This is a genomic window from Nocardioides caeni, from assembly GCF_004912195.1.
GTDB lineage: Bacteria > Actinomycetota > Actinomycetes > Propionibacteriales > Nocardioidaceae > Nocardioides > Nocardioides caeni.
Map to the genome: position 1 here is coordinate 692 of NZ_STGW01000004.1, position 56210 is coordinate 56901.

59 protein-coding genes and 1 riboswitch (1 of these 60 cut by a window edge) are annotated in these 56210 nt (G+C 71.7%); of the genes, 26 read left to right on the forward strand and 33 right to left on the reverse strand.

Annotation, left to right across the window (positions count from 1 at the left end):
- Nucleotides 1-307 precede the first annotated feature (307 nt).
- Genes uraD through E9934_RS07625 form a run of 8 tightly spaced genes read left to right on the forward strand, consistent with a single transcriptional unit; the run spans nucleotide 308 to nucleotide 7154 of the window.
- Complete coding sequence (uraD, locus tag E9934_RS07590) at nucleotides 308-856, forward strand: 2-oxo-4-hydroxy-4-carboxy-5-ureidoimidazoline decarboxylase (RefSeq protein ID WP_136562294.1); 549 nt, start codon at nucleotides 308-310, stop codon at nucleotides 854-856.
- Complete coding sequence (gene uraH, locus E9934_RS07595) at nucleotides 853-1173, forward strand: hydroxyisourate hydrolase (protein WP_136562295.1); 321 nt, start codon at nucleotides 853-855, stop codon at nucleotides 1171-1173. The genes uraD and uraH overlap by 4 nt, the downstream gene beginning before the upstream one ends.
- Nucleotides 1174-1183: 10 nt before the next feature.
- The gene (pucL, locus tag E9934_RS07600) at nucleotides 1184-2071 is read left to right on the forward strand and encodes a factor-independent urate hydroxylase (protein WP_136562296.1); all 888 of its coding nucleotides are present in this window, start codon (nucleotides 1184-1186) and stop codon (nucleotides 2069-2071) included.
- Complete coding sequence (gene allB, locus E9934_RS07605; RefSeq protein ID WP_136562297.1) at nucleotides 2068-3378, forward strand: allantoinase AllB; 1311 nt, start codon at nucleotides 2068-2070, stop codon at nucleotides 3376-3378. The genes pucL and allB overlap by 4 nt, the downstream gene beginning before the upstream one ends.
- Nucleotides 3379-3380: 2 nt before the next feature.
- Complete coding sequence (locus E9934_RS07610; RefSeq protein ID WP_238694827.1) at nucleotides 3381-4631, forward strand: pyridoxal-phosphate-dependent aminotransferase family protein; 1251 nt, start codon at nucleotides 3381-3383, stop codon at nucleotides 4629-4631.
- Nucleotides 4628-5851: an allantoate amidohydrolase gene (locus E9934_RS07615; RefSeq protein ID WP_136562298.1), complete on the forward strand. Its 1224-nt coding sequence runs from the start codon at nucleotides 4628-4630 to the stop codon at nucleotides 5849-5851. The genes E9934_RS07610 and E9934_RS07615 overlap by 4 nt, the downstream gene beginning before the upstream one ends.
- Nucleotides 5848-6675, forward strand: coding sequence for a MurR/RpiR family transcriptional regulator (locus E9934_RS07620; protein WP_136562299.1), 828 nt, complete (start codon nucleotides 5848-5850; stop codon nucleotides 6673-6675). The genes E9934_RS07615 and E9934_RS07620 overlap by 4 nt, the downstream gene beginning before the upstream one ends.
- Nucleotides 6672-7154 carry a nucleoside deaminase gene (locus tag E9934_RS07625; protein ID WP_136562300.1) on the forward strand — a complete coding sequence of 161 codons (483 nt, stop codon included), beginning with the start codon at nucleotides 6672-6674 and terminating at the stop codon, nucleotides 7152-7154. Before E9934_RS07620 ends, E9934_RS07625 begins: the two co-directional genes overlap by 4 nt.
- Nucleotides 7155-7213: 59 nt before the next feature.
- On the opposite strand, the gene E9934_RS07630 is transcribed toward E9934_RS07625, so the two are convergent.
- From E9934_RS07630 to E9934_RS07645, 4 genes are all read right to left on the reverse strand, one after another.
- A complete protein-coding gene (locus E9934_RS07630) occupies nucleotides 7214-7885 on the reverse strand; it encodes an SIMPL domain-containing protein (protein WP_136562301.1) in 672 nt (223 codons plus the stop codon).
- A gap of 9 nt (nucleotides 7886-7894) precedes the next feature.
- Nucleotides 7895-8512, reverse strand: a complete 618-nt coding sequence (locus E9934_RS07635) for a class I SAM-dependent methyltransferase (protein WP_136562302.1) — start codon at nucleotides 8510-8512, stop codon at nucleotides 7895-7897.
- A complete protein-coding gene (gene truA, locus E9934_RS07640) occupies nucleotides 8509-9357 on the reverse strand; it encodes a tRNA pseudouridine(38-40) synthase TruA (RefSeq protein ID WP_136562303.1) in 849 nt (282 codons plus the stop codon). The genes E9934_RS07635 and truA overlap by 4 nt, the downstream gene beginning before the upstream one ends.
- Before the next feature lie 179 nt (nucleotides 9358-9536).
- Nucleotides 9537-10478, reverse strand: coding sequence for a PfkB family carbohydrate kinase (locus E9934_RS07645; protein ID WP_238694828.1), 942 nt, complete (start codon nucleotides 10476-10478; stop codon nucleotides 9537-9539).
- 49 nt (nucleotides 10479-10527) lie between these two features.
- Between E9934_RS07645 and xseA the strand changes: the two genes are divergently transcribed.
- Together xseA and E9934_RS07655 are read left to right on the forward strand one after the other, a co-directional pair.
- Entirely contained in the window at nucleotides 10528-11766 is a 1239-nt protein-coding gene (gene xseA / locus E9934_RS07650) for an exodeoxyribonuclease VII large subunit (protein WP_136562305.1), read from the forward strand.
- On the forward strand, nucleotides 11759-12016 hold the full coding sequence (locus tag E9934_RS07655) for an exodeoxyribonuclease VII small subunit (RefSeq protein ID WP_136562306.1): 258 nt from the start codon (nucleotides 11759-11761) through the stop codon (nucleotides 12014-12016). The genes xseA and E9934_RS07655 overlap by 8 nt, the downstream gene beginning before the upstream one ends.
- Before the next feature lie 9 nt (nucleotides 12017-12025).
- On the opposite strand, the gene E9934_RS07660 is transcribed toward E9934_RS07655, so the two are convergent.
- Complete coding sequence (locus E9934_RS07660; RefSeq protein ID WP_136562307.1) at nucleotides 12026-12607, reverse strand: DUF4245 domain-containing protein; 582 nt, start codon at nucleotides 12605-12607, stop codon at nucleotides 12026-12028.
- Nucleotides 12608-12763: 156 nt separating this feature from the next.
- Between E9934_RS07660 and E9934_RS07665 the strand changes: the two genes are divergently transcribed.
- The 5 genes from E9934_RS07665 to glpX all read left to right on the forward strand — a co-directional run bounded on the left by E9934_RS07665 (nucleotide 12764) and on the right by glpX (nucleotide 17010).
- Entirely contained in the window at nucleotides 12764-13177 is a 414-nt protein-coding gene (locus tag E9934_RS07665; RefSeq protein ID WP_136562308.1) for a TOBE domain-containing protein, read from the forward strand.
- Nucleotides 13174-13962 (forward strand): molybdate ABC transporter substrate-binding protein, encoded by a 789-nt coding sequence (gene modA / locus E9934_RS07670; RefSeq protein WP_136562309.1) that lies wholly within the window; start codon nucleotides 13174-13176, stop codon nucleotides 13960-13962. Before E9934_RS07665 ends, modA begins: the two co-directional genes overlap by 4 nt.
- Before the next feature lie 14 nt (nucleotides 13963-13976).
- Nucleotides 13977-14768 carry an ABC transporter permease gene (locus tag E9934_RS07675; protein ID WP_136562310.1) on the forward strand — a complete coding sequence of 264 codons (792 nt, stop codon included), beginning with the start codon at nucleotides 13977-13979 and terminating at the stop codon, nucleotides 14766-14768.
- Nucleotides 14765-15856: a sulfate/molybdate ABC transporter ATP-binding protein gene (locus tag E9934_RS07680; protein ID WP_136562311.1), complete on the forward strand. Its 1092-nt coding sequence runs from the start codon at nucleotides 14765-14767 to the stop codon at nucleotides 15854-15856. The genes E9934_RS07675 and E9934_RS07680 overlap by 4 nt, the downstream gene beginning before the upstream one ends.
- Nucleotides 15857-15996: 140 nt before the next feature.
- Nucleotides 15997-17010: a class II fructose-bisphosphatase gene (gene glpX / locus E9934_RS07685; protein ID WP_136562312.1), complete on the forward strand. Its 1014-nt coding sequence runs from the start codon at nucleotides 15997-15999 to the stop codon at nucleotides 17008-17010.
- Here glpX and E9934_RS07690 read toward each other — a convergent pair.
- Nucleotides 17007-17846, reverse strand: coding sequence for an esterase/lipase family protein (locus tag E9934_RS07690; protein ID WP_136562313.1), 840 nt, complete (start codon nucleotides 17844-17846; stop codon nucleotides 17007-17009). The genes glpX and E9934_RS07690 overlap by 4 nt on opposite strands.
- A gap of 122 nt (nucleotides 17847-17968) precedes the next feature.
- Between E9934_RS07690 and E9934_RS07695 the strand changes: the two genes are divergently transcribed.
- A complete protein-coding gene (locus E9934_RS07695; RefSeq protein ID WP_238694829.1) occupies nucleotides 17969-18841 on the forward strand; it encodes an alpha/beta fold hydrolase in 873 nt (290 codons plus the stop codon).
- A gap of 26 nt (nucleotides 18842-18867) precedes the next feature.
- Here the strand turns inward: E9934_RS07695 and E9934_RS07700 are convergent, their stop codons facing one another.
- Genes E9934_RS07700 through E9934_RS07715 form a run of 4 tightly spaced genes read right to left on the reverse strand, consistent with a single transcriptional unit; the run spans nucleotide 18868 to nucleotide 23222 of the window.
- Complete coding sequence (locus E9934_RS07700; RefSeq protein WP_136562315.1) at nucleotides 18868-20070, reverse strand: ABC transporter ATP-binding protein; 1203 nt, start codon at nucleotides 20068-20070, stop codon at nucleotides 18868-18870.
- An 8-nt stretch (nucleotides 20071-20078) separates the two neighbouring features.
- Nucleotides 20079-20924: a carbohydrate ABC transporter permease gene (locus tag E9934_RS07705; protein ID WP_136562316.1), complete on the reverse strand. Its 846-nt coding sequence runs from the start codon at nucleotides 20922-20924 to the stop codon at nucleotides 20079-20081.
- A gap of 1 nt (nucleotide 20925) precedes the next feature.
- Nucleotides 20926-21864: a carbohydrate ABC transporter permease gene (locus tag E9934_RS07710; protein WP_136562317.1), complete on the reverse strand. Its 939-nt coding sequence runs from the start codon at nucleotides 21862-21864 to the stop codon at nucleotides 20926-20928.
- Entirely contained in the window at nucleotides 21861-23222 is a 1362-nt protein-coding gene (locus tag E9934_RS07715) for a sugar ABC transporter substrate-binding protein (RefSeq protein WP_158294960.1), read from the reverse strand. The genes E9934_RS07710 and E9934_RS07715 overlap by 4 nt, the downstream gene beginning before the upstream one ends.
- Nucleotides 23223-23397: 175 nt before the next feature.
- Here E9934_RS07715 and E9934_RS07720 point away from each other — a divergent pair, with 175 nt between their 5' ends.
- Complete coding sequence (locus E9934_RS07720; RefSeq protein WP_136562319.1) at nucleotides 23398-24600, forward strand: DUF4032 domain-containing protein; 1203 nt, start codon at nucleotides 23398-23400, stop codon at nucleotides 24598-24600.
- A gap of 19 nt (nucleotides 24601-24619) precedes the next feature.
- Here the strand turns inward: E9934_RS07720 and E9934_RS07725 are convergent, their stop codons facing one another.
- Entirely contained in the window at nucleotides 24620-25636 is a 1017-nt protein-coding gene (locus E9934_RS07725; protein WP_136562320.1) for an asparaginase, read from the reverse strand.
- A 43-nt stretch (nucleotides 25637-25679) separates the two neighbouring features.
- On the opposite strand from E9934_RS07725, the gene E9934_RS07730 reads away from it, so the two are divergent.
- Nucleotides 25680-26366, forward strand: coding sequence for a YdeI/OmpD-associated family protein (locus E9934_RS07730; RefSeq protein WP_202977235.1), 687 nt, complete (start codon nucleotides 25680-25682; stop codon nucleotides 26364-26366).
- Here the strand turns inward: E9934_RS07730 and thiC are convergent.
- The 7 genes from thiC to E9934_RS07765 form a co-directional block, all read right to left on the reverse strand.
- Complete coding sequence (gene thiC, locus E9934_RS07735; RefSeq protein WP_136562321.1) at nucleotides 26342-28036, reverse strand: phosphomethylpyrimidine synthase ThiC; 1695 nt, start codon at nucleotides 28034-28036, stop codon at nucleotides 26342-26344. The two genes, E9934_RS07730 and thiC, sit on opposite strands and share 25 nt — an antisense overlap.
- Nucleotides 28033-28740: a bifunctional hydroxymethylpyrimidine kinase/phosphomethylpyrimidine kinase gene (locus E9934_RS07740; RefSeq protein ID WP_136562322.1), complete on the reverse strand. Its 708-nt coding sequence runs from the start codon at nucleotides 28738-28740 to the stop codon at nucleotides 28033-28035. Before E9934_RS07740 ends, thiC begins: the two co-directional genes overlap by 4 nt.
- Nucleotides 28737-29309: a thiamine phosphate synthase gene (locus E9934_RS07745; protein ID WP_136562323.1), complete on the reverse strand. Its 573-nt coding sequence runs from the start codon at nucleotides 29307-29309 to the stop codon at nucleotides 28737-28739. Before E9934_RS07745 ends, E9934_RS07740 begins: the two co-directional genes overlap by 4 nt.
- On the reverse strand, nucleotides 29306-30091 hold the full coding sequence (locus E9934_RS07750; protein WP_379191448.1) for a thiazole synthase: 786 nt from the start codon (nucleotides 30089-30091) through the stop codon (nucleotides 29306-29308). Before E9934_RS07750 ends, E9934_RS07745 begins: the two co-directional genes overlap by 4 nt.
- Nucleotides 30088-30291, reverse strand: coding sequence for a sulfur carrier protein ThiS (gene thiS, locus E9934_RS07755; RefSeq protein WP_136562324.1), 204 nt, complete (start codon nucleotides 30289-30291; stop codon nucleotides 30088-30090). The genes E9934_RS07750 and thiS overlap by 4 nt, the downstream gene beginning before the upstream one ends.
- Nucleotides 30288-31295: a glycine oxidase ThiO gene (gene thiO / locus E9934_RS07760; RefSeq protein ID WP_136562325.1), complete on the reverse strand. Its 1008-nt coding sequence runs from the start codon at nucleotides 31293-31295 to the stop codon at nucleotides 30288-30290. Before thiO ends, thiS begins: the two co-directional genes overlap by 4 nt.
- Nucleotide 31296: 1 nt before the next feature.
- Nucleotides 31297-31902: a thiamine phosphate synthase gene (locus E9934_RS07765; RefSeq protein ID WP_136562326.1), complete on the reverse strand. Its 606-nt coding sequence runs from the start codon at nucleotides 31900-31902 to the stop codon at nucleotides 31297-31299.
- Nucleotides 31891-32001: riboswitch (TPP riboswitch) on the reverse strand. Its footprint overlaps the gene before it by 12 nt.
- A gap of 193 nt (nucleotides 32002-32194) precedes the next feature.
- On the opposite strand from E9934_RS07765, the gene E9934_RS07770 reads away from it, so the two are divergent.
- The 4 genes from E9934_RS07770 (at nucleotide 32195) to E9934_RS07785 (ending at nucleotide 37159) form a co-directional block, all read left to right on the forward strand.
- Nucleotides 32195-33484 (forward strand): choice-of-anchor P family protein, encoded by a 1290-nt coding sequence (locus tag E9934_RS07770; RefSeq protein WP_136562327.1) that lies wholly within the window; start codon nucleotides 32195-32197, stop codon nucleotides 33482-33484.
- A gap of 94 nt (nucleotides 33485-33578) precedes the next feature.
- The gene (locus E9934_RS07775) at nucleotides 33579-35267 is read left to right on the forward strand and encodes a fumarate hydratase (protein WP_136562328.1); all 1689 of its coding nucleotides are present in this window, start codon (nucleotides 33579-33581) and stop codon (nucleotides 35265-35267) included.
- Nucleotides 35268-35381: 114 nt separating this feature from the next.
- Nucleotides 35382-35621: a TFIIB-type zinc ribbon-containing protein gene (locus tag E9934_RS07780; protein ID WP_238694830.1), complete on the forward strand. Its 240-nt coding sequence runs from the start codon at nucleotides 35382-35384 to the stop codon at nucleotides 35619-35621.
- Nucleotides 35622-35764: 143 nt separating this feature from the next.
- Entirely contained in the window at nucleotides 35765-37159 is a 1395-nt protein-coding gene (locus tag E9934_RS07785) for a class II fumarate hydratase (protein WP_202977236.1), read from the forward strand.
- A gap of 13 nt (nucleotides 37160-37172) precedes the next feature.
- On the opposite strand, the gene E9934_RS07790 is transcribed toward E9934_RS07785, so the two are convergent.
- On the reverse strand, nucleotides 37173-37484 hold the full coding sequence (locus E9934_RS07790) for a hypothetical protein (protein ID WP_136562330.1): 312 nt from the start codon (nucleotides 37482-37484) through the stop codon (nucleotides 37173-37175).
- Nucleotides 37485-37574: 90 nt separating this feature from the next.
- On the opposite strand from E9934_RS07790, the gene E9934_RS07795 reads away from it, so the two are divergent.
- Nucleotides 37575-39005: an acyl-CoA synthetase gene (locus tag E9934_RS07795; protein ID WP_136562331.1), complete on the forward strand. Its 1431-nt coding sequence runs from the start codon at nucleotides 37575-37577 to the stop codon at nucleotides 39003-39005.
- Between the two features lie 6 nt (nucleotides 39006-39011).
- Here E9934_RS07795 and E9934_RS07800 read toward each other — a convergent pair whose 3' ends face one another.
- The 10 genes from E9934_RS07800 to E9934_RS07845 all read right to left on the reverse strand — a co-directional run bounded on the left by E9934_RS07800 (nucleotide 39012) and on the right by E9934_RS07845 (nucleotide 50643).
- Nucleotides 39012-39701, reverse strand: a complete 690-nt coding sequence (locus tag E9934_RS07800; RefSeq protein WP_238694831.1) for an aggregation-promoting factor C-terminal-like domain-containing protein — start codon at nucleotides 39699-39701, stop codon at nucleotides 39012-39014.
- Nucleotides 39702-39839: 138 nt separating this feature from the next.
- Nucleotides 39840-40895, reverse strand: coding sequence for an NAD(P)-binding domain-containing protein (locus E9934_RS07805; RefSeq protein WP_136562332.1), 1056 nt, complete (start codon nucleotides 40893-40895; stop codon nucleotides 39840-39842).
- Nucleotides 40896-40943: 48 nt separating this feature from the next.
- A complete protein-coding gene (locus tag E9934_RS07810) occupies nucleotides 40944-42269 on the reverse strand; it encodes a PhoH family protein (protein ID WP_136562333.1) in 1326 nt (441 codons plus the stop codon).
- 199 nt (nucleotides 42270-42468) lie between these two features.
- Nucleotides 42469-43209 carry a tRNA (guanosine(46)-N7)-methyltransferase TrmB gene (gene trmB / locus E9934_RS07815; protein ID WP_238694832.1) on the reverse strand — a complete coding sequence of 247 codons (741 nt, stop codon included), beginning with the start codon at nucleotides 43207-43209 and terminating at the stop codon, nucleotides 42469-42471.
- Between the two features lie 101 nt (nucleotides 43210-43310).
- A complete protein-coding gene (gene tuf / locus E9934_RS07820; protein WP_136562335.1) occupies nucleotides 43311-44504 on the reverse strand; it encodes an elongation factor Tu in 1194 nt (397 codons plus the stop codon).
- A 110-nt stretch (nucleotides 44505-44614) separates the two neighbouring features.
- The gene (gene fusA, locus E9934_RS07825) at nucleotides 44615-46687 is read right to left on the reverse strand and encodes an elongation factor G (protein ID WP_238694858.1); all 2073 of its coding nucleotides are present in this window, start codon (nucleotides 46685-46687) and stop codon (nucleotides 44615-44617) included.
- A 134-nt stretch (nucleotides 46688-46821) separates the two neighbouring features.
- Complete coding sequence (gene rpsG / locus E9934_RS07830) at nucleotides 46822-47292, reverse strand: 30S ribosomal protein S7 (RefSeq protein WP_136562337.1); 471 nt, start codon at nucleotides 47290-47292, stop codon at nucleotides 46822-46824.
- A 1-nt stretch (nucleotide 47293) separates the two neighbouring features.
- Nucleotides 47294-47668 (reverse strand): 30S ribosomal protein S12, encoded by a 375-nt coding sequence (gene rpsL, locus E9934_RS07835; protein ID WP_038677267.1) that lies wholly within the window; start codon nucleotides 47666-47668, stop codon nucleotides 47294-47296.
- Between the two features lie 222 nt (nucleotides 47669-47890).
- Nucleotides 47891-49345: an NCS2 family permease gene (locus E9934_RS07840; protein WP_136562338.1), complete on the reverse strand. Its 1455-nt coding sequence runs from the start codon at nucleotides 49343-49345 to the stop codon at nucleotides 47891-47893.
- Entirely contained in the window at nucleotides 49342-50643 is a 1302-nt protein-coding gene (locus E9934_RS07845; RefSeq protein ID WP_136562339.1) for an MFS transporter, read from the reverse strand. The genes E9934_RS07840 and E9934_RS07845 overlap by 4 nt, the downstream gene beginning before the upstream one ends.
- A gap of 80 nt (nucleotides 50644-50723) precedes the next feature.
- Here E9934_RS07845 and E9934_RS07850 point away from each other — a divergent pair, with 80 nt between their 5' ends.
- The gene (locus E9934_RS07850; protein ID WP_238694833.1) at nucleotides 50724-51017 is read left to right on the forward strand and encodes a DUF2530 domain-containing protein; all 294 of its coding nucleotides are present in this window, start codon (nucleotides 50724-50726) and stop codon (nucleotides 51015-51017) included.
- Nucleotides 51010-51642 carry a class I SAM-dependent methyltransferase gene (locus E9934_RS07855; RefSeq protein ID WP_136562340.1) on the forward strand — a complete coding sequence of 211 codons (633 nt, stop codon included), beginning with the start codon at nucleotides 51010-51012 and terminating at the stop codon, nucleotides 51640-51642. Before E9934_RS07850 ends, E9934_RS07855 begins: the two co-directional genes overlap by 8 nt.
- 22 nt (nucleotides 51643-51664) lie before the next feature.
- On the opposite strand, the gene E9934_RS07860 is transcribed toward E9934_RS07855, so the two are convergent.
- Nucleotides 51665-52441, reverse strand: coding sequence for a DUF3027 domain-containing protein (locus E9934_RS07860; protein WP_238694834.1), 777 nt, complete (start codon nucleotides 52439-52441; stop codon nucleotides 51665-51667).
- 89 nt (nucleotides 52442-52530) lie between these two features.
- On the opposite strand from E9934_RS07860, the gene E9934_RS07865 reads away from it, so the two are divergent.
- Nucleotides 52531-53991: an MFS transporter gene (locus tag E9934_RS07865; protein ID WP_136562341.1), complete on the forward strand. Its 1461-nt coding sequence runs from the start codon at nucleotides 52531-52533 to the stop codon at nucleotides 53989-53991.
- Between the two features lie 6 nt (nucleotides 53992-53997).
- On the opposite strand, the gene E9934_RS07870 is transcribed toward E9934_RS07865, so the two are convergent.
- From E9934_RS07870 to E9934_RS07880, 3 genes are all read right to left on the reverse strand, one after another.
- On the reverse strand, nucleotides 53998-54393 hold the full coding sequence (locus E9934_RS07870) for a cold-shock protein (protein WP_136562342.1): 396 nt from the start codon (nucleotides 54391-54393) through the stop codon (nucleotides 53998-54000).
- Between the two features lie 126 nt (nucleotides 54394-54519).
- Entirely contained in the window at nucleotides 54520-55677 is a 1158-nt protein-coding gene (locus E9934_RS20435; RefSeq protein ID WP_136562343.1) for an RDD family protein, read from the reverse strand.
- 53 nt (nucleotides 55678-55730) lie between these two features.
- Nucleotides 55731-56210, reverse strand: partial view of a hypothetical protein gene (locus tag E9934_RS07880; RefSeq protein ID WP_136562344.1) — the end only. 1146 nt of this gene lie beyond the right edge of the window; the window shows 480 of its 1626 coding nt (coding positions 1147-1626); the start codon falls outside the window, past its right edge; its stop codon occupies nucleotides 55731-55733.

Consider the following 56210-nt stretch of genomic DNA (forward strand, 5'->3'; position numbering starts at 1 on the left):
ACCCAGGGCGGCCACACCGACATCAAGGACGGCAAGAGCTTCTGCTCCCATCACCACCACCGCATCCACGACCCCGCCTACGGACACGAACTCCTCCCCAACGGGGACGTCAGGTTCCACCGGAGGCGGTGAGGGCTGGCGAGGGGTCTCGTGACGCCCGCTCGTCCCTCACGGGCTCCTCGACCACCTGGCGGGGCCGGAATCGAGTGCGCCCAGGAACGTCATCACCGTGAAACGCTTGTTTCGCATCGCCTTCACACAGAAGATCTAGTTTCAGTGCGCGACGAGGCGACAGGCAGGAGGTCCCGTGGGGATCGAACGGTTCAACGGGCTGAGTGAGGACGACGCCGCTACCGCGCTGCGCGCCTGCGTGCGGATCGACTCCTGGGTCGCTGCCCTCCTCGCCTCCCGGCCGTACGACGACGCCCACCATCTCCTCGCCACCGCTCGCGCCCACGCCGCGCGATGGACACCGGACGAGGTCGACGCGGCGCTGGCCGACCACCCCCGGATCGGCGAACGACCCACCAGCAACGGCACGACCGCCGACCACTCACGCCGCGAGCAGGCCGGTGTCGACGCCGCCGACCAGGCACTCGCCGACCGGCTGGCCGACGGCAACCGCCGCTACGAGGAACGCTTCGACCGGATCTACCTGGTCCGCGCCAAGGGCCGCAGCGGCGAGGAGATGCTCGACCTGCTCGAGCAGCGGCTCGGCAACGACGACGCGACCGAGCGCGAGGTCACCCGCCAGCAGCTCGCCGAGATCGCCCTGCTGCGCCTCGCCGACTTCCTCGACCTGGAGATCGACCCGGAGATCGACCCGGAGCCCACCACGACCGGAGGCCTGCCATGACCACCTGCTCCACCCACGTGCTGGACGCGGCTCTGGGACGACCGGCGGCCGGCCTGCCCGTCGTACTCACCGACCCCCAGGGGACCGTCGTCGAGGAGGCCGCGACCGACCTCGACGGCCGGGTGCGCTTCACCGCCGACCTGGGGCCGGGCCCCCACCGGCTGACCTTTGCGACGGGCACCTGGTTCGACGCGCAGGAACGCGAGTGCTTCTTCCCCGACGTCACGATCCACTTCGCCGCCGGCGCGGAGGCCGACCACGACCACGTCGCCGTGCTGCTCAGCCCGTTCTCCTACACGACCTACCGCGGAAGCTAGGACCCCGACGATGAGCGACTACCACCTCTCCGACCTCCAGCACGGCAAGGCCGAGTGCCGGCTGGTCAAGGTCGACCGCAGTGCGGCCGACGGGTCGGAGCACGTCCTCCACGACCTCAACGTCACGACCCAGCTGCGCGGCGACTTCGCGACCGCCTACACCGCCGGCGACAACAGCCACGTCCACGCCACCGACACCCAGAAGAACACCGTCTTCGCCCTCGCCCGCCAGCACGGGGTCGGCAGTCCGGAGGAGTTCCTGCTCGTGCTCGCCGAGCACTGGCGCGCCCAGCCGTGGGTCACCGGCACCTGGTTCGCCGCCGAGCAGTTCGCGTGGGACCGGATCCCCGCCAACGGCCACTCCTTCGTCCGCTCCGGCCAGGTCACCCGGACGGCCTGGGCACAGACGTGGGGCGAGGACACCTACGTGCTCGGCGGGCTGAAGGACCTGACCGTGCTCAAGAGCACCGGCAGCGAGTTCCACGGGTTCCCTCGCGACCGCTACACCAGCCTCGCCGAGACCGACGACCGGATCCTCGCCACCAGCGTGTCGGCAACCTGGCGCTATGCGGCGCCGCTGCAGGACACGTCGTACGACGGCGTCTTCGACACCGTCCACGAGGCGATGACCGGCGCCTTCGCCGACACCCACAGCCTGGCGCTGCAGCAGACCATCCACGCCATGGGTGCGGCCGCGCTCGACGCCTGCGCCGACCTGGCCGAGATCCGGATCAGCTGCCCCAACAGGCACCACTTCCTCGTCGACCTCGAACCCTTCGGCCTCGACAACCCCGGCGAGGTCTTCCTCGCCGCCGACCGCCCCTACGGCCTGATCTCCGCAACGCTCTCCCGGACCGGCGTCGACGAGCCGCGGGCCTGGACCGGGATGCCCGGATGACGCAGACCATCGCCGCCCGCCGCACCCTGGTCGACGGCACCTTCACCGACGCCACCCTCACCGTCGCGGACGGGCGGATCGCCGCCATCGGCCCGTACGACGAGAGCGCCGGCCTGACGCTGCCCGACTCGTCGTACCTCCTGCCCGGCATGGTCGACACCCACGTCCACGTCAACGAGCCGGGGCGCACCGACTGGGAGGGCTTCGCCTCCGCCACCCGGGCCGCCGCGCTCGGCGGCGTCACGACGATCGTCGACATGCCGCTCAATTCGATCCCACCGACCACGACCCCCGAGGCGCTGGCCCTCAAGCAGGCGGCGGCGCGCGACCAGGCGGTCGTCGACGTCGGCTTCTGGGGCGGCGCCGTCCCCGACAGCCTCGGCTCGCTGGAGCGGCTGTGGGAGGCCGGCGTGTTCGGCTTCAAGTGCTTCCTCGCCCCGAGCGGCGTCGACGAGTTCCCGGCCCTGGACCCGGCGCAGCTGCGGACGGCGTTGCAGGAGATCGCCTCCTTCGACGGCCTGCTCATCGTCCATGCCGAGGACGCGGCCGTGCTCGACGCGGCGCCGCACCCGCCGAGCCGGGCGTACGCCGACTTCCTGCTCAGCCGACCCGACGAGGCCGAGACGACGGCGATCCGGCGGCTGCTCGACGGGGCGCGGGAGACCGGCTGCCGCGTCCACGTGCTCCACCTGTCGAGCGCGCGGGCCCTGGACCTGCTGGCCGACGCTCGCGCCGAGGGGCTGCCGGTGACGGTCGAGACCTGCCCGCACTATCTCTGTCTCGCCGCCGACGCCATCCCCGACGGGGACGCGGCGTTCAAGTGCTGCCCACCCATCCGCGACGACGCCAACCGCGACGCCCTGTGGGCCGCGCTCGTCGACGGCGTGATCGACCTGGTGGTCAGTGACCACTCCCCCGCGACGACGGCCATGAAGTGCGCGGGCGACGGCGACCTCCAGCAGGCGTGGGGCGGGATCTCCGGGCTGCAGGTCGGTTTCACGGCGGTCGCCGACGAGGCCCGTCGGCGCGGCGTCGGGCTCGACCTCGTCGCGCGCTGGATGGCCCGAGCGAGCGCCGACCTCGTCGGGCTGACGACCAAGGGGCGCATCGCCGTCGGCTGCGACGCCGACCTGACCGTCCTCGACACGGCGACGCCCGTGACCGTCGACGTCGCCCGACTCGCCCACCGCAACCCGATCTCGGCCTACGACGGCCGCACCTTCGCCGGATCCGTGACCCACACCTTCGTGCGCGGCGTCGCCGCCGACCGCGAGCCCACCGGACGACTGCTGGAGAGGACCCGCTGACGATGCCGCTGGACGAGATCGCGCCTCCCCCGAGGCTGCTCATGGGCCCCGGGCCGATCAGCGTCGACCCGCGGGTGCTGCGCGCCATGGCGGCGCCGCTGGTCGGCCAGTTCGACCCCTTCATGACGACGACGATGAACGAGGTGATGGCGCTCTATCGCCACGTCTTCGCCACCGACAACGAGCAGACGTTCCTCGTCGACGGCACCGCCCGCGCCGGCATCGAGGCGGCCCTGGTGTCCCTCATCGAGCCCGGCGACCGCGTGCTGGTGCCGGTCTTCGGCCGCTTCGGCCACCTGCTCGCCGAGATCGCCGGCCGGTGCGGCGCCGAGGTGCACACGATCGAGGTGCCGTGGGGCGAGGTGGTCGCGCCGGAGCAGGTCGAGGAGGCCGTCCTGCGGCTGCGCCCGAAGGTCGTCGCCTGCGTCCAGGGCGACACCTCCACCACCATGTGCCAGCCGCTCGACGACATCGGGCGGATCTGCGCCGAGCACGGGGCGCTGCTCTACGTCGACGCCACCGCCTCCATCGGCGGCAACGAGTTCCGCACCGACGACTGGCAGATCGACATCGCCACGGCCGGGCTGCAGAAGTGCCTGGGCGGTCCGTCCGGATCGGCGCCGATCACGCTCTCGCCCCGGGCGGTCGACGTGATCAACGGCCGCCGCCACGTCGAGGCCGGGCTCCGTGAGATTCCGGGGGGCGAGGACTCCGACACCGCGTCCGGCCGTGTCATCGCCAGCAACTACTTCGACCTCGCCATGGTCATGGACTACTGGGGCCCGCGCCGGCTCAACCACCACACCGAGGCCACCTCGATGTTGTACGCCGCCCGCGAGTGTGCGCGCTTGCTGGTGGCCGAGGGCATCGACGACGCCGTGGCCCGCCACGCGCGGCACGGGGCCGCGATGCTCACCGGCGTGCAGGGGCTGGGCCTCGGGGTCTTCGGCGACCTCGCGCACAAGATGCACAACGTCGTGGCCGTGGGGATCCCGGCTCAACTGGGCGCCGTCGGCGGCGACGCCGTCCGTGGCCGGATGCTGGAGGACTTCGGGATCGAGATCGGCACCTCCTTCGGTCCGCTGCACGGCAAGGTCTGGCGGATCGGGACGATGGGCTTCAATGCCCGCAGGGACGCGGTCCTCACCACGCTCGCGGCCCTCGAGCAGGTGCTGCGCGCGGCCGGGGTCGCGGTCCCGCCCGGCGGTGGCGTCACCGCCGCGCTGCAGAGCTATGCAGGAGCCGGCGCGTGACGACCGCCGAGCAGGTCCTCGGCCGCTGCAGCGAGCTCGACACCATCTCCGCCTCGGACACCTGGCTGGAGCGCACCCACCTCACCGCAGAGCACCGCGCCGCCAACGACGTCGTCGGGAGCTGGATGGAGGCCGCTGGCCTGTCGGTGCGCCAGGACGCCGCCGGCAACCTGCTCGGCCGGCGCGAGGGCACCGAGCCGGGGATGCCCGCACTGCTGCTGGGCTCCCACCTCGACACCGTCCCCGACGCGGGCAGCTTCGACGGGATGCTCGGTGTCGTCATGGCGATCGCCGTGGCCGAGCGGCTGCGGCACGCCGTGCTGCCCTTCGCCCTCGAGGTGATCGGCTTCAGCGACGAGGAGGGTGCCCGCTTCGGCAAGGCGCTGCTCGGCAGCCAGGCCGTCGCCGGCACCTGGGACGAGGACTGGTGGGACCTGGCCGACCGCGACGGCACCACGCTGCACCAGGCGTTCCTCGACTTCGGCCTCGACCCGCGTGCGATCGGCGATGCCGCGCGACGACCCGAGGAGCTCGTCGGCTACCTCGAGGCCCACATCGAGCAGGGCCCCTTCCTCGAGGCCGCCGACGCCTCGCTCGGCTTCGTCACGACCATCGCGGCCGCCCGCCGGTTCCGGCTGTCGGTGACCGGCGAGGCCCGGCACGCCGGCGGCACGCCGTACTCCCGCAGGCGCGACGCGCTCGTCGGCGCCAGCGAGATCGTGGTGGCGGTCGAGCGGATCGCCAAGGGAGCCGGGACGCTGGCGACCGTCGGCCGGATCCAGGCCCAGCCCGGCGCCGTCAACGTGATCCCGGGGCGCGCGGACCTCAGCCTCGACCTGCGCGCCGCCACCGACGACGAGCGCGACCGCACGTGGGAGACGATCGAGCTCGAGGCCGAGCGGATCTGCGCCGACCGCGGCCTGCGCCTCGACGTCGCGCTGACCCACGTGGCACCCGCCGCGCCGTGCGCTCCCTGGCTCCAGGACGCCGTGATCGAGGGGATCCGGAGCACGGGCGACACCGATCCGATGGGGCTGTGGAGTCCGGCCGGTCACGACGCGATGGCGATCGCGGCGATCACCGACATCGGCATGCTGTTCGTGCGCTGCCACGACGGGATCAGCCACCACCCCGACGAGGGGGTCCGGGAGGTCGACGTCGCCCGCGGCCTCGACGCCTTCGAGCAGGCGGTCCTCGCGATCGCCCGGGACCTCCCATGACCACCCAATCGACCCGGCAGCCGATCGACGAGCGGATCGCCGAGCGCCATGACCTGCTCAGTCCCCAGGAGCGGCGAGCGGCCGCGACCCTGCTGGAGCACCTCGACGACCTCGCGACCTACCGGGCGGCCGAGCTGGCCGACCTCGCCGGCGTCTCCCGCGCGACGATGAGCCGACTCTTCCGCAGCCTCGGCTTCGAGGGCTTCGACGACGTCCGCGACCACCTGCGGGTGCTACGGACCTCCGGTGAGCCGCGACGGGTCGACGGCGCCCCCAACACCGCGGCCGTGGCCGCCGGCGAGCACGCCGCCATCGTCCGCGCGATCGAGCACCCGCGGCTCCCGGAGGCAGCAGGCCTGATCGCGCTCGCCGACCGGGTGCTCGTCGCCGGGTGGCGCAACAGCTATCCGGTCGCGCTGCACCTGCGCGAGCAGCTGGCCCAGGCCCGCGACGACGTCCGCATCGCGCCGGTGCCCGGGCAGACCACCGGCGAGGAACTCGTCGGGCTGGGCGCCGACGACGTGGTGGTCGTCGTGGGCTTCCGACGACGACCGTCGCACTTCGGCCGCTTCCTGGGAGCCGCCCGGGCCACGGGCGCGACGGTCGTGCCCGTCGCCGACCCCTCCGCGCTCGGCCACGCATCGTCGGCGAGCGTCTGGCTGGAGTGCCCGTTGCAGCACGAGCTCGCCTTCGACAGCTATGCCGCGCCCATGGCGCTGGTCAGCGTCCTCGCCGACGCCGTCCTCGCCGCCTGCCGCCGGACCGGACCCGCCCGGGTCCGCGCCATCACCGAGACCTACGAGACGCTGGGAGAAGTCGAGTGACGTCACCGGAGAGCCCCGACCACACCTGGCTGGCCCGCGCCGTCGACCTGGCCACGGCCAACGTCGCGGAGGGAGGTGGGCCCTTCGGTGCGCTGATCGTCCGCGACGGCACGGTCGTGGCGACCGGGCAGAACAGGGTGACCCGCGACCTCGACCCCACCGCCCACGCCGAGGTCGTCGCGATCCGCAGCGCCTGCCGGGTGCTGTCCGACTTCAGCCTCGCCGGCTGCATCCTCTACACCTCGTGCGAGCCGTGTCCGCTGTGCCTGTCGGCTGCGCTGTGGGCCCGCGTCGACCGGGTCGTCTTCGCCGCCGACAGGGACGACGCGGCGCGCGGCGGCTTCGACGACCGCGCGTTCTATGACCTCTTCGCCACGCCCCGGTCGGAGTGGTCGATGACCGTCGACAACGTCCGGCCCGCCGACGCGGCCGCGCCCTTCGACGCATGGCTGGACCACGAGTCGCGCACGGCCTACTGACCGACGAGGTGCGAGGGTTTCTCACCCGAGGTGTGGGGGTTCTCACCCGAGGCGCGTCCTCAGTCGGCCTGGAACCGCGCGTCGACCTCCGCCGAGACCTCGATGTCCTCCGGCGAGAGCTCCAGCTCCCCGCCACCCTGCTTGCCGGCGGCGGCCATCCGCGCGAAGGGCGCGGCGGAGTCGCCCATCGGCGAGAGGCCCTGGCCGAGCATCCCGGAGTCCGCGATCGCGACCGGGCGCACGACGCCGAGGCCGAGCGCGTCGGCGTACTCCTGCGCCCGCTGGGCGGCATTGCGGACGGCGCGGGTCCGCACCGCGCGCTCCAGCTGGAGCCGGTTCTGCTCCGTCAGCGCCCACACCACGCCGTCCAGGGAGAAGCCCTGCGTCGAGGCCACCTGCTGACCGACCCAGCGCGACAGGGCGGCGAAGTCGCGGAACTTCGCCTCGACACCCACGCTCGCGTGGTGCACCAGCGGCAGCTGCTTGCCGTCCTGGTTCCACGGTCGCTGCGCCCAGGTCCGCACGTTGCCCGTCGCCCACCAGGTCACCGGCCCCCGCTCGGGATCGTGCAGGGCGCCGATCGAGGAGCGCACGGACTCGACGTCGCGCACGACGCGGTCATAGACCGGCTGCAGCGCCGGGCCCTCCAGGGCCAGGGTGACCCGCACCGTGGCTCGCTCGGGGGCGTGGAAGACGCGGTGCGAGCCGCGGACGACGAACTCGGTGGCCATGGCCCGACCCTACGAGGTCGCCGGGCGGCGGGCCTCCAGCACACGGAAGCCCTTGGCGCTCGCCAGCCGGCCGGTCGGATAGCCCTGATCGTCCAGCCACCGCTGCAGCGAGTCGGCGCCGAGGTTCTTGCCGACCACCATGACCGCCCGGCCGCCCGGGACCAGCCGCGGCAGCCAGGTCAGCAGCAGCTCGTGGAGCGCCGCCTTGCCGATCCGGATGGGCGGGTTGGACCAGATCTCGTCGTACGACGCCCCGGGCTCGACCTCCTCCGGCGTCACCGCGGAGAACCGGTCGGCCACACCGAGCGAGGCGGCGTTCTCGTTGGCCAGCAGCACGGCCCGCTGGTTGACGTCGACAGCCGTGACCGTGGCGCTCGGCGCAGCGACGGCACAGGCCAGGCCGATGACGCCGTAGCCGCAGCCGAGGTCGAGGATCCGGCCGCCGGCGGGTGGGTCGGTCTCGCGGAAGAGCACGGAGGTCCCGATGTCGACGCGCCCGCGCGCGAAGACGCCCGAGCCGCTGACGAGGCGCAGGTCGTGGCCCCAGACGGTCGCCTCGACGGCGGCGCGCTGGAAGGGCGCCGTCGGGTCGGCGGTGAAGTAGTGCTCCTCGCGCTCGTCGCTCATGCGCCCTCCCCCGGCTCGATCGGTGCCCGGCGGGCCGTGGTCAGCTCGACCCGCTCCGCCAGCCCGGCGTCCTCGGGATAGGCGACCTCCTCGAGGGTCAGGCCGTGGGCGGCCACCACCGGGACCTGCGGGTCGCGCGCGCGAGCCACCAGCACCTCGGCGGCCCACTCGACGGGCTTGCGACCCTCGCCGACGGCGATCATGCAGCCGACCAGGGCGCGGACCATCGAGTGGCAGAAGGCATCGGCGCGGACCCGGCCGACGAGCAGGCCGTCCGGCTCCCGCGTCCAGCCGAAGTCGAGCAGGGTGCGCACGGTCGTCGCACCCTCCCGGCGCTTGCAGAAGGCGGCGAAGTCGTGGAGACCGACCAGGCTGGCCGCCGCGCGGTCCATCGCCGCGACGTCGAGGGGCCGGGGCCAGGCGAGGACGTGGTGGCGGGTGAGCGGGTCGACCAGCGCGGGGTCGTCGGCGATCCGGTAGGCATAGCGGCGCCACAGCGCGGCGAAACGGGCGTCGAAGCCGTCGGGCGCCACCACGATGCGGTGGATCCGCAGGTCGCGGTCCACGACCCCGTTGAGCCGCCGGGTCAGCTGCTCGAGCTGGCCCAGCTGACGCGCCGCGGCGGGCGACCCGTCCGGCGGTACGTCGACGTGGGCGACCTGGCCGCGCGCGTGCACCCCGGCGTCGGTGCGCCCGGCGCAGACGACCTGCAACGACCCCTCCGGCAACCGCAGCACGGTGGTCAGGGCGGCGGCGAGCTCGGCCTGCACGGTGCGCAACCCCGGCTGGGCGGCCCATCCGCGGTAGTCGGTGCCGTCGTAGGCGAGGTCGATCCGGAGCCGCACGCCCTCAGGGTAGGGGGTGAGCCTGGGTCCACCGATCCGCGGCTGCCGAGCGGCCCCATCCGGGCGCCCTGGCGGCGTTACGGACGCTCAACGGTGCAACCAGACCGCGATCGCGCCCGTGCCTTGCCATCGCACCCGTCTGGTGCCGCTCGCCACGCCGGGGACCGGTGGATACAGGCTCAGCCGAGCTCGTCCCGCGTCGGCGGATCGGCGCCCGGCCGGGCGACGGTGACCGCCGCGGCGCGGGCCGCCCAGGTCAGCGCAGCGGTCCACCCCGGCGGGTCGAGGTCGCCGAGGGCGTCGCGGGTGGCGTCCGGGCCTGCGGCGAGGAGCGGCCACAGGTGGTCGATCAGCGCGGCGGCGAAGGTGTCGCCCGCGCCGATCGGGTGGACCACGTCGGCGGGCAGGGCGTGGACGCCACCGGTCGACCAGTCGGCGCCGTGGCAGGCGTGCCACGACGCGCCCTCGCCGCCATGGGTGACGACGACGGCGGCCGGCCCGAGCCCGAGCAGGTGGGTCGCGGACTCCCCGGGGAGGCGATCGGGCCAGAGCGCGACCAGGTCCTCGTCGGAGGCCTTGACCACGTCGCTGAGCGCCGCCATCGCCTCGACGCGGGCGCGGACGTCCGCCCCCATTCCAGTGATCCCCGGTCGCAGGTTGATGTCATAGGACACCGCCGTGTGCGGCCGCAGCGCCTCGACCAGGTCGAAGGTCGACGCGCCGCCCGGGTCGACGAGCGGCCCGAGCGACGTCACGTGCACGACCCGCGGCACGTCCACCGCGTCGACGTCGGCCGGCAGCGACCACCCGATGTCGAACGAGTACGACGCCGCGCCGGTCGCGTCGACGACCGCCTCCGCGCGACCCGTCGAGTCGAGCACGTCGGGGTCGCCGATCAGGACGACGCCTGCGGCGGCGAGATGGGCGCGGATCAGGCCGCCCGCCCGGTCGGGGCCGAGGGCGGTGGCCAGCTGCACCGGCCGGCCGAGGCGGGCGAGGGCGACGGCGGCGTTGACCGCCGAGCCGCCCGGCCGCTGCTCGGCGGGACCCCCGTCGCCATCGTCGTCGGGCGCGACGAGCACGTCGAGCACTGCCTCGCCGATCACCAGAGCGCCACTCACGCCCCCACTGTGGCCCGCGCGGTCGGCCCCATCAAATAGGCTCGCGGCCATGGCACTCGAGACGTCGTTGGAGAAGCCGGCTCCGGTCCGCGCGATCGCCAACGCGATCTCGGGCTGGATCGACCGGCTCGGCGCCGTGTGGGTGGAGGGCCAGGTCACGCAGATCAGCCGGCGCCCCGGCCTGCAGACGGTGTTCCTGACGCTGCGCGACTCGGTCGCCGACATCTCGATCCCGGTGACCTGCTCGCGCGTCGTGTTCGACGGACTCGCGACGCCGGTGACCGAGGGTGCGAGCGTGGTGATCCACGGCCGCCCGACCTACTACGCCAACCGCGGCAGCCTGTCCCTGCAGGCACGCGAGATCCGGATGGTCGGTCTCGGCGAGCTGCTGGCACGCCTGGAGCAACGCCGGCAGCTGCTGGCGGCCGAAGGGCTCTTCGAGGCGCACCGCAAACGCCGGCTGCCCACGCTGCCCGCCCGGGTGGGCCTGGTGACCGCGCCGCGGTCGGCCGCCGAGCGCGACGTGATCGACAACGCCACCCGCCGTTGGCCGGCGGTGGTGTTCGAGGTGGCGCACGCGGCGATGCAGGGTCAGCGGTCGGCCGCGGAGGTGATCGAGGCGGTGCGCCGGCTCGACGCGCACCCCGAGGTCGACGTCATCGTGATCGCCCGCGGCGGCGGCTCGGTCGAGGACCTGCTGCCCTTCTCCGACGAGGGCCTGATCCGGGTGGTGGCCGCGGCCCGCACCCCCGTGGTCTCGGCGATCGGCCACGAGCCGGACACGCCCCTGCTCGACTACGTCGCCGACCTGCGCGCCTCGACCCCCACCGATGCCGCGAAGCAGGTCGTGCCCGACATGGCGCAGGAGCGGGCGCGGGTGCTCGAGGCCCGCAGCCGCCTGCGCGCCGCCCTGGACCGCCGACTCGACCGGGCCCAGGGCGACCTCGACACGCTGCGTGCCCGACCCGCCCTCGCCGATCCCCACACCCTGCTCGACGACCGGGCCGCGGAGCTCGACGACTGGCGACACCGGATGCGCCGCCAGCTGGGCCACCGGCTCGACCGGGCCCACGACGACGTACGTCACCATCGGGCCCGAGTGCAGGCGCTCTCGCCGCTCGCCACCCTCCAGCGCGGCTACGCCGTCCTCCAGGACGGCGACGGCCACGTCGTGACCAGCATCGAGGGCATCGCCGCCGGCGCCCCGCTCAGCGTGCGGGTGGCCGACGGCCGCATCCGCGTGACCACCACCGCCACCGCCACCGCCACCGAGGAGAGCCATGACTGACGCGACTGACGAGTCCGCCGGGGCCGCCGAGTCCGCCGAGAAGCCGTCCTACGAGGACGCCCGCGCCGAGCTCGTCGAGGTGGTCCGCCAGCTCGAGGCCGGTGGCGCCACGCTGGAGGAGTCCCTCACCCTGTGGGAGCGCGGCGAGGCATTGGCCAGCGTGTGCCAGGAGTGGATCGACGGCGCGCGCGAGCGCCTGGACGCCGTCGTGGCCGAGGCCGAGGCTGACGACGAGGACGACGAGAGCTGACCGCGAGCGTCAGTCGATCGGGGCGGTGGTTAGTGAGGCGACGACGGCCTGCAGCTCCGCCTCCGGCGCCGAGCCGCAGACGAGGACGGTGACGTCACCGACCTCGGCGACGTAGCCGACATTGCGGTCACCGTCGGAGTAGCCCTCCCACTCGCGCGCGACCGGCCGCGGTACATCGGTGGGAACAACGAATCCGTCGATCTCGACAGGCTCCTCGCCGTTGAAGCACCCGCCGACCAGGGTCAGCGGGCTGGCGTCCTGCTGCTCGACGCTGACGAACTTGTCGTCGTCGGTCAGGAGGCCGACGCGAAAGACGGGCTCGCCGGCCGGGTCGACCTCGACGCTCGTCGCGATCCAGCCGTCGGGCAGCCTGGCGGGATAGATCGGCTCGAGGTCCGCAAGCTGCGCGGCCGCGACGGTGTCGAGGTAGTCGACCGCCTCCGGCCTGGTCTCGAAGTCGGGCCGGAAGATCCCCATGAACCACAGCAGCGCACCGACGCCGAGGACGGTGACGACCATGGAGGCGACGAGGCCCCCGGTGGTCCGCTGGTAGCGACCGGGACGACCGGGCGCCTGCTGCTCGTTGCTCATGTCCTCCCCAGTGTCCCAGCCACATCGACGGGCGGTGACAGCGGCCCACCGGCACCCCGCATCCCGATCCGCACGTGAGACACCGTATCTGTTGAAAATGACGAGTTCACTGCCAGATCGGTGCAATTCTGCCGCAGATGCGACATCGTTGAACCCGTGACCACCTATCGCGTGGCCGAGGCCGCAGAGCTCCTCGGCGTCAGCACGGACACCGTCCGGCGCTGGATCGAGGCCGGCCGTCTCGCCGGTACGACGGCCGAGGGACGCACGACCATCGCCGGCACCGACCTCGCCGACCTGGCGACGTCGCTGCTCGACGATGCCGACCGGGGCCGCACCCGGGCCGGCGAGGTCAGCGCCCGCAACCGGATGACCGGGATCGTCACCCGGGTCGTCGCCGACACCGTGATGGCGCAGGTCGAGATGGTCTGCGGGCCCTATCGGATCGTGTCTCTGATGAGCGCCGAGGCGGCTCTCGAGCTCGGTCTCGAGCCGGGCGTCCGGGCGATCGCGTCGGTCAAGTCCACAGCCGTCGTCGTCGAACGGCCCGTCTCCCGGAGGTACGGGTGAACCGTCGCCGCGCCCTCGCCGTCCGCACTCAGGTCGCCGTCCTGGTCGCCGCGCTCGCCCTGCCGCTCACCGCCTGCGGCGACGACGGCAGCGAGGGCGAGGGCGGCCGCCAGAAGCTCACCGTCTTCGCCGCCGCCTCGCTGACCAGCACCTTCGAGCAGCTGGAGGCGCAGTTCGAGAACGACCATCCCGACGCCGACGTGCAGCTGTCCTTCGGTGGCTCCTCCGACCTGGTCGCCCAGATCGCCGACGGGGCGGCCGCGGACGTGTTCGCCTCCGCCGACACGAAGAACATGGACCAGTTCCTCGACGCCGATCTCGCCGACGGCGAGCCGACGGAGTTCGCCACCAACACGCTGGTCATCGCGGTCCCGCCGGGCAACCCGGCCGGGATCACCGGGCTCGCCGACCTCGGCAAGGAGGACCTCGACATCGTCGTCTGCGCCCCGGAGGTGCCCTGCGGCAACGCCGCCGTGCAGGTCGCCGACGCCGCGGGCGTGAGGCTGGCGCCCGACAGCGAGGAGCAGTCGGTCACCGACGTCCTCGGCAAGATCGAGTCCGGCGAGGCCGACGCCGGGCTGGTCTACGTCACCGACGTGGAGGCCGCGGACGGTGCCGTCGAGGGCGTCGAGTTCCCCGAGGCGGTCGACGTGGTCAACCACTATCCGATCGTGGTCGTCGCCGGGAGCGACGAGACGGACCTCGCCCGCGCGTGGATCGACCTCGTCCTCGGCGACGGACAGGCCGTCCTCGGCAGGGCGGGCTTCGGCCCGCCGGCCTCCTGATCGATGATCGACGCATGAGGACGTCTCGGACCCGCCACGTCGGCCTGCCTCGGTGGGTGTTCGTGCCCGCCGTGCTGGCCGGCGTGTTCGTGGTGCTTCCGGTCGCCTCGCTCGCCACCCGGATCACCTGGTCGGACTTCCCCGACCTGATCGCCTCCGACGCCGCGCTCGAGGCCCTCGAGCTGAGCCTGCGTACCTCGTCGGCCAGCACGACGCTGTGCCTGCTGCTCGGCATCCCGCTGGCGCTCGTCCTGGCGCGCAGCCAGTCCCGTTGGCTCGGCCTGCTGCGGTCGCTCGTGCTCCTGCCCCTCGTCCTGCCGCCCGTGGTCGGCGGCATCGCCCTGCTCGCGGCCTTCGGGCGCCGCGGTCTGCTGGGCGAGCAGCTCGACGCGTGGGGCGTGCAGATCGCGTTCTCGACGATCGCTGTGGTCATGGCGCAGACCTTCGTCTCGCTACCGTTCCTCGTCGTCAGCCTCGAGGGCGCGCTGCGCACCGCGGGTGAGCGCTACGACGTGGTCGCGGCCTCGCTCGGCGCCGCACCGACCACGGTGCTGCGCCGGGTGACCCTCCCCCTCGTGCTGCCCGGTCTCGCCTCCGGCACCGTCCTCGCGTTCGCCCGCTCGCTGGGCGAGTTCGGCGCCACCGTGACCTTCGCCGGCAGCCTCGAGGGCACCACCCGCACCCTGCCGCTGCTGATCTACAACCTGCGGGCCGTCGACGCGGACGCCGCCGTGGCCATGTCGTTGCTCCTGGTCGCCGTGGCGATCCTCGTCATCGGCCTGGTCCGTCCGCGAGGTGCGTCATGAGCACGCCCGGCACCCCCGCAAGCACCGCCACGAGCGGCGCGCTGGCGGTCCGCGTCGGCGTCGACCAGCGCGACGTGGACGTCGCGTTCGAGGTCGCACCCGGGGAGACCGTCGCGATCCTCGGGCCCAACGGCGCCGGCAAGTCGACGACGTTGGAGGTGATCAGCGGTCTCCTGCGCCCCGACAGCGGCCATGTCGTGCTCGACGGCCGGGTCCTCACCGGGCCCCGCGCCTGGGTCGCGCCCCACACCCGCCGCATCGCCCTGCTCGCCCAGGACCCGCTGCTCTTCCCCCATCTCAGCGTCCTCGACAACGTCGCGTTCGGCCCGCGCAGCACCGGCTCCGGGCGTCGCGACGCCCGGGCGATCGCCGGACGCTGGCTCGGCGCCGTCGACGCCGTCGACCTGGCGGAGCGCCGCCCCGCCGAGCTCTCCGGCGGGCAGGCCCAGCGCGTCGCGGTCGCCCGCGCCCTCGCGGCCGAGCCGCGCGTCCTGCTGCTCGACGAACCCATGGCCGCCCTCGACATCGCGGTCGCCCCCGCCCTGCGTCAGCTCCTGCGTGACGTCCTCGTCGACCAGACCACCGTCCTCGTCACCCACCACGTGCTCGACGCGCTGCTCCTGGCCGACCGGGTCGTCGTCATCGAGGACGGCCGCGTCGTCGAGGACGGGCCGACGGGCGTCGTACTCTCCCGGCCGCGGAGCGCCTTCGCCGCGCGCTTCGCCGGCCTCAACCTGATCGCCGGCACCGCCACCGGCACCACGACCGCGACCGGTGTACGCCGCCCCGACGGCACCGTCGTCCACGGCGTCCCCGCCGACCCCGCCCCCCGCCCGGACGCCCCCGCTGTCGCGGTCTTCCGTCCGTCCGCGGTCGCGGTCCACCGAGTCGCCCCCGGCGGCAGTCCTCGCAACGCCCTGCCCGTGACGATCACCGAGCTCGAGCCGCTCGGCGACCTGGTCCGGGTCCGCAGCCACGACCTCGCCGCCGACGTGACGCCCGCCGCCGTCGCCGATCTCCGCCTCGCCCCCGGCCTCCCCGTCACGTTCGTCGTCAAGGCTTCCGAGGTCGACGTCTTCGCCAGCTGACCCGTCCCCCCACGAAGTGCGCCGGCCTCTCACCCGAGGTGCGAGGGTTTCTCACCCGAGGTTCGAGAGTTTCTCGCCTCGCCCGTCCGGCAGGCGCACGAGTGCCGGCGGAGGGCCGCGCGGACGATAGGGTTCGCCCCATGAACGACGACCTCGCCGTGGAGCCGCCCGCCCCCGACCGCAACCTTGCGCTCGAGCTGGTCAGGGTGACCGAAGCCGCCGCGATGGCCGCCGGACGCTGGGTCGGCCGGGGCGACAAGAACGGCGCCGACGGCGTGGCCGTGCAGGCGATGCGCGTCATGATCTCGACCATCGGCATGGACGGCACGGTCGTCATCGGCGAGGGCGAGAAGGACAACGCGCCGATGCTGTTCAACGGCGAGCGCGTCGGCGACGGCAACGGGCCGGAGTGCGACGTCGCGGTCGACCCGATCGACGGTACGACGCTCACCGCCAAGGGCATGCCCAACGCGGTGGCCGTGCTCGCGGTGGCCCCGCGGGGCACGATGTACGACCCGTCGGCCGTGTTCTACATGGAGAAGCTCGTCACCGGCCCGGAGGCGGCCGAGGTCGTCGACATCCGCTATCCCGTCGCCGAGAACATCCACCAGGTCGCCAAGGCGAAGGGCTCGAACCCCTCCGACGTCACCGTCGTCCTGCTCGACCGCCCCCGCCACGACCAGCTGGCCGAGGAGATCCGTGCCACCGGCGCCCGGATCAAGTTCATCACCGACGGCGACGTCGCCGGCGCGATCATGGCCGCCCGCGCCGACACCGGCATCGACCTGCTGATGGGCATCGGCGGCACCCCCGAGGGCATCATCGCCGCCTGCGCCATGAAGGCGATGGGTGGCACCATCCAGGGTCGCCTCTGGCCGACCGACGACGCGGAGCGCCAGCGCGCCATCGACGCGGGTCACAACCTCGACCCCGACCACGTCCTCACCACCGACATGCTGGTGACCGGTGACGACTGCTTCTTCGTCGCCACCGGCATCACCGACGGCGAGCTGGTGCGCGGCGTGCGCTACCGCGCCGGCGGTGCGGTCACGCAGTCGCTCGTCATGCGCTCGCGCAGCGGCACGATCCGCACCATCACCTCCGAGCACCAGCTCTCGAAGCTGCGCGGCTTCTCCAGCATCGATTTCGACTAGGCGGTCTCGACGACCGACAGGCCGCCCGCGGCGGCTGCGGTCCGATGGCGCACCAGCGCCTCGGTGACGGCGTCGATGACGCGCGGGTCGACGGCCATGCCGACGTGGGAGGCGCGGACCTCGACGGCCTCACCCTGCGGGTCGATGCAGGCCGGCCAGGCGACGATGCCGTCGCGCCGTGAATAGATGTTGGTCATCGCGACATCGGAGCGCAGCGGCTCCTGCGACTCGGTGAAGCTGAGGTGGGCACACTCGCCACCGATGCACTCCGCCGTCATCACCTTGGGCACGCCGGCAGCGGCGAGGCGGGTGAGGACCGAGGCGCCGCGGGTGAGCAGCGCGTGGTGGGCCGCGGGCGCGCGCATCGGGCTGCCCATCGTGACGATCCCGGCGACGAGATCGGGTCGGCGGGCGGCGAGCCCGCGGGCGATCATGCCGCCGAGACTGTGGCCGACGATCTGCACGCGGGCGCCGCGGCGCTCGGCGAGCTGCTCGAGGCGGCCCTCCATCGTCAGGGCGGTGTCGAGGGTGCAGCCGACGTTGGCGGCGATGCTCGAGCGATAGGTGCGGAACCCGCGGGCACGCAGCTCCGACGCCATCAACCGCAAGGTCCAGTCGCCCGCGAGGAAGCCGGGGATGAGCAGCACCGGCTCACCGATCCGCTCCGCGTGCCGGGCGGCGTACGGCGTACGGCGGCGCGCACCCCGCAGCGTGCGCTGGCCGACGGCGTAGCGGCCGGCCTCGGTGACGATCGAGCCCTCACGCAGCAGGGCGGCCAGTGCGGGGCGCCGGAACCCGTCGGGGAGCAGGAACGGCGCCATGGTGTTCTCGCTCACGCTTTCACGTTACCCAGTTGAAACCCGAACTACCCGGGTTTGGGCACACTGTGGGTATGTCTCGCCGGCCTGTCCGTCCGTCCCCCTCCGAAATGACCACCTCGGATGAGTTGTTCGCGCCAGTGACGGAGGGGGTCGAGCTCTGCTATCAGACCTTCGGCGATCCCGACGCCGAGCCGCTGCTGCTGGTGATGGGGCTCGGCGGTCCGATGACCTGGTGGCCGGAGGATCTCTGCCGACAGCTGGCGGCCGCGGGCTTCCACGTCGTGCGGTTCGACAACCGGGACACCGGTCGCTCGACCCGGATCCCGGGTCGGGTGCGCTTCGACCACCTGCTGCGCGGGTTCGCCGGACGCCGGGTGAGGGCGCCGTACTCCCTGGAGGACCTCGCCCGCGACGTGTTCGGCCTGATGGACCACCTCGGACTCGCGTCTGCCCACGTGGCCGGGATCTCCATGGGCGGCATGATCGCCCAGACGATGGCCCTCACCGCGCCGCAACGAGTGCGGAGCCTGGCCAGCATCATGTCGAGCACGGGTGCCCGGGCCGTGGGCTGGCAGAACCCGGCGTTGATCCCGACGCTGCTCGCGCCGCGCGGCCCCGGTGTCGAGGCCTACATCCGCCGCAGCCTGATGGTGTGGGGCATCATCGGCTCGCCAGGTTTCCCGCAGGCGGAGGACGAGCTGCGCAGTCGCGCTGCCGAGACGTGGGAGCGAGGCATCGACGAGCAGGGCGTCGTTCGCCAGATGCTGGCGGTGGTGACACAGCGCGACCGCACTCGCGCGCTGCGCGACCTCGATGTCCCGACCGTCGTCCTGCACGGCCTCGCCGACAAGATGGTCCACGTCTCAGGTGGTCGGGCGACGGCGGCAGCGGTCCGCGGCGCGCGGTCCGTCTTCGTGCCCGGCTGGGGCCACGACCTGCCCAGTGCCCTGTTCCCGACGTTCGTCAGCGAGATCCGGCGCAACGCCGACCGGGCGGTAGGCGTCGGCTGATCCCGGCGCCGACCCTCAGCCCGCGCTCAGCCGGCGCCGACCTCCGCACCCGGGATCCGGCCCGCGCGCTCGCGGTCGACGGTGAGGTTCTCCCCGCTGGCCGGGTCGAAGAGGTGGATGCGCCCCCCATCCACCCAGATCTCGGCGTCCTCGCCCTCGGCGATCCTGCTTGATCCGTCGAGCGAGACCACGAGCTGGGTGCGCAGCGAGTCGCCGTCGAGGTCCTTCTCGAGCTGCTGGAGTTGCTCGCGGACCTCGTCGGGCGCCTCGAAGGGGATGTAGGCGTAGGTCTCGTTGCCCAACCACTCGACCGTCTCGACCTTCGCCGAGAAGGTCGAGCCGGAGCGCTCCTCCTCCGCGGCCAGCGAGGCGTCCTCGAAGTGCTCGGGCCGGATGCCTGCGATGAGAAGGCCCCGGCCCGCCGCGCGCTCTGCGCGGTCCGCCGGGATCTCGACCGAGCCGAAGGGCAGCTTCACGGACGTGCCCTCCACCGTCGCGGGGAGGAAATTCATCGGCGGGGAGCCGATGAAGCCGGCGACGAAGAGGTTGCCCGGGTTCTCGTAGAGCTCACGCGGCGTCGCCAGCTGCTGCAGAACGCCCCGCTTGAGGACGGCGACCCGGTCGCCGAGCGTCATCGCCTCGGTCTGGTCGTGGGTGACGTAGACGGTGGTGATGCCCAACCGCTTCTGCAGCCGCGCGATCTCGGTGCGCATCTGGCCGCGCAGCTTGGCGTCGAGGTTGGACAGCGGCTCGTCGAAGAGGAACGCGTCGGCCTGCCGCACGATCGCGCGGCCCATCGCGACGCGCTGGCGCTGACCGCCGGACAGGTTGCCGGGCTTGCGCTCGAGGTGCTCGTCGAGCTCGAGCGTGGACGATGCATCGCGGACCAGCTTGTCGACCTCGCCGTCGGGCATCTTCGCCAGCCGCAGGGGGAAGGCGATGTTCTCGTAGACCGTCAGGTGCGGATAGAGCGCGTAGTTCTGGAACACCATGGCGAGGTTGCGCTCGCGTGGCGCGAGATCGTTGACGCGACGCTCCCCGATGACCATGTCGCCGGAGGTGATGTCCTCGAGTCCCACGATCATCCGCAGCAGCGTGGACTTCCCGCAGCCGGAGGGTCCGACGAGGATCATGAACTCCCCGTCGGCCACGTCGATCGACACGTCGTTGACGGCCGGGAAGCCGTCGCCGTACTGCTTGACGATGTTCTTCATCGTGATGGCGGACATGGGGCACCTCAACCTTTCACGGCGCCGGAGGTGAGCCCGGCGACGATCTTTCGCTGGAAGATCAGGACGATGACGATGATGGGGATGGTGGCGATCACGGCGCCCGCGGCCAGCAGCGAGGCCGGCCGGTTGAACGGGTCCGCGCCGACGAAGAACGACAGCGACGCAGGGATGGGCCGGGCGTTCTCGGTCGAGGTGAGCGAGATGCCGAAGACGAAGTCGTTCCAGGCGAAGAAGAACGTCAGGATCGCCGCGGTGAAGACGCCGGGAGCGGCGAGCGGCACGATCACCTTGCGGAAGGCCTGCCACGAGGTCGCGCCATCGACCTGCGCAGCCTGCTCCATCTCCCACGGGATCTCCCGGAAGAACGCCGACAGCGTCCAGATCGCCAGCGGCAGCGTGAACGACATGTAGGGGATGATCAGGCCGGGCCAGGTGTCATAGAGCCCGATCGCCCGCCACATGTCGAAGAGCGGGCCGACGAGCGAGACGACGGGGAACATCGCGATCGCCAGCGAGAGCGAGAGCACCAGCTTCTTGCCGCGGAACTCCAGCCGAGCGATGGCATAGGCCGCCAGCGTCGCCACGACGATCGAGAGCAGCGTCGCGATCAGGCTGATGCCGATCGAGTTGAAGATCGCCCGCCGGAACTGCTCGTTGTCCCAGACGGCCTGGTAGTTGGCCCACCCGGCCGAGGTGCCCTCCGAGGGGAGGAAGCCGGGGTTGCCGTTGGTGATCGATGCCTCGGACTTGAACGACAGCGAGATGATCCAGGCCACCGGGAGCAGGCACCAGACCATGATCAGCAGGCAGCCGACGACCATGCCGACGCGGTTGAGGGTGCGGTTGTTCATCTCACGCCTCCTGCCGTGCCTGCGCCAGGTCGACGCGGAAGATCTTCACGATGAGCCAGGCCACCAGGAGCACCGACAGGAACAGCAGGACCGAGAGCGCGGATCCCATCCCGAGCTGGAACTGCTCGATGGTCTGGCGGTAGGTCAGGAAGCTGATCGACTCGGTGTTCACGGCGCCGGCGGTCATCACGAAGATGTTGTCGAAGATCCGGTAGGCGTCCAGCGCGCGGAAGAGGACGGCGACCATGATCGCGGCCCGCATGTTCGGCAGGATCACCCGTGTCAGCCGCTGCATCCAGGTCGCACCGTCGACCTTGGCGGCCTCGATCATGTCCTCGCTGACCTGCGCGAGACCGGCGAGCAGCAGCAACGACATGAACGGCGTGGTCTTCCAGATCTCGGAGACCATGATCGCGATCACCGCCGGCGTCTGCTCGCCGAACCAGTTGAAGTCGTCACCGATGAACGGCAGCCAGCTGTTGACGAAGCCGTTCTGGAAGGAGAACGCGAACTGCCAGGCGAAGCCCGAAACGACCGTGATGATGCCGTAGGGGATGAGGATCGAGGTCCGGATCACCCCGCGGGCGAAGATCACCCGGTGCATCACCATCGCGAAGATGAATCCGATGACGAGCTCGATCGCGACGGTCACGACCATGTAGAGCACCGTGATGCCGGTGGTCTTCCAGAAGAGCGGATCGGTGAGCGCGGTCAGGTAGTTGCCGACCCCGATGAACTCACGGTCGTCGGGCGCGGTCAGCGCGTAGTCGAAGGTGGAGAGGTAGATGGCCCGGAGCATCGGGAAGGCCGTCACGATCAGCATCAGCACGATCGCGGGGGCGACCAGCTTCTGGCCGAGTCGGGTCTCGGCGCGGGCGCGGTCGCTCGCGACCGCCTTCTCCTTGCGCTTGCCCGGTGCGGGCGCGGTCACGGTGCTCACAACAGTGCTTTTCCTGCCAGGACGTCGGCGAGATAGTTCGCCGACTCCTCCGGAGTCGAGTCCGGGTCGACCGAGTTGGGCGAGTGCCAGCGCGACTGGATGGCGCCCGAGATCATCGCGTAGAAGGCACTCTCGGGCCGCGGCCCGCCCTCGTCGACGCTGGTGCGGAACAGTTGGATGAGGTCCTTCGGGTAGTCACCGCTGGCCGCCACCTTGTCGTAGGCCGCGTTGGTCGACGGCATCAGCCCCGCCTCGAGAGCCAGGTCGACCTGAGCCTGCTCCGAGGTGATGCACTCCGCTGCCGCCATCGCCCACTCCGGGTGCTCGGAGTAGGCCCCGACGCCGATGTCGATGCCGCCGACCGGCGGCTTCGAGGTCTCGCCCTGGACCGTCTGCGGGTAGCGCACCCAGCCGAGGTCCTCGAACTGCTCCTTCGTGATCCCGTCGGGCTGGTCGATCAGTCCCTCGTAGTTCTTGTAGACGAACGTCCAGTTCGTCATGAACTCACCCGCCCCCTCGGCCGGGAACATCTGACCGAGGCTCGTCCCCTCGTTGGAGACGGACAGGTCCGGCTGCGCCGCGGCGGACTCGGCGAGCTTCTGGATGATCGCCGCTGCCTTGCGGCCGGCGTCGGAGTCGAGCTCGACCTTCGCGTCCCGGCCCGCTTCGGTGTCGGACAGGATCTCGCCGCCGGCGCCCTGGACCAGCGCGTTGATCCACACCACGTAGGCCTCGTACTTGTTGGCCTGGACACCGACCGTGCCGTCGTTGTCGGCGGCCGCGTCGATGATCTGGTCCCACGTGACGGGCTGCTTCATGTCGAGGCCCGCCGCCATCGCCAGCGACTTGCGGTACCAGAGCACCTGGGTGTTGGCCCACAGCGGGATCGCATAGACCTTGTCCTCCCAGGTGACGGTCTCCGCCGCACCTGAGAGGTAGTTGCCCTGGCCCTCGACGCTGGCCGTCACCTCGTCGGCGATGTCGCCCTCGACCTCCTGCAGCCACCCGGCATTGGCGAACTCGGCGACGAAGACGGGGTCGAGATTCATGATGTCGGTCGAGGAGTCCTCGGCCGCGAGTCGTCGGGCGAGCTGGGTCCGCTGGTCGGTCGCCCCCGATGGCAGCAGCTGGACCTCGATGTCGTAGTCGCCGGTGCTGCACTCCTCGGCGTACTTCATGAAGACGTCGACGCCGTCCGGGTTGACGTACCAGTTGAGCACCGGCTTGTCCGAGCCTCCGCAGGCTGCGAGTCCGGTGGCGCCGACGACGCCGGCGCTGATCGCGGCGACGGTGCGGAGACGGCGGCGACCGGGCGGCCGCGACGGCCGCTCCTCGCCCGAACGACGCAGGGGTTTCATCGACCAGACCACCTTCCGAGTTGTGGTGCCCGTCACAGTCCTACCCCTCCGGTCGCTGGTTGTCCACGCCCGGCAGGCACTTGGGGGTGGAGGCGCATTACCCCAGCGCCACGTCCTCAGACGTACTTCTTGTGACGACGGACACGCCCTGCGCGCCGGGGCGTAGGTTGCCTCCATGGCGCTGCACGTGGTCGCCGCTCGGACCGATCCCGCCCTGATCCGCCTGCCCTGGTCGCGCCCGCTGGCCGACTGGGAGGACTGGCACGTCGTTCCGCTGCCACTCGGCCTGTCACGCCACGTGGTCCGCGTGGTGCAGGTCAGCGGGCAGTTCCTCGCCGTCAAGGAGACCGAGGAGGCGATGGCCCTGCGGGAGTACGACCTGCTGCGCGACCTGCAGCGGATCGGCCAGCCCACCGTCGTACCGCGGGGCGTCGTGACGGGCCGCGTCGACGCCGACGGTGCCCCACTCCCGGCGGCGCTGCTGACCGAGCACCTGCACTACTCGCTCCCCTATCGCACGGTCTTCCAGCACGGGTTGCGCACCGAGCAGGTGCCGGCGCTCATCGACGCACTGGTCGTGCTGCTGGTGCGCCTCCATCTCGCCGGCTTCTTCTGGGGCGACGTCTCCCTCTCCAATGCGCTCTTCCGGCGCAGTGCCGGCGGCTTCGCCGCATTCCTCGTCGACGCCGAGACCGGCGAGCTGCGCGCGTCGGTCTCCGACGCGATGCGGGAGCAGGACGTGCTCGTCGGCACCGAGAACATCTTCGCCGAGCTGATGGACCTCGCCGCGTCCGGCGACACCGATGCCCAGGTCGACGGCCACGCGATCGTCACCCAGCTCTCCGAGCGCTATCACCAGCTGTGGGCGGAGCTGACGGCCGCGGAGGAGTTCGGCGCGGACGAGTGGTCACGCATCGAGCAGCGGATCGCCCGTCTCAACGAGCTGGGCTTCGACGTCGACGAGCTCGACGTGCGGGCCGACTCCGATCGCGTGCGGATCCAGCCGAAGGTGGTCGAAGCGGGTCATCACCGACGCGAGCTCCGCGAGCTCACCGGTCTGCTCGTCGAGGACGCCCAGGCCCGCAAGCTGCTCAACGACCTGGCGGCGTTCACCGCGCACGGCGGCTACGACCGCGACGACCGCAAAGACGTGGCGCAGCGGTGGTTGACCAACGTCTACACCCCGATCATCGGGCTGCTGACCGGTGACCTGCGCGCCCGGATCGCGCCCGCGGAGTTCTTCCACGAGGTCATGGAGCACCGGTGGCGGCGCTCCGAGGAGCTCGGCCACGAGGCCGACATCTTCGAGTCCGCCCGCGACTACGTCGCGACGGTCCTCCCCCACCGTCCGCCCGACATGCCGCCGTCGATGACCTGACCAGCTCCACCGCGGATCTCTACGGCCGCCCTCGTACGGCGAACACGTCGGCCACCTGCGCCCGGGTCGCGCCGGTGGCGGTCAGCGCCCACAGCAGCAGCCGCGCCTTCACCGGTGCCTGCCAGCCGGCGCCGATGGCACCGCGAGCGATCAGGTCGACCTCGGAGCCCGGATAGCCGTACATCGCCCGACCGGTCGGGCCCGAACCCGTCCGCGAGGCGAAGACCACCGGCACCGCGGCGGCGAGGTCGCCGATCGCCTCGGCCATGGCCGGGGACACGTGGCCCGCGCCGAACCCGGCGACCACCACGCCGTCGACACCGGCCTGCTGCAGCGCCCGCAGCGCATGGCCGTCGTCGCCGAGGTAGGTCGTCACCAGCGGCACCCGCGGGTCGCCCACGCCGACGACGACGCCGTCGGGCAGCACCAGCGGTGGCACCCGCTGCGGCGCGACGCCATAGAGCACCTCGCCCTCCACGCACCGCCCGATCGGGCCGAACACCGGCGACCGGAAGGCGCCGGTGGAGACCGAGTCGGTCTTCGCGACCCACCGGGCCTCATGAATCTCGTCGTCGAAGGCGACCAGCACGCCGCGGTCGCGCGACCGGGGCTCGGCGGCGCAGCGCACGGCCGTGAGCAGGTTGGCCGGACCGTCGGCCCCGGGCGCGTCCGGCGAGCGCATCGCACCCGTCACGACGAGCGGCTCGGGGCGGTCCCAGAACAGGTCGAGGAGACACGCGGACTCCTCGAGGGTGTCGGTGCCCTGCGTGATCACCACGCCGGCGGCGCCATCCGCCACCGCCGCGTCGGCCCAGGCCAGCGCCCGCAGCACGGTCGGCTCGTCGAGCGCGGGACTCGGCAGCATCGCCAGCGTCTCGGCCCGCACGTCGGCCACCGCCGCCAGGCCGGGCACCGCGGCCGCGAGTCCCTCGGCGGTGACGGTCGGCACCACCTCTCCGCCTGCCGTGCTGGCCGTGCTCGACGTCGAGGCGATCGTGCCGCCGAGTGCGCCGATCGCGACGGTGGGGATGTCCATGGCTCCATCATCGCTGTCGGTGGCCTCTGCCAAGGTGAACGGCATGGCGAGCGACCCGATCCCCGGCCGCATGGGCGGCAGCGCCGAGCGCCCCGCGCGCTTCTTCGCCGACGCTGCCGAGTTCGGCGCGTGGCTGGCGCTGCACCACGACACCGAGACCGAGCTGTGGATGGGCCTCAAGAAGAAGCACGTCCCCGACCGCGGACTCACCTGGGCAGAGGCGGTCCCCGAGGCCCTGTGCTGGGGCTGGATCGACTCGGTCGCACAGCGCATCGACGAGGACGCCACCCGCCAGCGCTGGACGCCGCGGCGCAGGACGAGCATCTGGAGCAAGGTCAACATCGACCTCGTGGAGAAGCTGCGCGCCGAGGGCAGGATGCAGCCCAGCGGGCTGGCGATCTGGGAGCAGCGGCGGCGCGATGTCGCGCCCTACACCCACGAGGTCGACGGCGAGCTGGCCCTGCCCGATGCGTACGCCGCCCAGCTCGCCGCGTCGCCGGCCGCCACCGCGTTCTGGGAGGTCGCCACCCGCACCTACCGGCGCGTCTGCATCAACTGGGTGATCACGGCCAAGCAGGACGCCACCCGCGACCGGCGGATGACCCAGCTGGTCGAGTGCTCCGCGGCCGGCGAGCTGATCCCGAGCCAGCGCTACGGCGAGGTCCCGAAGTGGACCGCACGGGCGGCCGAGGCCGCCCGTGCGGCTCAGGACGCCTCGGGCTCCACATAGACCGTCCCGCCGAGCTCCACGAACTCCGCGGACTTCTGCGCCATGCCGGCGGCCCGGACCTCGTCGGCGAAGCGCTCCCGCACGTCCTGGCTGATCCTCATCGAGCAGAACTTCGGCCCGCACATGGAGCAGAAGTGCGCGGTCTTGGCGTTCTCCGCGGGCAGCGTCTCGTCGTGGAAGGCCTCGGCGGTGACCGGGTCGAGGGAGAGCGCGAACTGGTCGTGCCAGCGGAATTCGAAGCGGGCCCTCGACAGCGCGTCGTCCCAGTCGCGGGCGCCGGGGTGGCCCTTGGCGACATCGGCGGCGTGCGCGGCGAGCTTGTAGGTGATCACACCGGTCTTGACGTCGTCGCGGTTGGGGAGGCCGAGGTGCTCCTTGGGCGTGACGTAGCAGAGCATCGCCGTGCCGTGCATGGCGATCGCGGCTGCGCCGATGGCGGAGGTGATGTGGTCGTAGCCCGGCGCGATGTCGGTGGCGAGCGGCCCGAGGGTGTAGAACGGCGCGCCGTGGCACCAGTCCTGCTGCAGCCGGACGTTCTCCTCGACGAGGTTGAGCGGCACGTGGCCCGGGCCCTCGACCATGACCTGCACGTCGTGCTCCCACGCCCGGGCGGTGAGCTCGGCGAGGGTGCGCAGCTCGGAGAGCTGGGCCTCGTCGTTGGCGTCGGCGGTCGCGCCCGGGCGAAGCCCGTCGCCGAGGGAGAAGCTGACGTCGTACTGCCGGAAGATCGCGCAGAGCTCGTCGAAGTGCGTGTAGAGGAAGTTCTCCTCGTGGTGCGCCAGACACCAGCCGGCCATGATCGAGCCGCCGCGGCTGACGATCCCGGTCACCCGGTGGGCCGTGAGCGGCACGTAGCCGAGCAGCACCCCGGCATGGATCGTCATGTAGTCGACGCCCTGCTCGCACTGCTCGATCACGGTGTCGCGGAAGACCTCCCAGGAGAGCTTGTCGGCCTCGCCGTTGACCTTCTCCAGTGCCTGATAGATCGGCACCGTCCCGATCGGCACGGGCGAGTTGCGGATGATCCACTCCCGCGTGGTGTGGATGTCCTCGCCGGTGCTGAGGTCCATCACGGTGTCGGCGCCCCACGTGATCGCATGGGTGAGCTTGTCGACCTCCTCCGCGATGCTGCTGGTGACGGCGGAGTTGCCGATGTTGGCGTTGACCTTCACCAGGAACCGCTTCCCGATGATCATCGGCTCGGTCTCCGGGTGGTTCACGTTGGCGGGGAGGATGGCGCGGCCGGCAGCGATCTCGCTGCGCACCAGCTCGACGTCGCACTGCTCGCGCTCCGCGACGTAGCGCATCTCCTCGGTCACGATCCCCGCGCGGGCATAGGCCATCTGCGTGATGTTGTCGCCGCGGCGTGGACGCCGCTTCTCGCCGCGCCAAGGATCCTGCGCCTCGCCCCGGCGGACCGCCGAGCGACCGTTGTCGAGCAGCTGGGTCTCCCTGCCGTCGTACGACGCCGTGTCGGCGCGCCCTTCGATCCAGGCGGCCCGCAGGGGCGGCAGGCCCACCACCGGGTCCGACCCGGGCCCGGACGTGCAGTAGCGGTCGAAGGTCTCGCCGTTGGTCAGTGCGACGCGCGTGAACGGCACCTGGATGTCACTGCGGTCACCGCTCCTGTAGATGCGGGTGTGGGCGGGATGAACCGGATGGATGGTCATGCAGGGGCTCCTAGCGTGGGTGGGGAGGTGGGGACGAACAGGTGGGCAACCGGCCCCCGGCCGCGGCCGAGGGTCCAGTCCTTGCTGTGGTGGAGCTGGCGGGCGACGAAGGCGTCGGCGCGGGCGGCGGCGGTGGCCCGGTCGACGCCGTGGGCGAGGTACGACGCCAGGGCGCTGCTGTGCGTGCAGCCGGTGCCGTGGTCGTTGCTGGTGGCGACCCGGGTCGCGACGTCGCCGCCGCGGGTGACGAGCACGTTGGCGGCGTCAGGCCGGCCCAGGGCCTCGAACTCGTCCTCGTTGGGGGTCACGACGGTCGCGACCGGCAGCAGGTGCTCCCGGTAGGCGCTGACGACCTCGACCGATCCGAGCACGGCACCGGAGGTCGCGACGAGCACCGGGTCGACGACGAGCAGCCGGTCCGCGCAGCGCGACGCGACGAGGCGGACCACCTCGGGGGTGGCGAGCATGCCGGTCTTCACCGCCACCGGGTCGAGGTCCTCGAGGACCGCGTCGAGCTGGGCGGCGACGACGTCGAAGGGCACCGGGTGGATCGCGCGCACGCCGGTGGTGTCCTGCGCCGTGACGGCCGTGACGACACACGCGCCGTGGACGCCGAGCGCCGCGAACGTGGTGAGGTCGGCGCCGATGCCGGCCGCACCGCCGGAGTCCGAGCCCGCGATGGTGACGACGACGGGCGGATTCACGTGACCTCCCGGAGCAGCGCCGCCACCACGGAAGCGGGATCCTCGGCCCGCATGACCGCACCCATCACGGCGACACCGAAGGCGCCGGCCTCCCGGGCGGCCGCCACGTTGGCGGGGGTGATGCCGCCCAGGGCGTAGGCCGGGAGCGGCAGTCCCGCGAAGGCGCTGGCCGGTAGCGGCGGTCCGTGGCCCGGCTTGCTCGCCGTCAGTGCGTACGGCGACAGCGTGGTCCACCACGCGCCCTCGCTCGCCGCCGCGGCCACGTCGGCACGGGAGTGGCAGGAGCGGCCCCAGCGGATGGGTTGGCCGGGTGGCGGCGCGCTCGCCGGCAGGTGGACGCCGGAGCAGCCCGACACGGTGCGGTGGGCGGCGATCACCTCCAGGCCGCAGCTGCGGGCATGGGCGGCCAGGCGGTCCCGCTCGGGATCGGGCAGGTCGGTCTCGCGCAGGAGCAGCTGGTCGGCTCCCCCGTCGGCGACGGCGGTGATCACGTCGCAGAGGCTGCGGCCGCGCGGGACCTGGGTGCGGTCGGTGAGCACGACCAGTCGACGGCTTCCCGGGCGGCTCACGAGACCCGACCCGTCATCGGGCTGGAGGCGCGTGCGACCTCGCTGCGCGGGATGCGCCCGGCGGTGTGGGCGAGCCGACCCGCCTCCACGCCGAGCCGCAGCGCTCGGGCCATCGTGACCGGATCGTCCGCCCGGGTCACGGCGGTGGCTGCCAGGACCGCGTCACAGCCGAGCTCCATCGCAAGGGCGGCGTCGCTCGCCGTACCGACACCGGCGTCGAGGACGACCGGTACCTCCACGGCCGCCCGCACGGCGGCGATGGCGTACGGGTTGAGCACGCCGAGACCGGAGCCGATCGGCGAGCCCAGTGGCATCACCGCGGCGCAGCCGGCGTCGACGAGGCGGCGGGCGATGACGGGGTCGTCGGTCGTGTAGGGCAGGACGATGAAGCCGCCGCGCACCAGCTGCTCCGCAGCGTCCAACAGCTCGACGACGTCCGGCAGCAGCGACGCCTCGTCGCCGATCACCTCGAGCTTCACCCAGTCCGTGCCGAGGGCCTCGCGCGCCAGCTCCGCGGTCAGCACCGCCTCGCGGGCGGAGAGGCAGCCGGCGGTGTTGGGCAACAGCCGGACCTCGGCCTCGCGGAGGACCGAGAGCAGGCTGCCGTCGGCGAGCGAGGAGGCGCGGCGCATCGAGACCGTGACCAGCGCGGGCTCGGCCGCGGCGAGCACCGGACCGACGAGCGACACCCGCGGCAGGCCGCCGGTGCCGAGGAGGAGCCGGGACGGCAGCTCGACGCCCGCGATCGACAGTGCGGTCACCGGGTGGTCGGGCATGGTCATCCGCCCTGCACCGCCGTCACGACGTCGACGACGTCGCCGTCGCAGAGCAACGGAGCCGACCACACCGACCGCGGCACCACCTCGCCGTTGACGGCGACCGCGACGCCGTCGGGCTGCGCGGCACCCAGCCGCTGTTGCAGCAAGGCGGCGATCGTCCGTGCGGCGATCCGCACGGACTCGCCGTTGCAGGTGATCGTCATCGCATTCCTTCCATCGGGCGGCGGGGATCGAGGACGGGGTCGACCCGTCCGGTCTCGAGGTGGTCGACGACGAGCTGCGCGGTGAGGGGCGCAAGCAGGACACCGTGGCGGTGGTGGCCGGCGGCGAGCAGCACGCCGTCGACGCCGCTCGGTCCGACGAGCGGGAGCCCGTCGGCGGTCGCGGGCCGGTCGCGGGCGGTGGTCTCGAGCAGCTCGGCGCGATCGACGGCGGGCCACAGCCGCCGAGCGGCGCCGAGCAGACGGTGGACCCCGCCACCCGTGACCACCGCTGGTCCGTCGTGCCGCTCCGACGTCGCACCGATGACCACCCGCCCGTCGCCGCGCGGGACCACGTAGACGGGCTCCCCCGCGGACCAGCCGCGCACGGTCCGGGTCGGCGGGTCGTCCGAGCGCAGGCGGAGGATCTCGCCACGCACTCCCGACACCAGTCCGGCGAACGGTCCCGGGAGACCGGCGCCGGTCGCCACCACGGTCACGTCGGTCCGCCCCCTCGGTGCGGCGGCCACCGGCACCCGCTGCAGCAGCGCGGCGCACACCTCTCGCGGGTCGACGCTCGCCTCGCCGGGCAGCAGCGCACCACCGGCCACGCGGGCGAGCGTCGGCTCGCGCTCGCGGACCGCCGCCCGGTCGAGCGGCTCGACCGGATGCCCGTGCCGGGCCAGCAGCTCCACCTGCCGGTCGACCTGCTGGAGGTCGCCCGCGTCGGCCCCGACCAGGAGGGAGCCGTGCTGCCGCAGCTCGACACGCAGTCGCCCGGCCAGCTCCGGCCACAGGCGGAGCGACTCCAGACCGAGCCGGAGCAGCTCCTCCTCGCCGTGCCAGACCTCGGCGGCCGGGCTCAGCATCCCTGCCGCGGCGTACGACGCCCCGCGGGCCGGGCGCGGGTCGATGACCGTCACGTCGTGCCCCCGCCGGGCCAGCTCGTCGGCGACGGTCAGCCCGATGATCCCGGCTCCGAGCACCTCGATGCGCAGTCCGCTCATGTCAGGCCACGGCCGTCACGAGCTCCTTCGCTGCTGCCAGGGGATCCGGTTGTCGCCAGATCGCGCCGATGACGGCGACGCCGTGGGCGCCGGCTGCGCGGGCCTCGACGGTGGTCGCCGCGGTGAGCCCGCCGATGGCGAGGAGCGGCAGCACGCCGGCCGCCTCAGCGAGGGCGGCGACGCCCAGGGGCTCCGGCAGGCCGGCCTTGGACGAGCTCTCGAAGAGCGGGCCGAAGCCGGCGTAGTCGGCTCCGGCCTGCGCCGCCGTGATGACCGCCGAGCGCGAGCGGCAGGTTGCTCCGACCACCAGGCGCGGGGCGAGTCGTCGGGCATCGGCCACGGCGAGGTCGTCGGCGCCGAGGTGCACGCCATGGGCACCCGCCGCCAGCGCGACGTCGAGCCGGTCGTTGACGATCACGCGGGCGTCGTACGGACCGACGGCGGCCAGCACGGCACGGGGCAACGCGACGAGCTCGCGGGTGGGCAGGCCCTTGGCGCGGACCTGGAAGCCGTCGACGCCCGCCTCGGCCAGCGCAGGCAGGAGGGAGAGGTCGTCGGTCTCGGAGACCAGGCAGAAGAGCCTGGGAAAGCCAGGAAACACAGTCATCGTCCGTTCCTTCGCCGGCATGATCCGGATCAGGTGTGACGGTCGGAGCGGCTCCAGCTCCCTCTCAGCCCGCTGCCGCGGACTCCCGTGGGTGGTCGGTGTCGACCGTAGCGGATGACGGCGTCAGCACGGTGAGACGGGTCACGAATCGGGCGAGAACGTGACTCCGGGCCAATTGTGGCGTTGAATCCCTATTGGGGGATGTCTGAAATACCGTGGTCAGAGTTAAACGTGGTTGGCTGACGCGGAACACATGGTCTTTTCATCACCAGCAGGGAATGGGGTCCCGAGCGTGCGCAAGTTGCTCACCTTCTTCGCTTTCGTCCTGACGGGCGTTGCACTCACAGCCGTGCCGGCTCCGGCACAAGCCGCGCCGGTCTGGTACTACTCGGCCTCCACCGGCGCCACCTACGTCAACGTGCTCAACAGCACGGTGTCCTCCGACCTGACGGCGCAGACGTCGATCTCGGGTGGGCCGTCCAAGACGGCGCAGAACAGCACCGCTGCGGTCGACGTCAGCAAGCTGCTGTCGGTCGGCGCTGCCCAGACCAAGACCTCCGCGGTCAACACGGGCAACGAGGTCACGATGACCTCGTGGGCACGCACCGCCGGCGTCAACCTGCTCAACGGCCTCATCACCGCCGACGCGCTCGAGACCACCACGACCACCGTGGGCAAGGCCGACGGCACGGTCAGCGCCACCGGCGAGACCAAGCTCCTGGGCCTGAAGATCATCGGCGTCAAGCTGCCGCTGACCATCCCCAAGAACTACTCGGTCTCCATCCCGGGCGTCGCGACCATCACGGCGAACACCACCATCCAGAAGGGCGACAGCGAGCTCTCGAGCACCAACTCGTGGGCCCTCGCGGTGCAGCTGCTCAAGCCCCGCGACGGCTACGCCGCCGGCGTGACGCTGATCGTCAACCCGATGGTCCAGTACATCACCGGGGTCGAGCCGTCCAGCGAGCCCGCTCGCCTCGCCGGCTTCTCCTTCAGCAGCCGCGTCCAGGCCAACGTCGGCGACGCCGTCAAGGTCGTCAGCGACCCGACCGCCTACATCGGTGTCCCGATGGCCGGCAGCAACGGCAACACGCTCAAGAACAGCACCGTCTCGGCCAACGTCCCCGGCGTCCTCACGCTCGGCACGCTGACCTCGACCAGCACCTCGAGCCGTGACGAGGTCGGCAACGCCGACGTCCTGACGACCAACAAGACCGCCGGGATCAATGTCCTCGGCGGCCTGGTCAAGGCCGACGCCATCGAGGTGTCCGCCCACGGGGTCTACAAGCTCAACACGCAGACCAACAAGTTCGAGTACACCTCCGAGCTGAAGATGACCACGCTCAACCTGGTCATCGCCGGTCAGGCGATCCCGGTCAACGTGGGCCCGAACACGACGCTCAACATCCTGGGCCTCGGCAAGGTCGAGCTCAACAAGCAGGTCACCTACCCCGGCTCGAAGATGAACCGGATCGACGGCCTCAAGATCACCCTCGACACCGCGCAGGCCGGCCTGCCGGTGGGCGCGACGATCGAGTTCGCCATCGCGGCGACGATCATCACGCCGGGCTCGAACGGCTGATCCAGCACCACCCGACAGCGGGGGCGGTGGCGACGGAAGTCGCCACCGCCCCCGCTGCGTCGTGCGGGGTGATTCGGCGATATCCTCGGTGGTTGTGGCTGAAGCAGAGTTCCGGTATTCCGACCTCCTCCCGACCGGCAAGGACGACACGCCCTATCGGTTGATCACCACCGAGGGGGTCGAGACCTTCGAGGGCCCGGACGGCACGACCTTCCTCAAGGTCGACCCGACCGCGATCCAGCGCCTGACCGCCGAGGCGATGCACGACATCAGCCACTACCTGCGGCCCGCCCACCTCGCGCAGCTGCGCAAGATCATCGACGACCCCGAGGCGTCGGGCAACGACCGCTTCGTGGCGCTCGACCTGCTCAAGAACGTCAACATCTCCGCGGGCGGCGTGCTGCCGATGTGCCAGGACACCGGCACCGCGATCGTGATGGGCAAGAAGTCCGAGGGCGTGCTGACCGGCGCCGAGGACGGCGAGTGGATCAGCAAGGGCGTCTACGACGCCTACACGAAGCTCAACCTCCGCTACAGCCAGCTCGCCCCGCTGACGACCTACGAGGAGAAGAACACCGGCACCAACCTGCCCGCACAGATCGAGCTCTACTCGACGGCGCAGGGCGAGAAGGGCCCGGAGTACAAGTTCCTCTTCATGGCCAAGGGCGGCGGCTCGGCCAACAAGTCCTTCCTGTTCCAGGAGACGAAGGCCGTCCTCAACCCGAAGCGGATGCTGGAGTTCCTCGACGAGAAGATCCGCTCCCTCGGCACCGCGGCCTGTCCGCCGTACCACCTGGCGATCGTCATCGGCGGCACGTCGGCGGAGTACGCCCTCAAGACCGCGAAGTACGCGAGCGCGCACTACCTCGACAACCTCCCCACGGAGGGCTCGATGAGCGCCCACGGCTTCCGCGACCTCGAGCTCGAGGAGGAGGTCTTCAAGCTGACCCAGTCCTTCGGGATCGGCGCGCAGTTCGGTGGGAAGTACTTCTGCCACGACGTCCGCGTCGTGCGCCTCCCCCGCCACGGTGCGTCCTGCCCGGTCGCGATCGCGGTCTCCTGCTCCGCCGACCGCCAGGCGCTCGGCAAGATCACTGCCGACGGCATCTTCCTCGAGCAGCTCGAGACCGACCCGGCGCAGTACATGCCCGACGCCGGCGTCGCCGAGGACATCTCCGGCGGCGAGGTCGTCAAGGTCGACCTCAACCGGCCGATGAGCGAGATCCTGGCCCAGCTGTCGTCGTACCCGGTCAAGACGCGACTGTCGCTGACCGGCCCGCTGGTCGTCGCCCGGGACATCGCGCACGCGAAGATCCAGGAGCGTCTGGACGCCGGCGAGGAGATGCCCGACTACCTCAAGAACCACCCGGTCTACTACGCCGGCCCCGCCAAGACCCCCGAGGGCATGGCGTCCGGCTCCTTCGGTCCGACGACCGCCGGCCGGATGGACTCCTACGTGAAGTCCTTCCAGGCCGCGGGCGGCTCGATGGTGATGCTGGCGAAGGGCAACCGGAGCAAGCAGGTCACCGAGGCGTGCGACGAGTACGGCGGCTTCTACCTCGGCTCGATCGGCGGCCCCGCCGCGCGGCTGGCCCAGGACTGCATCAAGAGCCAGGAGGTCATCGAGTATCCCGAGCTCGGCATGGAGGCGGTCTGGAGGATCGAGGTCGAGGACTTCCCGGCGTTCATCGTCGTCGACGACAAGGGCAACGACTTCTTCACCGACCCCGGCGGCGCCGTGACCGTGCCGATCACCGGGATCCGGGTGCGCTCGGCGGAGTAGCGCCGGTGTCCGGGGGCCGGGGAACCCTCGCCACGTCCCGTCCGTTGCAGGAGAGAACGCCCCTTCGTGGAGAGGACCCCCATGCGCTGCCCCGTCGATGAAGCCACCCTGGTGATGAGCGAGCGGAACGGGATCGAGATCGACTACTGCCCGCAGTGCCGCGGTGTCTGGCTCGACCGCGGCGAGCTCGACAAGATCATCGACCGCTCCGTCGGGCAGCCCCAGCCGGCTCCGCAGCAGGCGCCGCCGCGCCAGCAGCAGTACGACCGCTACGACGACCGCCGCGGCGGCTACGACCAGGGCCACTACAAGAAGCGCAAGAAGGAGAGCTGGCTCAGCGAGCTCTTCGACTGATCACGGCCGCGTCAGCGGACGTGATCGTTGGTGGTTGAGCAGCGACCACGACCGGGGCACGAGGTCGTGACGGAGCGTGTCGAAACCCGGTGAGGCATCCGGCGGACCGCATCACTTCTACCGGGCCTTTGTAGGCTCGGGACGTGAGTGACTCCGAGCAGCGGTTCCGCATCGAGCACGACTCGATGGGCGAGGTCCGCGTCCCCGTCGACGCCCTGTGGCGAGCCCAGACGCAGCGGGCCGTCGAGAACTTCCCGATCAGCGGCACACCGATCGAGCCCGCGTTGATCCACGCCCTCGGCCGGGTCAAGGCGGCAGCGGCGACGGCCAACCTCGCCCTGGGCGTGCTGTCCGAGGACCAGGGCACGGCGATCCTGGCCGCCGCCGACGAGGTGGCCGCCGGTGACCACGACGGCCAGTTCCCGATCGACGTCTTCCAGACGGGCTCCGGCACGAGCTCCAACATGAACGCCAACGAGGTGATCGCCACGCTGGCCGCCCGCGAGGGCGTCGAGGTCCATCCCAACGACCACGTCAACGCGAGCCAGTCGAGCAACGACACCTTCCCGACCGCGATCCACGTCGCGGCGGCCTCGTCCGTGGTCGACGACCTGCTGCCGGCGATCGACGTCCTCGCGACCTCGCTGGAAGCCAGGGCCGGCGAGTTCGCCGGCCTGGTGAAGTCGGGCCGGACCCACCTGATGGACGCGACCCCGGTGATGCTCGGCCAGGAGTTCGGAGGCTATGCCGCGACGGTCCGCTACGCCGCGGAGCGCCTCGACGCCGTCCTGCCCCGAGTGCGGGAGCTGCCGCTCGGCGGCACCGCGGTCGGCACCGGGATCAACACGCCTCCCGGCTTCGCGGAGACCGCGATCGCGGCCCTCTCCGGGGCCACGGGGCAGCCCTTCACCGAGGCCCGGGACCACTTCGAGGCTCAGGGCACGCGCGACTCGCTCGTCGAGCTCAGCGGCGTGCTCCGCACGATCGCCGTGGGACTCACCAAGATCTGCAACGACCTGCGCTGGATGGGATCCGGGCCGACGACCGGGCTCGCCGAGATCCACCTGCCCGACCTGCAGCCCGGCTCATCGATCATGCCCGGCAAGGTCAACCCGGTCCTGCCGGAGGCCACGCTGATGGTCTGCATGCAGGTGGTCGGCAACGACGCGGCCGTCACCGCGGCCGGAGCGAGCGGCAGCTTCGAGCTCAACGTGGCGATGCCGGTCATGGCCCGCAACGTGCTCGAGTCCGTGCGGTTGCTGGCCGCCGCCATGCGCACCCTCGCCACCCGCTGCATCGACGGGATCACCGCCGACGAGCAGCGGATGCGTCGTTATGCCGAGTCCTCGCCGTCGGTCGTCACTCCGCTCAACAAGCACCTCGGCTACGAGAGCGCCGCAAAGGTCGCGAAGCAGGCCCTCGCCGAGGGCGCGACGATCCGCGAGACCGTCCTCGCGCTGGGCTACGTCGAGCGCGGCGTCCTGACCCTCGAGGAGCTGGACGCCGCGCTCGACGTGGAGTCGATGACCCGGCCGTGACCGGGTCGCCGGGTCAGACCTTCTTGCGGCCCGTCAGCGTCGCGGCGACGACGACCGCGGCGGCGGCGACACCCACCTGCCAGAGGTGGCGCAGCCAGTCGATGCCGTTGGTGGTGTTGTCCCACGTGGCGGGGTGGTCGTCGAAGCGCCCGTTGTTGTGACCGAAGAGCACCCAGTAGAGCAGGCTGCCCGCGAGCATGCCCACGATGCCGCAGACCATGGTCAGCCACAGCGGGAACCTGGTCCGGTCGCCCGGCGCGACGGCCTTGCCGAGGAGGCCGATGATGGTGCCGCCGACGATCGTCACGATGATGGTCCAGAGCATCGCGGGCTCCTTCCGTCCTGCGGGGCACCCGAGCCCCGTCCATGACCGCATCATGCACCCCCGCACCTCGCGAAGCGAGGATCCGGGAGGATGGGTGTCGTGCCCGGGCTCCTCATCGCACTCGCCGCCGGGTCCGGCCGACCCGTCACGGTCGACGGCAGCACGCTGACCGGAGCCGAGCTGCTCGGGGCGGCTGCCGCCGTGGCCCACGACCTCTCGGCGCTGCCACGCTCGTCCCGGGTCGCCGTGCACGCCACACCCACGATGGAGACCGTGGTCGCCGTGGTCGGCGCGCTGCTGGCCGGCGTCACCGTCGTGCCCGTCCCACCGGACTCAGGGGCCGCCGAGCTGCGCCACCTGCTCGGCGACAGCGCGCCGTCCTGCTGGGTCGGCGCCGCGCCCGGAGCCCCGAGCGGGCTCCCGCGCGTGCCGGCGGACCCGGCCGCGCGGGCGTCGTACTCCCCCGTGGAGATCTCCCCTGCTGACACCGCGTTCGTCCTCTACACGTCCGGCACGACCGGCCCGCCCAAGGGCGTGGTGATCACCCACGGTGCCGTCGCGCACGACCTCGACGCGTTGGCCGACGCGTGGGGCTGGACGTCCGCCGACGTGTTGGCGCACGGGCTGCCGCTCTTCCACGTGCACGGTCTGGTCCTCGGCGTGCTCGGTCCCCTCCGGCTCGGCAGTGGTCTCGTCCACACCGGGCGTCCGACGCCCGAGGCGTACGCCGATGCGGCCCGCGCGGGCGCGACGATGTTCTTCGGCGTGCCGACCGTGTGGAGCCGGCTGGCGGAATCGCCCGCGTCGGCAGCCGCGTTGCGCGACGCGCGACTCCTCGTCTCGGGCAGCGCCGCCCTGCCGGTCCCGGTCTTCCGCCGGATCCGTGAGCTGACCGGGCACGAGGTGGTCGAGCGCTATGGGATGACCGAGTCGCTGATCACCGTGGCGACGCGGGCGGACGGGCGCCGCGAGGCCGGCTGGGTCGGCGTGCCGGTCACAGGCATCGAGACCAGGCTGCGCGACGACCTCGGCGCCCCCGTGCCCCGCGACGGCGAGTCCGTCGGGCAGCTGGAGGTGCGCGGGCCGACCCTGTTCACCGGCTACCTCGACCGCCCGGATGCCACGGCAGAGGCATGGACGGACGACGGCTGGTTCCGCACCGGCGACGTGGCCTGCATCGCCGCCGACGGCCGGCACCGGATCGTCGGCCGCGCCTCGGTCGACCTGATCAAGTCGGGCGGCTACCGGATCGGCGCGGGCGAGATCGAGTCCTGCCTGCTCGGCCACCCCGCGGTGGCCGAGTGCGCCGTCGTCGGGGTCGCGGACGCCGACCTGGGCCAGCGCATCGTCGCCCACGTCGTGCTGCGCTCACCGGCGACCGACGAGACCGCGCTGGCCGGCGAGCTCACGTCGTACGTCGGCGCGGAGCTCTCCGCCCACAAGCGCCCGCGCGAGGTCCGGTTCACCGACGCGCTCCCCCGCAACGAGATGGGGAAGGTCAGGAAGTCCCAGCTCGCCTGAGCCGGCTCAGTACCAGCCAACAGCTTCTGAGTGGCCCCAGGCGCCGCACGGGCTGCCGTAGCGGTCCTGGATGTAGCCCAGGCCCCAGCGGATCTGGGTGACCGGGTTGGTCGCCCAGTCGGCACCGGCGGAGGACATCTTGGAGCCGGGCAGCGCCTGCGGGATCCCGTAGGCGCTCGAGGTGGGGTTGTCGGCGTTCCAACGCCAGCCGGACTCGCGGGTCCACAGCGAGTCGAGGCAGTCGAACTGGTCGGAGGAGAAGCCGAACTCCGTCAGCAGCGCGCGAGCGATGTCCTGCGGGTCGGAGTCGGAGAGCTTGCGCTCCTCGGTGACGGCCTCGGGGGCTGCCTCGACGAGGGTGGCGGCCTTGACGGTCTCGCCGGACGGGCGCCGGTCGGAGCGGGAGACGACGGCCTCACGCTCGATCGTGACGAGCGGCGTCTCGACGCCGGCCGGGGCCAGGGCCTCGACGTCGGTGCTCGCCTCGGAGGTCGTCTGCTGGCCCAGGACTCCGGCGGTCACGGACACGCCGGTCACGGCGACCGCCACCGACGACAGCAGCATCACGTTGCGGGCTGCCTTGCGGGGGGCCTCGGCGAGGTGGGCGTGCTTCGGGGTCCCACGGTGCTTGGGCGCGGGCGAGGCGTGCTTCGACAAGGGCTCGTTTCCGGGCTCGACGACAGGGGGTCCGGTCACCCTCCGAGTGGGTTCGACGCCGTTGTCATCACCTGCGGCAACCAGCGACCACCCTGCCTGACGATGCAGGGGCATGCAAACCGAACCGCACAACCGGTGGAGGAACACCGCGACGATGCGCCTCAGTCGTCACAGCAGTCACTCGCGTCCCAGTTGCCGTCCTACGGCGCGGGCCGCCGCACGTCCGGCCCGGTTGCCGCCGATCGTGCTGGCCGAGGGGCCATAGCCGACCAGCTGGACCCGCGGATCGGCGGCCGCGGTGGTCGCCGACTGCACATCTTCACCGCCCGCGAGGAGCCGGATGCCACCGTGCTCGCTGGTGAGGTGCAAGGGCGCCAGGTGCGCGACAGCGGGGCGGAAGCCGGTCGCCCACAGGATCGTGTCGACGGGCTCGAAGCGCTCGGGCTCGTGCCACCGGACGCCGTGCGCCTCGATCCGGTCGAACATCGGCAGCCGCTGATAGGCGCCGAGGGCCGCGGCCCGCTCCTCCTGCGGTCGCAGCCGCAGACCCGTCACGCTCACCACCGATGCCGGCGGCCGGCCCTCGCGGACGCGCTCGAGCACCTTGCGGATGGCGGCCCGGCCGTCGAACTCGCCGCCCTGGCTCCACACCGGCTCGCGGCGGGTCACCCAGAGGGTGTCGGTGACCGGCCGCAGCTCGCCGAGGAACTGGACGGCGCTGGCGCCGCCACCGACGACCAGGACGCGGCGGCCACGGAAGTGGTCGCGGCCGGGATAGGTCGCCGTGTGGAGCTGCTCGCCCGCGAACTCCTCGATGCCCGGATAGAAGGGGATGAACGGCCGGGTCCACGTCCCGGTGGCGTTGATGACGGTCCGGGTCGTCCAGCGGCGCTCGCCCGCCTCGACGACGAGCAGGTCGCCGTCGGACCGGACGGCGTCCACCCGGACCGGCCGGATCACCGGCAGCCCCTTGTCGCGCTCATAGGCAGCGAACCACGCCGCGATCACCGTGTTGGCCCGGGCGTCGCCCCGCCCGGGCGCGGGCGAGTCCGGCAGGTCCGCCACGCCGTGGACGTCGTCCATCGTCAGCGAGTCCCAGCGGTGCTGCCACGCACCCCCCGCATGCCGGTCGGCGTCGAGCAGCACGTGGTCGATGCCCAGCCGGGTCAGGTGGAAGGACGCCGACAACCCCGCCTGACCGGCGCCGATGACGACGGAGTCGTGGACGTGCACGTCAGCAGAACGCTGCGGGCACGGCCGATCTTCCTCGATCCCGGTTTGTCAGACCACAACGTTCTCCAGCATCTCGGTGACGAGGGCCGCGATGGGCGAGCGCTCCGACCGGGTGAGCGTGACGTGGGCGAAGAGCGGGTGCCCCTTCAGCTTCTCGACCACCGCCACGATGCCGTCGTGGCGTCCCACCCGCAGGTTGTCGCGCTGGGCGACGTCGTGGGTCAGCACCACCTTGGAGTTGGCGCCGATCCGGGAGAGCACCGTGAGCAGCACGTTGCGCTCCAGGGACTGCGCCTCGTCGACGATCACGAACGAGTCGTGCAGGGAGCGCCCGCGGATGTGGGTCAGCGGCAGCACCTCGAGCATGCCGCGGTCCAGGATCTCGTCGACCACGTCACGCGAGGTGAGCGCACCGAGCGTGTCGAAGACGGCCTGGCCCCAGGGCGACATCTTCTCCGACTCCGAGCCCGGCAGGTAGCCGAGCTCCTGCCCGCCGACGGCGAAGAGCGGCCGGAAGACGACCACCTTCTTGTGCTGCTGGCGCTCCATGACCGCCTCGAGGCCCGCACACAGCGCGAGGGCGGACTTGCCGGTGCCGGCGCGGCCGCCCAGGGAGACGATGCCGACGTCGGGGTCCAGGAGGAGCTCCAGGGCCACGCGCTGCTCGGCGCTGCGACCGTGGATGCCGAAGGCCTCCCGGTCGCCGCGCACGAGGTGCACCTGCTTGTCGGCGCCGACGCGACCGAGCGCCGTACCACGGTCGGAGAGCATCACCAGGCCGGTGTGGCAGGGCAGCTCGCGAGCCTCGGCGAGATCGAGTGTGCCGTCGTCATAGAGCTCGTCGAGGTCGGCGGCCGCCACCTCGACCTCCGCCATGCCGGAGTAGCCGGTGTCGGAGTCGCTGATCGCCTCGCCGCGGTATTCCTCGGCGGCGAGTCCGACGGCCGAGGCCTTGATGCGCATCGGCAGGTCCTTGGAGACCAGGACGACGTCGTTGCCCTCGTCGGCGAGGTTGCGGGCGACCGCGAGGATCCGGGTGTCGTTGTCGCCGAGCCGGAAGCCGGAGGGCAGCGAGGCGGCGTCGGTGTGGTTGAGCTCGACACGCACCGTCCCGCCCTCGTCGCCGACGGGGACCGGGGTGTCGAGCCGACCGTGGTCGACACGCATCTCGTCCAGCGCGCGCAGGGCGCTGCGGGCGAAGTAGCCCAGCTCGGGGTGGTGCCGCTTGGCCTCCAGCTCGGTGATGACGACCACCGGCAGCACGACCTCGTGCTCGGCGAACCGGCGCAGCGCGGCCGGGTCGGCCAGCAGGACGCTGGTGTCGAGGACATAGGTACGACGCACGACGCTGGGCTGAGCCTGGGTGTTTCCCACTGTTCACACCTCACCGGACCGCGCGCCTCCCCTGTCTGGGGCGCCCGGTCCTATCCCTGGTAGACGGACCGGGCGGCGGTGTCGTGATGCGTCACGTCGGGCCTCCCGATGTGGCCGGCTTCCCCACCTGCCACTGCCTCGGAAAGTACGCCCGGCAGGTGTCGGTTTGGCGCGCCACGCCGGTGCGGCGAGGTTAATGTCAGGTGACGCGCCGGTAGGCCAGGTCGGTGATCGTGCGCTCCTTCGCCACGCCCTTGCGCTCGAACTTCGTCACCGGCCGCTCGCCCCAGCGCTCGACGACGCCGCCCTCGAGCGTCGCCTCGGCGTCGAGGACCTCACGCATCTGCTCGGCGTACTCGAGCCAGTCGGTCGCGAGGCGCCACGACCCGCCGGGTGCGAGCCGCGAGGCGATGAGGCGGGCGTTGTCCTCGTTGACGAGACGCCGCTTGTGGTGGCGCGTCTTGTGCCACGGATCGGGGAAGAAGGTCCACACCTCGGCCACCGATCCCTCGGCCAGCAGGTGCTCGAAGGTCCACACCGCGTCGACGCTGCAGAAGCGCACGTTGCTCGCGCCGGCCTCCCCCACACGCCACATGCTCTCCGCGACGCCGGGCACCCAGACCTCCAGCGACAAGATGTCGTACGACGGCCGGGCGGCCGCGAGCGCCGCCGTCGCCTCGCCCACGCCACCGCCGATCTCCACGATCAGCGGCGCCTCCCGCCCGAACCAGTCCGACCAGGCGAAGCCGGGCTCGTCGACCGCGTCGTCGGGGATGACCCACCGCTCGGCGTACGTCTCCCAGCCGCGCTGCTGGCGCGGAGAGCTGAGCCGGCTCCCCCGTCGTGCGTAGGTCAGGACCTCCCGCTGCCGCCGACCGTCGTCGGTGACCTTGGTGTGCGGGCGGGCGGGACGGACGCCGGGATGCTGCTGGTCGTTCACGAGGGCCATTCTCCCGGCTCCGCACGCGCAGCCCGAAATGCAGGAGCCCCCCGCACCCGAAGGTGCGAGGGGCTCCTGACAAGCAGGTCAGATCAACCAGTTCACTTGGTGATCTTCGTGACCCGGCCGGCGCCGACGGTGCGGCCACCCTCACGGATCGCGAACTTCAGACCCTCGTCCATGGCGATCGGCTGGATGAGCTCGACCGACATGTCCGTGTTGTCGCCCGGCATGACCATCTCGGTGCCCTCGGGAAGGGTCACGACGCCGGTCACGTCCGTGGTCCGGAAGTAGAACTGCGGACGGTAGTTGTTGAAGAACGGCGTGTGACGGCCGCCCTCCTCCTTCGAGAGGATGTAGACCGACGCCTCGAAGTTGGTGTGCGGGGTGGTCGTGCCCGGCTTGATCACGACCATGCCGCGCTCGACGTCCTCGCGCTTGGTGCCACGGAGGAGCAGACCGACGTTCTCGCCCGCCTGGCCCTCGTCGAGCAGCTTGCGGAACATCTCGACACCGGTGACGGTCGACTTGATCGCGCCCTCGCGGATGCCGATGATCTCGACCTCCTCGTTGACCTTGACGATGCCGCGCTCGATACGACCGGTGATGACGGTGCCACGACCGGTGATCGTGAAGACGTCCTCGACGGGCATGAGGAACGGCTTGTCGATCTCACGCTCGGGCTGGGGGATGTACTCGTCGACGGCTGCCATGAGCTCGCCGACCGAGTCGCCCCACTTGGCGTCGCCGTTGAGGGCCGGGAAGGCCGCCACGCGCACGACGGGGACGTCGTCGCCCGGGTACTCGTACTCGGAGAGGAGCTCGCGCACCTCCATCTCGACGAGCTCGATGAGCTCCTCGTCGTCGACCATGTCGCACTTGTTGAGCGCGACGACCAGGGCGGGCACGCCGACCTGGCGGGCGAGCAGCACGTGCTCGCGGGTCTGCGGCATCGGGCCGTCGGTCGCGGCGACCACCAGGATCGCGCCGTCCATCTGCGCGGCACCGGTGATCATGTTCTTGATGTAGTCAGCGTGACCCGGGCAGTCGACGTGGGCGTAGTGACGCGCCTCGGTCTGGTACTCGATGTGCGCGATCGAGATCGTGATGCCGCGCTGACGCTCCTCGGGAGCCTTGTCGATCTGGTCGAACGGCGAGGCCTCGTTGAGGTCCGGGTACTTGTCGTGCAGGACCTTCGAGATCGCCGCGGTCAGCGTGGTCTTGCCGTGGTCGATGTGACCGATGGTGCCGATGTTGACGTGCGGCTTGGTCCGCTCGAACTTGGCCTTAGCCATTGCTGGCTCCTCCTGGGATTGTTACTTGACTCGTACTGGAAGGGTGGTGCGCCGAATGCACGGGCGAGTGTCCCCCGGTCGGGGGTACTTGGGGGCGGAGCCCCCAAGCGTCACTCACCGCGCGCCTTCTTGATGATCTCGTCGGCGATGTTCGTGGGAACCTCGGCGTACGAGTCGAACTCCATCGAGTACGACGCCTGACCAGAGGTCTTGGACCTCAGGTCGCCAACGTACCCGAACATCTCGGAGAGCGGCACGAGGCCCGACACGACGATGTCGCCGTGACGCTCCTCCTGCGCGCGGATCTGGCCGCGACGGCTGTTGATGTCGCCGATGACCGTGCCGAGGAAGTCCTCGGGGGTGGTGACCTCGACGGCGAACACCGGCTCGAGGAGGACCGGCTTCGCCTGGCGAGCGGCCTCCTTGAACGACTGGATGCCGGCGATCTTGAACGCGAGCTCGGAGGAGTCGACGTCGTGGTAGGCGCCGTCCTCGAGGGTGAACTTCACGTCGACCATCGGGTAGCCGGCGAGGACGCCGAACTCCATGGCCTCCTGGCCGCCGTTGTCGACCGACGGGATGTACTCGCGCGGGACGCGGCCACCGGTGACGTTGTTGACGAACTCGTAGCCCGCACCGAGACCGGTCTCGGGGTCGAGGTTCGGCTCGAGCGAGATGACGACCTTCGCGAACTGGCCCGAACCACCGGTCTGCTTCTTGTGCGTGTAGCTGTGGTTCGAGACAGTGCCGCGGATGGTCTCGCGGTAGGCGACCTGCGGCTTGCCGACGGTGGCCTCGACCCGGAACTCGCGCTTCATCCGGTCGACGAGGATCTCCAGGTGGAGCTCGCCCATGCCGGAGATGATGGTCTGGCCGGTCTCCTCGTCGGTCTTGACGACGAAGGTCGGGTCCTCCTCGGCGAGACGGCCGATGGCGACGCCCAGCTTCTCCTGGTCGGCCTTGGTCTTCGGCTCGATGGCGACCGAGATCACGGGAGCCGGGAAGGTCATCGACTCCAGCACGACCTGCTTGGACGAGTCGGAGAGCGTGTGCCCGGTCCGGGTGTCCTTGAGGCCCATGACGGCGACGATCTGGCCGGCGCCGACCGACGCGATCTCCTCACGCTTGTTGGCGTGCATCTGGTAGACCTTGCCGATCCGCTCCTTGCGGCCGTTGCTCGTGTTGAGCACGGTGCCGCCGGCCTCGAGCTTGCCCGAGTAGACGCGGACGAAGGTCAGCTTGCCCAGGTGCGGGTCCGCGGCGATCTTGAACGCCAGCGCAGCGAGCGGCTCGTCGGACGACGGCTTGCGGACGATCTCGTTCTCCTCGGTCTCCTCGGCGCCCGGCTTGTGGCCGACGATGCCGTCCACGTCGAGCGGCGAGGGGAGGTAGTCGACGATCGCGTCGAGCAGGGGCTGGACGCCCTTGTTCTTGAACGCGGTGCCGGTGAGGATCGGGTTGACCTTGTCGGCCAGGGTCGCGCGACGGATCGCGGCCTTGAGGGTCGGGACGTCGAAGACGTCGCCGTCCTCGAGGTAGACCTCCATGATGTCGTCGTCGGCCTCGGCGAGGGTCTCGACGAACTTCTCGCGGTACTCGGCGGCCTTGTCGGCCAGGTCCGCGGGGATCTCCTCGACGACGTAGTCCTCGCCCTGCTCGGTCTCGCCGCGCCACACCTTGGCGTTCATCTCGACCAGGTCGACGATGCCGATGAAGTCGCCCTCGGCGCCGATCGGGAGCTGCAGCACCAGCGGCGTGGAGTTGAGCTTGGCGACGATCGAGTCGACGACGCGGTAGAAGTCCGCGCCGGTGCGGTCGAGCTTGTTGATGAAGCACATCCGCGGGACGGCGTACTTGTTGGCCTGGCGCCACACCGTCATCGTTTGCGGCTCGACACCGGCGACACCGTCGAAGACCGCGACGGCGCCGTCGAGGACGCGCAGCGAGCGCTCGACCTCGACGGTGAAGTCGACGTGCCCGGGGGTGTCGATGATGTTGATCTGGTGCTTCTTCCACCAGCAGGTCGTCGCGGCGGACGTGATCGTGATGCCGCGCTCCTGCTCCTGCTCCATCCAGTCCATCGTGGCGCCGCCATCGTGGACTTCACCGATCTTGTAGGTGATGCCGGTGTAGAACAGGATGCGCTCGGTGGTGGTGGTCTTGCCGGCGTCGATGTGCGCCATGATGCCGATGTTGCGGACGACGTTGAGGTCCGTCGTGATGTCGACTGCCACGTGAGTCAGCGTTCCTTAGGTTTGTGGATGGAGCCGGTGGGTGCCGGAGCGGGCGCCGCGGTGGCGGGCCCGCTCCGACGAGATCACCAGCGGTAGTGAGCGAAGGCCTTGTTGGACTCGGCCATCTTGTGGGTGTCCTCGCGCTTCTTCACCGCGGCACCGAGGCCGTTGGCTGCGTCGAGGATCTCGTTCTGCAGGCGCTCGGCCATCGTCTTCTCACGACGCTGCTGCGCGTAGCCCACGAGCCAGCGCAGGGACAGCGTGGTGCCACGGTTGCCCTTGACCTCGATCGGGACCTGGTAGGTCGCGCCACCGACGCGGCGGGACTTGACCTCGAGCGCGGGGCGCACGTTGTCGAGCGCACGCTTGAGGGTGATGACCGGGTCGACGCCCGTCTTCTCGCGGGTGCCCTCGAGAGCGGCGTAGACGATCCGCTGAGCAACCTGCTTCTTGCCGTCCTGGAGCACCTTCGAGACCAGCTGGCTCACCAGCTGCGATCCGTAGACCGGGTCGACGTCGATGGGGCGCTTCGGCGCGGGGCCCTTGCGCGGCATGTCAGCTCTTCTCCTTCTTGGCGCCGTAGCGGCTGCGAGCCTGCTTACGGTTCTTCACGGCCTGGGTGTCGAGCGCGCCGCGGATGACCTTGTAGCGAACACCGGGCAGGTCCTTCACACGACCGCCGCGGACGAGCACGATCGAGTGCTCCTGCAGGTTGTGACCCTCACCCGGGATGTAGGCGGTGACCTCGACGCCGCTGCTCAGACGCACACGGGCGACCTTGCGGAGGGCGGAGTTCGGCTTCTTCGGGGTGGTGGTGTAGACGCGGGTGCACACACCGCGTCGCTGGGGCGAACCCTTCAGGGCAGGCGTCTTGGTCTTCGACACCTTGTCCTGGCGGCCCTTGCGGACCAACTGATTGATGGTGGGCACCTGGTGGTTCCCTTTCTGTGGTTTTCTCGTCACGGCGCGGCGCTCTGCCGGGCTCGGAGGTGTTGCGGTGAAGCGATCGTGCCGATGCGCTGGCCGCGGCTCGGCGGATCCGCTGGTGCGGAAACGGCGTCCGGGCATGCTCAACGTGCCGGGGAGGCCCAGACACGAGAATCGAGGTTACCGGCCGCCCAAACCCCGGTCAAAATGGCGCCACGCGGCCGTTCACGACGTGAGCAGTCGCGTGATCGGGTCGATCGCGAAGTAGACCAGGAAGAGGCCGGCGACCACCCACAGCAGGGGGTGCAGCTCCCGAGCCCGGCCGGCGACGATCCGCAGGAAGACGTAGCTGACGAACCCGGCGCCGATCCCGACGGTGATCGAGTAGGTGAACGGCATCAGGACGATCGTGAGGAACGCCGGGAGCGCGATGCCGGGATCCTTCCAGTCGATCTCGGTGACCTGCTGCATCATCAGGAAGCCGACGAGCACGAGCGCGGGCACGGCCGCCTCCGACGGGATCATCGCCACGAACGGCGACAGGAAGATCGTGAGCAGGAACAGCACGCCGGTCACGACCGAGGCCAGTCCGGTGCGAGCGCCCTCCCCGACGCCGGAGGCCGACTCGATGTAGGAGGTGTTGGAGGAGACACCGGCCGCACCGCCCGCGATCGCCGCGACCGAGTCGACGACGAGGATCCGCTCGGGGTTCGGCGGGTTGCCGTCCTCGTCCAGCAGAGCGGCCTCGGCGCCGATCGCGGTCATCGTGCCCATCGTGTCGAAGAAGTCGGCCAGCAGCAGCGAGAAGACCAGGAGCAGGACGCTCACGACCCCGACCCGGTCCCAGGAGCCCAGCAGGCTGAACTCGCCGAGGGTGCCGAAGCCGGGCGCCTGGATGTCGTCGGGCCAGGCCGGCACGGTCAGCGCCCAGCCACCCGCCTGCTCGGAGGCGCGGCCGAGGTCTGCCACGGCCTCCACCACGATCGCGACCACGGTCATGGTGAGGATCGAGATGAGGATCGCGCCCCGCACCTGGCGCAGCCACAGCGCGAGCATCAGCAGCAGGCCCGCGATGAACACCACGACCGGCCAGCCGCTCAGGTTGCCGTCGCCGCCCAGCTGCACCGGCACGGTCGTGCCGGCGATGTCGCCGATCCGGGTCACGAAGCCCGCGTCGACGAAGCCGATCAGGGCGATGAACAGCCCGATCCCGACCGAGATCGCGACCTTGAGCTGCGCGGGCACTGCCCGGAAGACCGCGGTCCGGAAGCCGGTGAGCACGAGGACGAGGATGACGATGCCCTCCATCACCACCAGGCCCATCGCGTCGGCCCACGTCATCTGGCTGGCGACCGAGAACGCCACGAACGCGTTCAGCCCCAGACCCGTGGCGAGCGCCATCGGGTAGTTGGCCACCACGCCCATCAGCAGCGTCAGCACACCGGCCACCAGCGCGGTCCCGGCGGCGATCGCGGCGAGATCGGGCTCGGCCCCGCCACCGAGGTACTGGCCGTCGGCGTCGACCGCGTAGCCGAGGATCAACGGGTTGAGCACCACGATGTAGGCCATCGTGAAGAAGGTGACGACCCCTCCGCGGATCTCGCGACCGACCGTGGAGCCACGCTCGGCGATGCGGAAGTAGCGGTCGATCCGGCTGGCAGGGGTCGCAGTGCTGCTCACGAGCGAAGCATGACAGCAGCCCGCCCCGTCGGCTCCCCCGCGGTCCGTTCGGCCAGCGCCCGCACCGCGACGGCAGCAGCCACGCCGACCAGGACGAGTGCGCCGCCGACGACGAGCGTCCACCGGGCACCGAAGTGCTCGCCGATCCACCCGATCGCCGGAGCACCGAGCGGCGTGCCACCCATGACGATGGTCAGGTAGATCGCCATCACCCGCCCGCGCATCGCCGGCTCCGACTCGACCTGGAGCAGGGCGTTGCAGGAGTTGAGCACCGTGATCACGGTGACGCCGAGCAGCGGGCACAGCACCACGAAGACGAGGTACGACGGCGCGAGACCGGCCACGATCTCCAGCACGCCGAACGCGACCGCGGCACCGAGCAGCAGGCGCAGTCGCACCCGCGTGCGGCCGGCCGCCAGCAGCGCCCCGGTGAGCGAGCCGATCGCGAGCACCGACCCGAGGACGCCGTACTCCTCGGCGCCCTTGCCGAAGACCTCGGTCGCCATCAGCGCCGAGGTGATCTGGAAGTTCATGCCGAACGTGCCCACGAAGAAGACGAGCACCAGGATCAGCAGCATCTTGGGCTGGCTGCGGACGTAGGCGAATCCGGCCCGCAGCATGCCGGGGGTGCGGGCGACCGGGCGGGCGGAGTGCAGAGCGTCCGGGTCCATCCGGCGCAGCTGCCAGATGACGGCGAGGTAGGACACCGCGTTGGCGAGGATGACCCAGCCGGTGGCCCGCATGCCGCCGCCGCCGACACCGATCAGCAGCCCGGCGAGGCCGGGACCGATCATCCGGGCGCTGTTGAACGCCGCCGAGTTGAGGCTCACGGCGTTGGTGACGTCGTCGGGCCCGACGAGCTCGGAGACGAAGGCCTGACGGGCGGGCGCGTCGAAGGCGGCGCCGATGCCGAAGACGAACGCGAGCACGTAGACGTGCCACGTCTCGGCGACCCCGAGGGCGGCGATGACGCCGAGGGCCGCGGCGGCGAGGGCCATGGTCGCCTGGGTCAGCTGCAGCAGCCGCCGTTTGGCGAACCGGTCGGCGATCACGCCGGCGTAGGGGGAGAGCAGGAGGACCGGAAGGAACTGGAGGCCGGTCGTGATGCCGAGGGCGGCGCCGCCGTTGCCGGGGATCGTCAGGACCAGCCAGTCCTGGGCCACTCGTTGCATCCACGTGCCGACGTTGGAGACGAGGCTCCCGGCGAAGTAGAGGCGATAGTTGGGATGTGCGAGGGAACGGAATCGGGGACTCGTGGGGAACTCCTCCTCGGGGTTCGGTGGGTGTCGGCGCGTCACGGCACACCTCTGCAACACCGACGGCGCCCCGGTTGTTCCCTCGATGAGTTGGCCCCGGCGGGCGGGGTTACGATCACGAGGTGGAGCTCCGTGACGACCAGCCGACCCAGCACGAGATCGGCAAGCGCACCTATCTGATCGCGCCGGTCGAGCCGCTCGACGTCGACGGCGTGCGGACCGTGCAGGTCGGCACCGTCGTGTTCCTGGTCGCCTTCGTCGCGTTGCTGCCCTTCTATGGCCGACTCGAGGAGGAGGGCCAGACCTGGCTGCTGTGGATGTGCCTGACCGGTGTCGGGCTCGGGCTCCTCGGCGTCGAGTACTGCAAGCGCCGACGCCAGCTCCGGACGGACCACGACGAGCTGCCGGATGCCTGACGCGTCCGACCCGCTCCCTCCGACTCGCTGGGCGCTCGGCGGTGCCCGGAACGCCGGCTACGGCGACCGCTTCGCCCAGCTGCTCGACGCAGGTGAGGACATCGTCGGCGAGGCCCGCCTCGCCGACGCGATGGTCCCGCGCGGCGCGCGGATCCTGGATGCCGGCTCCGGCATGGGCCGGATCGGCGCCTGGCTGCAGGACCGCGGCCACCACGTGGTGGCGGCCGAGCCCGACCCGGTCCTCGTCACGCAGTCACGCGATCTCTGGCCCGACCTCGCCGTCCTCCCCCTCGAGATCCTCGCGCTGACGGATGCGGCCCTCACCGCGGCCGACGCGCCGACGTCGTACGACCTGGTGGTGTGCGTGGGCAACGTGCTGACCTTCGTCGCCGACGGCACCGAGGTCGCGGTCCTGACCCGGCTGCGCGACCTGCTCGCACCGGGCGGGCGGATCCTCGCCGGCTTCCACCTGGTCGGCGGGCCGGCGACGGCACGCGCCTACGACCCCGATGACTTCGTCGCGGACGTCACCGCGGCGGGGTTGCGGGTGGACCACCGGTTCGGCGGCTACGACCTGCGTCCGGTCGACGACCAGTACGCCGTCTGGCTGCTCTCGCGAGGCTGAGCGACCAGGCCGCGGCCTGCCGTCAGAACCGCTCGAGCTCCTCGCCCGAGATCGTGTCGACCACCGGGGGTGCCGGCGGCTGCGTCTGCTGCCGCTTGCTGAGGCGGACCTCGGAGTGGGCGCCGCAACCGTGCTGGTGGGCGACCACGCGGCCGTCGTCGTTGGCATCGCCGTTGGCGCACACGCCGAACATCTCCGACATCGGCCCGGCGAGGCGGACCAGGAAGCCACAGGAGTGGCACTGGTGGGGCGCCGACTTGGCGATCGGCGCGTCGGGGCCGGCATCGCCGTCGTACCACCGCTCGGCGGCACGGTCGCGACCCTCGGGCGAGAGCACCCGCACCCAGCCCAGGCCGAGGTCCTTGGCGACCTGGCGCACCTGGGCCTTCTCGTCGGCGTCGAGCGGGTCGTCGCCGAAGGAGTACGTCGGCACGAGCCGCGGGTCGTCGTCGTCGACCGGCAGCAGGTCGCCGGGCGACATGTCACCGGGCTGCAGGCGGTCGCGGTAGGGGACCCAGGCCGGCGCGATGATCGCATCGGGGCCCGGGAGCAGCACGACCTCGACGACCGTGACCTTGCGCTGGCGCGACGCGCGGGTGAGGGTGACGGCCCACTGCCACCCGACGTAGCCCTTGCGGCGGCACTCGAACAGGTGGGTCACGACCCGGAGGCCGTCGACGGTCACTCCGGCGTGGTCACCCACGTCGGCGGCATCGACCTCGACGACCAGCGCCTCGCGGGCGGCGTCGACGGCGTCGGCGGTGACGGCGTCGGTCAGCTTGCGCTCCAGGGTGGACACCGGCACAGCATCCCCCATCCGGGCGACGATCGTCACGTCGGGGGGCGTCCTGGCGTGCGGGGTCGGAGGGAGCAGGCAAGATAGGAGCCGTGAGCTCGCACGGCCCTCCGCCTCCCCCGCCGCCGCCGGGCCCCACGGACGACACCGGGTCCACCCGCGCGGTCGACGCCGCGCGCGCGACGGCGCGCGGGCTCAGGGGCGCGGCCGTCGTGACGGGGCGCGCCGGGCGGGCGACCTTCCGCCAGGCCCGCAGGGCCGCGGGCGCGCAGGGCGCCGAGCGATCCGGGCTGAAGCGACTGATCGAGCTGCACTCGGCCAACGCGGCAGGCGACTCGGCCTTCGCCATCGCCCTGGCCGGCACGGTGTTCTTCGCCGGCGCGACCAGCGGGCAACGCGGACCGGTGCTCCTCTTCCTCGGGCTCACCATGGTCCCGTTCGCGATCGTCGCCCCGCTGATCGGGCCGTTCCTCGACCGCTTCAGCCACGGACGCCGCTGGGCGATCGGCGCGACCTTCGCGCTGCGCGCCTTCCTGTGCTGGGTGCTCGCGGGCGCACTGGAGGACGGCTCGGCGCTGTTCTACATCTCGGCACTCGGCGTCCTCGTGTCCTCGAAGGCCTACGGCGTGGCCAAGGCGTCGGCCGTCCCGCGCCTGCTCCCCCACGAGATCACCCTCGTCAAGGCCAATGGTCGCGTGGCCCTCGCCGGTGTGGTGGGCGCCTGCGTGTCCGCGCCCCTGGCCGGCGCGGCCTACTGGATCGGCCCCGAGTGGGCCTGCCGCTACGCGTTCGTGGTCTTCACCATCGGCACGATCGCGGCGATCCTGCTGCCGGACCAGGTCGACTCCAAGGCGGGCGAGGAGTCCATCGACGCCCCCCGCAGCGCGGTGACCGGCACCCGGCGTCCCACCGGACTCCCCCCCAAGGTCGCCTTCGCGCTGCGCGCCAACTGCGGACCCCGTCTGCTGTCGGGGTTCCTGACGATGTTCATGACGTTCGTGCTCGCCACCGAGCCCCTCGACGGGTGGGAGAGCACGACCCGCTCCACGCTGCTCATCGGTCTGGTCGTCGGCGGCGCCGGTCTCGGCAACACCATCGGCATCGTCGTCGCCTCGCTGGCCCGCAGGATCAATCCGGCCGTGATGGTCGTCGTCGCGCTGCTCGCCGACATCGCCATGCTGGTCGTCGCGACCATCTTCTACTCGCTGCTGCCGCTGGTCCTGCTCGGTGTGACGGTCGGGCTGATGCAATATCTCGCCAAGGTCTCGCTCGATTCGACCATCCAGACGGGCGTGCCGGTGCGGGCGCACGCGAGCGCGTTCGCCAAGGGCGACACGACGCTGCAGCTGGCGTGGGTCGTCGGCGGCTTCCTCGGCGTCGTGCTGTCCTATCCCGCGGTCAACGACTTCGGGCTCGCCTTCGCGGCCCTGCTGATCAGCGCCTGGGCAGTGTTCGTGCTGCGCACCACCCCGAAGCGGATCGCGCGCAACCGCGCGGCCGCCGACGTCCCGGCGCCGCCGCCCCCGCCGCCCCCGACGGCCTATCGGGGCTGACCCAGCTCAGCTCTCGAGCTCGTCAGCGAGCGCGCGCAGCAGCTTCGCCACGGGCTGCGCCGTACGACGGTCGGGGTGCCGGCCGTGCCGGTAGGCCTCCCCGACACCGTCGAGGAGACGGATCAGGTCCTCGACGATCGGGACCATCTCCTCGGGCTTCTTGCGCTTGGCCTGCTGCTGGTTGCGGGAGACCGAGGTCGGGGCGTCGAGGACGCGCACCTGCAGCGCCTGCTCGCCGCGGCGGCCCTGCGCGATGCCGAACTCGACGCGGGTCCCCGCCTTGAGGGTGGTCACGCCGTCGGGCAGCGCGTCGGAGCGCACGTAGACGTCCGGGCCCTCGGACTGGGAGAGGAAGCCGAAGCCCTTCTCCGCGTCGTACCACTTCACCTTGCCAGTCGGCACGGGTCTCGACCTTCCTCAACTCTGGAGCGACGATTCGCCGGTCGACTGACCAGCGACCGCACATCGTAGTGCGCCGGGCGAGCGCCCTCGACCGAATACCCCCGGCGGTCGGCCTCGAGGCTCTCTCTAGCGCGGGGCGCGCTCCACCCGCATGGTGCGATCGCCGAAGCGGACCAGGTCACCGTCGAGCAGGGTGCTGGGACGCCCGGGCGAGAGAGCCCGCGAGTGGCCCGCCCGCACCACGAAGGTGCCGTTGGTGGACCCGCGGTCCATCACCACCAGCGCGCCGTCGGGGGCGACCTGGAACTGGGCGTGGGTCTTGGAGACCGACATGTCGCTCGAGCGCAGCGGTACGACGTGGCGCACCGGCTCGTCCGGCCGGGGCTCGGGCCGTCGGCCCACCAGCGCCAGGCCCTCGACCTCGAACTGCTCCCCCGAGTCGAAGGACACCCGCCAGCGCACGGAAGGCTCGGCCGGGCGGACCCGGGTCTGGTCCGCGGGCGGAGGCGTCGGCGGAGCAGCCCCGGGGCCACCCGGGGCTGGTCGCGGGGGCTGGGGCTGCGGGGACTGGGGCGTCTGGGTCGGCGGCGGCGCCGGGGTCGGGGCGGGTGTGGGAGCCGGGGTGGGAGCCGGGGTGGGGGCCGGAGCCGGAGCTGGTGTCGGGGCGGGGGCCGGAGCCGGCGTCGGCGGTGGCGAGGGAGCGGGCGTCGATGGCTCGGGGCGCGGCGCGTCGGGAGCCGGCCCCGGCAGGAGGCGCAGGGCGGTCAGGTTGACGATCTGCTGGGGACGCTCGCGGTCCTCGTCCTCCCCAGCAGGCTGGGGGCGGATGTCGACGACCACCGCGTGCCCGATGCGGTCATGGAGTGCCTGGCGACGACGCGTCGGGTCCGCAGCGGCGGTCCACGCCAGCGTGGCGGCCCCCAGCCCGACGGTCGGCCAGCCCGCCATTCCCAGCACGGCCGTGCGCGCCAGCGCGGCGCCGAAGCCGATCGGCCGGCCGCTCTCGGCGCGGACGACCCGGAGGCCGACCGCGGCCTTGCCGGGAGTGACCCCGGTCGTCGCGAGCAGTGTGGCCGCCACGATCGCGAGCAGCACGAGCGTTCCGATCGAGGCGAGGAGCCCCGTCATGACGTCCTCGTCGGCCGCGAACCGCCAGACCAGGAAGCCGACGCCTGCCGCGATCGTCCACGCGAGGGCGCGGTCGAGCACGTAGGCGGTGAATCTCCGGTCCAGGTCCGCGGGCGGGAAGCTCGCAGCGCCGGGCGGGGGCGGGGCAGGGGGCATGGACTGGAACGCTCCGAGTAGCGGTCGACCCGACGGTCAGCCGGTCGACGTGGTCAGGGCCGGGTGACCTGGATGGTGATCCCGTCGCCGAGGTTGATGATGGCGCCCGGGATCAGCGGCACCGCGATGCCGGGCTTGAGGTCCTCGGGCCCGAGCCCGGGCTGGACGAGCACCGTGCCGTTGGTCGACCCCATGTCGGTGACGACGGCACTGCCGTGGTCGGCGCCGGTCCCGGGCCGGACCTCGACGTGGGTCGAGGAGATCTCGTGCAGCCGGCTCGGTACGGCGATCAGCACCGGCTGCTCGGTGGACGTGAACCGCCGGGCCTCGGGGGCGCGACCGATCAGCACGGCGCTCTCGACCACCACGGTCTGGCCGTCCGAGATCAGCAGCTTGGCGACGGCCTGGCCGGACCCGACCGCAGGCTCTGCGGCCGGCGAGGACAGCGCTCCCGCGGCGGTCGCGCCGTCATGGTCGGCACCGAACGGCGCTGCCTCCCCGGCGTCGGGAGCAGCGGGCGCGGCGCCCCCACC

Bases quoted from the DNA above. Each gene is read 5' to 3' on its own strand.
- E9934_RS07620 (WP_136562299.1), top strand. From the start codon at position 5,848: ATGACCACCCAATCGACCCGGCAGCCGATCGACGAGCGGATCGCCGAG.
- E9934_RS07715 (WP_158294960.1), bottom strand. From the start codon at position 23,222: ATGAAACCCCTGCGTCGTTCGGGCGAGGAGCGGCCGTCGCGGCCGCCC.
- E9934_RS07790 (WP_136562330.1), bottom strand. From the start codon at position 37,484: ATGCTCTGGACCATCATCGTGACGATCGTCGGCGGCACCATCATCGGC.
- thiS (WP_136562324.1), bottom strand. From the start codon at position 30,291: ATGACGATCACCTGCAACGGCGAGTCCGTGCGGATCGCCGCACGGACG.
- E9934_RS20435 (WP_136562343.1), bottom strand. From the start codon at position 55,677: ATGCCCCCTGCCCCGCCCCCGCCCGGCGCTGCGAGCTTCCCGCCCGCG.
- E9934_RS07635 (WP_136562302.1), bottom strand. From the start codon at position 8,512: ATGAGCGACGAGCGCGAGGAGCACTACTTCACCGCCGACCCGACGGCG.
- E9934_RS07795 (WP_136562331.1), top strand. From the start codon at position 37,575: ATGGGTGTCGTGCCCGGGCTCCTCATCGCACTCGCCGCCGGGTCCGGC.
- E9934_RS07660 (WP_136562307.1), bottom strand. From the start codon at position 12,607: ATGAGCAACGAGCAGCAGGCGCCCGGTCGTCCCGGTCGCTACCAGCGG.
- fusA (WP_238694858.1), bottom strand. From the start codon at position 46,687: ATGGCGCACATCGACGCCGGCAAGACCACCACCACCGAGCGCATCCTG.
- E9934_RS07750 (WP_379191448.1), bottom strand. From the start codon at position 30,091: ATGACCATGCCCGACCACCCGGTGACCGCACTGTCGATCGCGGGCGTC.
- E9934_RS07765 (WP_136562326.1), bottom strand. From the start codon at position 31,902: ATGACTGTGTTTCCTGGCTTTCCCAGGCTCTTCTGCCTGGTCTCCGAG.
- E9934_RS07720 (WP_136562319.1), top strand. From the start codon at position 23,398: ATGGCGCTGCACGTGGTCGCCGCTCGGACCGATCCCGCCCTGATCCGC.
- E9934_RS07855 (WP_136562340.1), top strand. From the start codon at position 51,010: ATGCCTGACGCGTCCGACCCGCTCCCTCCGACTCGCTGGGCGCTCGGC.
- E9934_RS07700 (WP_136562315.1), bottom strand. From the start codon at position 20,070: ATGTCCGCCATCACGATGAAGAACATCGTCAAGCAGTACGGCGACGGC.
- E9934_RS07725 (WP_136562320.1), bottom strand. From the start codon at position 25,636: ATGGACATCCCCACCGTCGCGATCGGCGCACTCGGCGGCACGATCGCC.
- E9934_RS07630 (WP_136562301.1), bottom strand. From the start codon at position 7,885: ATGGCCACCGAGTTCGTCGTCCGCGGCTCGCACCGCGTCTTCCACGCC.
- E9934_RS07675 (WP_136562310.1), top strand. From the start codon at position 13,977: ATGAGGACGTCTCGGACCCGCCACGTCGGCCTGCCTCGGTGGGTGTTC.
- E9934_RS07705 (WP_136562316.1), bottom strand. From the start codon at position 20,924: ATGAACAACCGCACCCTCAACCGCGTCGGCATGGTCGTCGGCTGCCTG.
- E9934_RS07680 (WP_136562311.1), top strand. From the start codon at position 14,765: ATGAGCACGCCCGGCACCCCCGCAAGCACCGCCACGAGCGGCGCGCTG.
- E9934_RS07780 (WP_238694830.1), top strand. From the start codon at position 35,382: ATGAGCGAGCGGAACGGGATCGAGATCGACTACTGCCCGCAGTGCCGC.
- uraH (WP_136562295.1), top strand. From the start codon at position 853: ATGACCACCTGCTCCACCCACGTGCTGGACGCGGCTCTGGGACGACCG.
- tuf (WP_136562335.1), bottom strand. From the start codon at position 44,504: ATGGCTAAGGCCAAGTTCGAGCGGACCAAGCCGCACGTCAACATCGGC.
- thiC (WP_136562321.1), bottom strand. From the start codon at position 28,036: ATGACCATCCATCCGGTTCATCCCGCCCACACCCGCATCTACAGGAGC.
- E9934_RS07730 (WP_202977235.1), top strand. From the start codon at position 25,680: ATGGCGAGCGACCCGATCCCCGGCCGCATGGGCGGCAGCGCCGAGCGC.
- rpsG (WP_136562337.1), bottom strand. From the start codon at position 47,292: ATGCCGCGCAAGGGCCCCGCGCCGAAGCGCCCCATCGACGTCGACCCG.
- E9934_RS07655 (WP_136562306.1), top strand. From the start codon at position 11,759: ATGACTGACGCGACTGACGAGTCCGCCGGGGCCGCCGAGTCCGCCGAG.
- allB (WP_136562297.1), top strand. From the start codon at position 2,068: ATGACGCAGACCATCGCCGCCCGCCGCACCCTGGTCGACGGCACCTTC.
- pucL (WP_136562296.1), top strand. From the start codon at position 1,184: ATGAGCGACTACCACCTCTCCGACCTCCAGCACGGCAAGGCCGAGTGC.
- xseA (WP_136562305.1), top strand. From the start codon at position 10,528: ATGGCACTCGAGACGTCGTTGGAGAAGCCGGCTCCGGTCCGCGCGATC.
- glpX (WP_136562312.1), top strand. From the start codon at position 15,997: ATGAACGACGACCTCGCCGTGGAGCCGCCCGCCCCCGACCGCAACCTT.
- thiO (WP_136562325.1), bottom strand. From the start codon at position 31,295: ATGAGCGGACTGCGCATCGAGGTGCTCGGAGCCGGGATCATCGGGCTG.
- E9934_RS07610 (WP_238694827.1), top strand. From the start codon at position 3,381: ATGCCGCTGGACGAGATCGCGCCTCCCCCGAGGCTGCTCATGGGCCCC.